Here is a 57,671-nt window from a genome sequence, read left to right on the forward strand (position 1 = left end):
GTTGTACTGGTAATCAGCTAAATCGAATTTTAATAACTCCTCTAAGCTTTCCACTTTATTTTTCACTAAATACTGCACCATTAAACCACGAGCCTTTTTAGCAAAAAAACTAATGATCTTATATTGACCATTTTTCCAATCTTTAAATACAGGCGTTATCAGCTGAGCATTAATTTGATTTTTCTTCACAGACTTAAAATACTCAGTAGAGGCTAAGTTAATGAGCATTTCAGATTTAGTCGCAGCAATTTGCTCGTTAAGTTTGTTGGTAATAATATCGCCCCAAAACTCATACAAGTTTTTACCACGAGAATTTTCTAACTTAGTGCCCATTTCCAAACGATAAGGTTGCATTAAATCCAGTGGTTTTAATAAACCATATAAACCAGATAAGATACGCAAGTGAGTTTGGCAATAATCAAAATCTTGTTGTGAAAAACTCTCGGCATCAATTCCGCTATACACATCGCCATTAAAAGCAAGTACCGCTTGTTTGGCGTTATCTGGTGTGAAGTTAGGCTGCCACTGGGTAAAACGCGCTGCATTTAACCCTGCTAACTTATCACTAATGTGCATCAAGTTAGATAAGTCCAATGGCGTTAATGTAACGCAGGTTTTCATTAACTCTTGTGCGTCATCCAATAACTCAGGCTGAGTGTAAGTTTCAATAACCGGAGGGGTTTCATAATCTAAATTTTTAGCAGGAGATATAACGTACAACATAATTAGTTTCTTAACTGAGTTAAAATAGTAGAGCCAGTTTAACAAAAACAATTAATTATGTTTACTCATTAAATAGATGTTCACAATCGATTTTATAAACTAACGACTAAATAAAAAAGGGCGACAGAGTACTTAACCGCTGCTTTACCCTAAGGTCATCCACACGCCCATTAAACAAAGGGCAATCACCATGGTTTGTTTGGTTCTTAACGTCCAAAACCATTCTGGATAAATACGAGCTAAATTAGTTTTTAATTCTATTTGCCATAAAACCAGAAACAATAGCGCGGAGATAAACACGCCCGCTTTAGCGTCAATAAATAGGACTAACCAAGATAGAACAGCGACGAAGCCAGCGCCTAACATTAAGTTTTTACGGTTGAACACTAACGTCTCTTTTCCTAGCTGGATCAACAAAGCGGCTGACCAAACACTACCAGCGACAAAACTGACAATCACCACACTGTATAATCTAAGTATATTTAATACATCAAGTTCAAGGCTAGTAACCGGGAACCAAATTAACAACGTACAGGCGATAAAAGGTAAAATGGCACACCAACTCATAAAATTAATAGTTGGTTTTAGCGATGCTGAGAAGTATTGGTTATTAGTCATAGATAAATCATCACCTAAATTCACAAAATAAAAGCTGTTTTTTGATATTGCCCAACACAATAAAGAGTTAAGATTGGATAGCAATAAAAATCGTAAATACAAAATAAATCATCGGAATTGAACTCATTCGAAATCATTTGTAACTTAGCTACAAATTACTGTTATTTATTCAGTATTTTCATCTGGATCACTTCCAAGATGCACGCTATTGTAATAAAGTTACAGTATCTGGAGTGTAGGCTCTAAATCAACAGAATTATTATCGGAACTTATAAAATGACAAGCATATTAAAACAATTAAGAGAGCTGACAACAGTTGTTGCCGACACGGGCGAAATTGAAGCAATTAAGAAGTTTCAACCTGTTGACGCCACTACTAATCCATCTTTGCTATTAAAAGCAGCACAGCTACCTGAATATCAATCACTAATTGATGACTCTATTGCTTGGGCCAAAACACAATCTTCTGACCAAGCACAGCAAATTGAAGATGCTGGCGATAAATTATCAGTGCTTATTGGTAAAGAGATCAGCGCAGTTATCCCAGGTCGTATCTCAACTGAAGTTGATGCTCGTTTATCATTTAATACTGAAGCGACCATCAAAAAAGCGAAAAAGCTAATTGCCTTATATGAAGAAGCTGGCGTTTCTAAAGACCGCGTTTTAATTAAAGCTGCGTCTACTTGGGAAGGTATTAAAGCAGCTGAACAATTAGAAAAAGAAGGCATTCAGTGTAACTTAACTCTATTGTTTAGTTTTGCTCAAGCAAGAGCGTGTGCTGAAGCCGGCGTATTTTTAATCTCACCATTTGTTGGCCGTATTTTAGATTGGTATAAAGCCAATACTGATCAACAAGATTACACAGGCGAAACTGACCCAGGCGTTATTTCAGTTCGAAGTATTTACCAATATTACAAAGAGCATGGTTATAACACAGTTGTGATGGGCGCAAGTTTCCGTAATACAGACGAAATTATCGCGTTAGCTGGTTGTGACCGTTTAACGATTGCACCAGCATTACTAGACACATTAGATAATATGGAAGGCAAGTTAGACGCTAAATTAACTTTCTCTGGTGACGTTAAAGCCAAACCTGAATTAATGACTGAAGCTCAGTTCCGCTGGGAACATAACGAAGATCCAATGGCGACATTAAAATTAGCCGAAGGTATTAAAAACTTTGCTATAGACCAAGTAAAACTTGAAACCTTGCTAGTTAAAAAACTATAAATTGTTCTATAACTTAATATTAAGTGGCACTGTTTATTTAGATTATGTATTTAAATTTTTTAACGGTGCCACTTTTTGTTTCTGCAGTACCTGTACGACAATATCACTATTAACATCTGATTTATTTTGAGGAAATCAATAATGACCGTTCAATCTTGGCAGTCTGTACAACAAGAATTTAACCGTTTAAAAGATGTACACATGCGAGACATGTTTGCACAAGATCCACAACGAGCTAGCAAATTCACCAAAAAAGCATGTGACTTCACATTAGATTACTCAAAAAACAGAATTGATGAACAAGCATTATCCGCATTATTTCAGTTAGCCAAAGATCACAAATTAACTGAAAAACGTGATGCTATGTTTGCTGGTGAAATCATCAACAAAACTGAGCACCGCGCCGTATTACATACCGCATTAAGACGTGACTCAAAAGACAGCATTTTAGTTGATAACAAAAATGTGGTTAATGAAGTCTATACAACATTAAACAAGATGAAGCAGTTTGTTGCTGAAATTCATAATGGCACACGCACAGGTCGCACTGGCAAGAAATTTACTGACGTAGTTGCAATTGGTATTGGCGGTTCATTTTTAGGCCCTAAAATTGTCACTGAGGCGTTAAAGCCGTATCAAAATCCAGAATTAAAAGTGCATTTTGTTGCTAATGTAGATGCTCATCATATTGTTGATGTTTTAGCTAAATTGAATGCAGATACAACGCTGGTAGTGATGAGTTCAAAATCATTTACCACACAAGAAACCCTTAAAAATACAGAAACAACACGTGAATGGTTTTTAGCATCAGGTGCTAAATTTGAAGATATCGCTAAACACTTTATGTGCGTTTCAAGTAACACAGCCAAAGCAACTGAATTTGGTATTGACCCTGATAACATTTTTCCAATGTGGGATTGGGTTGGCGGCCGTTATTCTTTATGGTCAGCGATTGGTTTGCCAATTGCACTTTCTATTGGCTTTGATAACTTTGAACAAATATTATTAGGTGCTAGAGAAGTGGATGCCCATTTCTTATCGACTCCGCTGGAAGATAACTTGCCAGTAATTATGGGCGTACTAGGTGTTTGGTACAGCAACTTTTTTGACTGCCAAAGCCATATTTTATTACCTTATTCTCATTACTTACGAGGTTTCCCTGCGTATGTTCAGCAGTTAGATATGGAATCCAATGGTAAGTCAGTTAACCAGCTAGATCAAAATATTGAATATAAAACCGGTCCAATTATTTGGGGCGGTGAAGGCACAAACGGTCAACATGCGTTTCATCAATTAATGCATCAAGGCAATACTATTATTCCTGCTGATTTCATTATGCCAATTAATCCAAACCATGATGAAGTTGAACATCACCAAATGTTAGCGTCTAACTGTTTTGCCCAAACCCAAGCATTAATGCAAGGGCAAACTACAGCAGAAATTGAACAAGAGTTATTAGCAAAAGGCGTTGATAAACAAGAAGCGGTTCGTTTAGCCAAACATAAACGTATGCCGGGCAATCGTCCTTCCAATACCTTATTAATGGAAAAACTAACCCCTATTCAATTGGGTAGATTAATCGCCTTATACGAACATAAAGTGTTTGTTCAAGGGGTTATTTGGGACATAAACAGCTTTGATCAATGGGGTGTTGAATTGGGTAAAGTATTAGGTACTCAAGTATTGTCTGCTTTGCAAGAGACCGCACAGCCTGAATTAGATTCATCAACACAACAATTAGTAGACTTGTTTAAGCAACAGATCTCCTAGCGCTTGGGTGAATGAATTAGTGACACTAAAAGCGCTCAAATTTGAGCGCTTTTTGGTTTTATCTACTCTTAAACTTTTACTGTTAGCGTATGATTTTGAAATAAATTAAAACCTAATACCAATTGAATTAATCTGAAATAAGGACGCTTGTGAAACTACGCCATTTTATTGAGTTGTTAATTTTAGCGGCTATTTGGGGCGCTTCTTTTATGTTTATGCGAGTAGCTGCACCTGAGTTTGGTGCAACCGCACTCGCCAGTTACCGTATGGTATTTGCCGCCCTCACCTTATCTCCTATTTTATTTTATTACGTTTATAACAAGAACTGGCTGAGTCCACGCACAGCTCAAGCAGAAAATTTAAGTCTCACTGTTCCCCCTAGAAGTACAAAAGTAATATTTGCTCATATCTTTATTATTGGCATTATCAGCGCGGCTATTCCCATGTACTTTTTTGCTTATGCCGCTACCAATTTAGATGCTGGGTTTTCTTCAATAATGAATGCAACTACGCCTTTGTGGGGCGCAGTTATTGGTGTGTTATTTTTTAATAACAGACTTTCTAAATTGGCTATTGTAGGTTTATTTTTAGGCTTCTTAGGTGTGTTTGTATTATCCATGGATAAACTGAGTTGGGACTTTACTGATCAAATTAAGGGAATACTCGCCATTATTTGCGCCACCAGCTTTTATGGACTTTCTGCCAATTACTCCAAACAGATGTTAACCGGCATTAAACCTTTGTTTATTGCCTCTGGTAGTTTATTTGGTAGCGCCTTGTTAATGTTACCTATTTTAATTTACACCACGCCAAATGTAATGACTATCAGTCCACTTGCATGGTTAATGTTGATTGGCCTTAGTGTGGTAAGTACTGGTGTTGCTTATGTTTTATATTACCGGATCATAGAACATTCAGGGCCAACCAACGCCATGATGGTCACGTTTTTAATCCCTATTTTTGGAGTTTTGTTTGGTCATCTATTTTTGGATGAACAATTAAGTATAAATATTTTTTGGGGTGTTCTTTTAATATTAATCGGCGTGTCACTCACCACCGGAATTATAAACAGAAATCGAATCATGCGTGCTTCTAATACTCGCAGCATCGATATTGCTGATTGAAACTCGACCCAAAATCCGTTTTAAAAAAGAATAGGGCTTAATTAAAAGACTGTTTGCTCAATTAAGTTTCAGTTTTTGTTCAATATTTTTACAAAAAAGTCATAAATAAATTTCACATTTAGGATAAATGTGATAAACAGTAGTTCGAGCAGAGAAAAAACTCTGCTGTAAAGGGTCTGTTATTCATTAGTGCTTAATTAACGGTAACATTCTTTAACAACAACATAATTATAAAAGTAAAAGGAGACCATGATGGAAGGTCTAGCTGAAATACTTGAAACTACGCTTGAAACTAAAACTACCTCTAAAAAACGCCCTTCAAAAAGTAAGTGGCGCGAAATTGAATCGATTAAGGACAAATATCGACTAAGAGACGAATTAAATGGCATAGATCCCATGTCGGAATATGACTTTGAATCGTTAGAGTACTAAAAGTGATAAAGTAAAAAAAAAGCCTAATATTCGTATTAGGCTTTTTTGTATCTGCAGTTCTAAGAACTAATTAATGCGAATTGGCATAATCGTTAATTTACTTCGTAGTCAGCTATATCTATTGGTGTATGCGCTTCAATGTATTGTTTTAATACTTCCGAGTCTGTTTTACTGCTAGGAGCATAATTTGGGTTATTAGTCAGTTGTGGGTAACCGTCACCACCTGAGGCATTGTAACTATTAACACTCATACGGTAGGTTTTATCTAACTTGATGGCTTCGCCATTAATTTTTACATTACTAATTTGACCATCTTTCTTGGCAAAACTAATATTTTTATATTGTAAATATGCGCCTGAGTCCGGTGGAAATAATGCAACAACTGCAAAGTAATCCAGTACTTGCTGTCCACTTAAGTCGACATAAGCTATACGGTTTTTAAATGGGTGTACTTTTAAAATGTCTTTATAACTAATATCACCAGCTTGGATACTGTCACGAATTCCGCCACCACTAATAATGCCAAAATCCGCATTTACAGCTTCCATTTGAGCGCTAATAATTAAGCGTGCAATGTTAACTTGCTGAAAACGAGCTTTGCTACGATCCCCCTCAAGCTTTCCATTAACATAACCTAGCTTACCTAAAATCTTCTTTTCACCGCGGCTTTGGTAAGGCTGTAAAATGCTCTTTAAGGTTTGGTCAGCTTCAATATATTCATTCGCTAACTCAGTTAAGCGTTTACCATTGCTATCTTGTTTATATAAGTTAACTGGCAATAATTCATAACTAAGTAACGTTAGTTGGCCGTTTTCTAATTTAAATTCAGCTTTACCTACATACTTTCCCCACTCATGCGCTTGCATGATCCAAGTACCATTTTGTTGATCTGGGCGACACTTTTTACCAGGAGAAAATGCTTCATCTGCTTTGTTTTCACCAGCCATACAAACTGGCTCTTGGCTGTGCCCTCCCACAACAATATCTAGCATACCTTTTGGAAGTGAACGTGCAAGCGTGACATCACCAGGAGCATTTACCCCAAAATTAGAATCCACATAATGGCCCATGTGCGTAACCGCAATAGTGATATCTGGGTTATGTTGTTGCTGAATTTCAGGTAATAAAGACGCAGCAACGGTTGTCGGCTTTTTAAACTCTAAACCACCAACATATTGAGGATTAGCTATTTTAGCTGTGTCAGTGGTAGTGAAACCTATAACAGCGATAGTTAAACCGTCTTTTTCAAAGATTTTATATTGTTGATAGCTAGGCTTGTTTGTTGTTTTATCGAAAATATTAGCGGATAAAAAAGGGAAGTTTGCCCATTCTTGCTGGGTATCAAGCACCTTAAGTGGATTATCAAATTCATGATTACCAATAGCCATAGCATCATAACCAATCTCCGACATACCTTTAAAATCTGGCTCAGCTAATTGTAAGTCTGACTCAGGAATTCCAGTATTAATATCTCCACCAGACAGTAACAACACAGAATGTCCTTGTGCTTTAGCTTCATCACGTAATTGGTCAATCAAGGTCTTACGCGCGGCCATACCATATTCACCATGCTCATTATGCCAAAAACGGCCATGATTATCGTTGGTGTGAAGCACCGTTAAATAACGTACCTCAGAGTCAGTTTTAGAAGTAACTTGGCTACATGCGGTAATAAAGGTCAGTAGCAATAACAAAAAGGAAGTGCGCATAATTCAACTTATTTTATGGGTAGGATTTAACAGAAGTACCTACTTTAAATCAAAGCAATAATCTTTGTAAATTAAATGGTTAATTTTATTAGTTAATGAGGTAGGTGAGCATGTTATTTAGCAAATAATAGGTAATAAAAAGCCCAGTGGTCAACTGAGCTAATTATCAATTTAGGTGGCTGTCCTTGTTATTTCGTCCTGAAATGTATTTCCAATTACCATCTGTGTGAAAAGCGCTAATATTAAGGTAAACAGCAAACTCAATTCGTTATTTAATAAATATAAACGGCACCAGAGTTGGCTGCAGTCCCTACGTCTCCAGTTCCGGTAGTCGCACTTTCTGAGCCGTTAGTAATTATACCCGTTGCAGAATTAGCCTCACCATAAGCCCCTATCGCCAATATCTCGACATCATTGCTTAGTGCTAGGCTGGCACCAAAATGATCCCCAGCTTCTGTATTTGAAGCTTTAACGTAAGAGGTTTGCGCCCAACTAACGCCATCGTTAGTAAATAAATACACCGCGCCGGATTCAGCTTCTGTGGTAGCTGCCGAGGTTTCAGAGCCATCTGTAGTAATACCTGTCAGACTAGAGTCCTCACTAAATGCTCCAACAGCTAAAGTATTACCATCGGAACTTAATACAACATCATAACCAAATCCGTCACCAGCATTTGTGTTTGATGCTTTTATATACGCAGTTTGCGTCCAATTAACACCATCATTATCAAATAAATACACAGCACCGGAGTCAGCCTCAGTTCCAATATCTCCTAGCCCCTCAGAGTCATCAGTAATAACACCAGTTGCACTATTATCTTCTAAGTAAGCGCCAACCGCTAGTGTGGAGCCATCAGCATCAATAGAAACACTATGACCAAATCTATCACTAGTACCTGTATTGGATGCTTTAATATAAGCTGTTTGGATCCAATTACCACTGCTATCACTAAATACATAAACAGCGCCTGAATCAACGACCTTTCCCGACTCTGTATTGGTACTACCATTAGTGATCCCTACAGCACCATTCTCTTCTTCTTGAGCTCCTACGGCTAAAGTATGTCCATCGCTACTTAAGTCAAGACTACGTCCAAAATTATCACGAGCTTCAGTATTAGACGCTTTTACATAAGCTATTTGAGACCACGTTCCGCCACTTTTATTAAATAAATACACTGCACCTGAAGATGTAGCTCCAGAAATATTAGGGGTTTCAGATCCATTAGTCCCATCTGTTGTAACCCCCGTAGCAGGATTACTTTCTTGATATGCCCCAATAGCTAAGACTGTTGCGTCACCGCTTAATGCAAGGCTATAACCAAATTCATCACTAGCCCCTGTATTAGAAGCTTTTATATAAGCAGACTCTGCCCATACATCACTAGTATCGTTATAACTAAATAAATAAACAGCACCTGAGTTATTCGCTGTTCCTGAGTCTGTAAGCGGAGCTGAAGATGCGACACCAACGTCGCTATTATCTTCTATGTAAGCACCTACAGCTAATTCTGTTCCATCGTCATTTAATGCCACACTTATACCAAAGCGATCTGACAGACCTCTGTTTGATGCTTTCACATAAGCAGTTTGCACCCATTTACCAGTATCATTGTTGTTAAATAAATATACAGCTCCTGAGTCATTTTCAGTGCCGCTTTCTGTAGTTTCTGAACCATCTGTTATAATACCAACAGCTTCATTATCTTCAGCGTAAGCACCTACAGCTAATGTGTGACCATCACCACTTAACGCTATACTGGTACCAGGTATATCGCTACTGCCAAAATAATCACTATCACCTGTATTTGATGCTTTAACATAACCAATCATTTTTGTAATATCTGCAGCGGTTAAATTATTCTCTGTTGACGTTTCAAATTCGCCATCTGATGAGGCTAGAATAAAATAATCTGCCGATAAAGCGCTAACCAAGCTACTTACAGTGGCAGTAGTAGTTAATAAATCGGTAACAGATGTTAATATATTGCAGTTATTTGTTTGAGATGTGTCTTTTTCACATACTGTGTACAGCACAGATTGGCCGCTACTTATCGCAGCAGAGTCCCACGCTAGTTCCATTTCTTTAATGTCACCGTCTGACGCTTCAATCGTATTTAAAGAAAATGCCGCTAAACTAATATCATTTATGTCAAGGGTGACTGTTACAGATGAACTATTACCAGAAGTATCTGTTGCCACAACGGTAAAGGTATAGCTACTTTGATTTTCAAAGTCCGGATTTACGGCTAATGTCACTTCACCTGTTTCGGCATCTATCGTAAACAAGGCACTGTCACTGCCTGATAAAGTATACGTTGCACTACTATCATCTGAAGTGGCTTTATACACCAACTGTCCTGCTCCGCTATTTTCATTTATAGCGACGGCGCTTGTGTTAGACGTAATAGTTGGTGGGGCTGTATCCGTATCATCCGTGGTATCCGTATCATCCGTATCATCCGTATCATCCGTATCATCCGTATCATCCGTGGCATCCGTGGTATCCGTGGTATCCGTGGTATCCGTGGTATCCGTGGTATCTGTGGTATCCGTAGTATCTGTGGTATCACCACAAGATGACAAAGTGAGTACGGCAGTCATAACAACTGCCCATATACCATTAAGGAATGCTTCAAATACATCGGTAGACGCAAGGTTACCGACCTTTGAATAAAATGAAAACATACTGATTATTGCCTTCTACTGTTCTAATCCTAAAAATTCTAGCACAACTTTAGTCATAGTCTAGTTAACGTAACTAACTAGCCTAGCTTTCACAACAAGGTCTGCTGCCCTAGCTTCTGACTTTTGTTTTCCTCTTTAGCTTCATCTAATATCAATTTAGGTTGCCAATCTATTTGCGCTTGTCCCTGCTTTTTTAATATTTCATTTGTTTTTGAAAAATGTTTACAACCGAAAAAGCCGCGATGGGCAGATAGTGGTGATGGGTGTGGTGCATTTAAAATATGGTGTTTATTGCTGTCGATTGCCGCGGCTTTTTTTTGTGCGTGACTGCCCCACAATAAAAACACTAAGTCGCTTCTTTGCTCATTTAACGTGCTTATAATTTTGTCAGTAAATTGCTCCCAGCCTAAACTTTTGTGCGAGTGCGCTTGCCCTGAGCGTACGGTTAAAACTGTATTTAATAGCAAAACGCCCTGCTTTGCCCAATCTATCAAATAGCCATGTTTTGGTATTTCAAACCCATTAATATCGGAGGCGAGTTCTTTGTACATATTACGCAGCGACGGTGGAATTTTAATACCTGGCTTTACTGAGAATGCCAAACCGTGAGCTTGGTTAATACCGTGATAAGGGTCTTGACCAAGGATCACTACTTTTACGTCTTTTAAGGCGGTTAAATCAAACGCAGAGAATACGTCTTCATCGGTCGGGAAAATATCAATCCCTTGCGCTCTTTCTTCAGCAACAGTGGTTAAAGTATCTTTAAGGTAAGTTTGTTGCTGCTCTTGAGCTATTACTGATGACCAGGTTAATGACATGACACTTTCCGCCTTAGCTGTTTAAGATACGTGGCGTTTTATTTGCATTCTAAAAACAAAAAAACGCTGTAGATGCATATTATTAATAAACACCTACAAGCGTCAGAGATTCGAGTTACGAGTTACGAGCTAAAGAATGTTCATTAACTTATGCAGTTAAATACGCGCGTAGTTTATCAAAGTCGGCGTCCATTGTTTCGGATAATATTGGTAATCCGGCAACAGCTGCTAATTCTGGTGGTAATGGAATTAACTCACCTAGAATATTCTCAACACTTTCTTTAAATTTAGCAGGATGCGCTGTGCCTAAGAACACACCAACTTCATCTTCAGCCAAACCATGTCTTAATGCTTTATAGGCAATAGCGCCGTGCGGCTCTGATACGTAATCGTTTTTATAAAGTTGTTTAACGCCTACTTGGCTTGAGTCTTCGTCAATCATAATTGAAGACAGCAAGTTTTTATCAAACCAACCTAAGTCCATCATGTGTTGAATACGAGGCCAGTTATTTGGTTCGCTCACATCCATTGCATTGGAAATCGTTGCAACAGTTGTTTTTGGATCCCACTCGCCCGTTGTTAAAAAGCGAGGAACGGTATCGTTTTCATTAGTCGCTGCAATAAAGCGTTTAATTGGCAAACCTAATACTTTGGCAATAATGCCAGCAGTTAAGTTACCAAAGTTACCACTTGGAATTGAGAATACTGACTTATCACGTTGTTCAACAGGAAGCTGAGCAACCGCTTCAAAGTAATAACAAACCTGAGCAAATAAACGACTGATGTTGATAGAGTTGGCTGAGTTCAGACCAATCTCTTTGCGTAACTCAGCGTCTTCAAACGACGCTTTAACTAGCGACTGGCAATCATCAAACGTGCCTTTTACAGCGATAGTTTCAATGTTGTCGCCTAAGGTACAAAACATCTTTTCTTGTAAGCGGCTGATTTTATTTTCTGGATATAAAATAACAACACGAATATCTTTTATGCCATGAAACGCATGAGCAACGGCTGCACCAGTATCACCAGATGTCGCTGTTAAAATAGTAAGCTCACCTTGTTGATTAAACTGATTTAAACACTGAGCCATAAAACGTGCGCCAAAGTCTTTAAACGCTAACGTTGGGCCATGAAACAACTCTAAGCTGTAGATATTGTCATTAACGTGTTTAAGCGGTGCTGGAAACTCAAACGCTTTGGTTAGCATCACTTCTAGGTCGGCTTGGCTAATTTCATTATCCATTAAATGTGACAGTATTATGCTGCTACGTTTAACAAATGGTAATGCCAATAATTCGTCGACATTAGATAATGGTTTTATCTGTTTTGGAAAAAACAAACCTCTGTCGCGGCCTAAACCTTGTTTTACGGCTTGCTCAAAACTTACCTGCTGATCATTATGTTTTATATTCTCTAACAGCATGGTTACCTCTTATGACTTTCTTTAATTAATTTAATAGGTGTTTGCATTTCAAGTTTTAGATTTTTAACTAACTTGAATATCTTTTGCACCCAATGTTGCACATTGGCAAATATGAACAAAACCTTTATCTGCAAGGATATAGTTTTGCTCAAGGTATTCTTTATATTGCTGAGCTTTGGTCAAATCTGTGGTTAACGCAAACAGCGTAGGTCCGGCTCCGGATATGCCAACCGCTAATGCATCCTGTGCTAATAAGTATTGCTTTGATGTTTTAAATCCAGCAATTAAGTCGGCTCTGTACGGTTCTGCAATTACATCTTTTATAGTCTGTGCCGCCAAGGTTTGCTCGCCTTGATACAGATACGCAACAAACGCGGCTAAGTATTGTGCGTTGTCGATGGCAACCGACTTATCAACTTGTTTTGGTAATACTTCTCTAGCTTCTTTAGTTGGTAATGAAAAGCCAGGAAATGCCACAACCCAATACCAAGAATCTGGATTTGGTAAACTGATCACAGGTGCCTGTTCATGAGGACTCATTAACTGCAAACCACCAAAATAACTTGGCGCTACATTGTCATAATGTAAGTCACCGCTAGCACCCGCTTCTACTTCCCCCATCAATACCAATAATTCTTGATCAGAGTATGGGAAATCAAACAAACGATTTAACGCAGTTAAACTTGCCACTACAGAACAAGCGCTTGAACCTAAGCCACTACCAACAGGCAAAGACTTCACTAACTCCATCTTTACAGCAGGAAATTGCTCAGGGTTGGTTAACTTATTTTTAAATAGCGAATAGGCTATCCACGCCAAGTTTTGGTTTTTATCATCAGGACATACGTGAGCAAATTCACCTGAGTTAATTAACTGGTCTTGCTCTGCAAATTCAACATGAACCGTATCCCCCAAAGGTTTTTGGTCTACACGAATTAATGCTGCCCCCAATAGATCAAAACCAACACTCACGTTGCCTGTACTGGCTGGCGCATAAGCCGATGCTTTGCGCCCAATAAGATCTGTTTTTATATTCGCAGTAGACATAGTTAAAGCATAACCTCTTGTTGCCAGCTTAATGTTCTCATTACATCGCCAAATACACCTGCTGCGGTAACGGCTGCGCCTGCGCCATATCCACGTAATACAATTGGAATTGGCTGATAATATGCACTGTGAATTGCCAATGCATTTTCACCGTTTTTAACGGCATATAGAGCGTTATCTGGCCCAACTGAGGCAACTTTAACTTTACACTTACCGTCTTTGATTTCGCCAACATAACGTAATACTTCACCATTTGATTTCGCATTTTGGTTAAGCGCTTCAAATGTTGGGTCTAGCTCAGGTAAACGTGCTAAAAATTCATCCACAGTACCTGAGGAATCAAAATCATCTCCAAGTACAGATTCGATTTCTATGTCTGATAATTCAAGTTCCATTCCTGATTCTCGCGCCATGATCAATAACTTACGCGCTACGTCCATCCCGCTTAAATCATCACGTGGGTCAGGTTCTGTGTAACCTAATTCTTTCGCGCCTATTGTGGCTTCTGACAACGTATTGCCTTCATCTATTTTACCAAATATGTACGACAGTGAACCTGACAATATACCTTCAAATGCTAATAATTCGTCACCTGCATTAAACAAACCTTGTAGTGTGTCTATTACTGGCAAACCTGCGCCAACCGTCGTTTCATATAAAAATCGACGCATAGTTAATTGCGCAGTTTCTCTCAATTCTGAGTAGTAAGCCATGCTGCCAGTGTTGGCTTTTTTGTTTGGTGTTACTATATGGAAACCTGCAGCTAAAAACTCAACGTATTGACTTGCAACACTTTCTGACGACGTACAATCCACTAACACAGGGTTAACCAAATGATTGTCTTGCACAAAACGCTTAATGTTTAACAAGCTAAACGTAGGCTCAGCTTGTTGTAATTGCTCGCTGTAATTTTCTAGGTTTATGCCTTCAGCATTTAACAATAGCTTTCTGCTATTAGCGATACCGTAAACGTTTAAGCGGATATTACGATTTTTCAACCATTGTTGTTGGCGTTTTATTTGCTTAATTAATTCATCACCAACCACACCACAACCTAATATAAATAAGTCGATTGATGGGATTTTAGTAAAGAAGTTTTCATGGCAAACTTTTATCGCATCTTCACACTTACGGCGTTCTACCACCGAAGATATTGAGCTTTCAGTACTGTCTTGAGCTATTGCTAAAATGTTTACTCGCGCTTGCGCTAACGAAGTGAAGAATTTTGCGGCTATACCTTTATGCTGACGCATACCTTCACCAATAAGCGAAACAATAGCTACTTCATCATTTACTTTTGGTTGGTCTAATAAGCCATTTTTAATTTCTAATTCAAATTCATTATGTAATGCATCTAACGCTTTTTTACGATGTTCTGAGAAGATACAAAAGCTGATGCTGAATTCCGATGAAGATTGTGTAATTAACACAACAGAAATATCTTCATCAGCCATGGCTTTAAACGTTCTGCTGGCTATACCAACTACGCCTTTCATGCCCGGACCTATTACCGTCAACATGCAAACGTCATTTAAGCTAGATATTGCTTTAATTGGTGTTGTCTTGTTTGCTTCAGTCCCTATTAAAGTACCTTTTACACTTGGGTTTAATGTATTTTTAATTACACATGGAATTTTGTAGTGCGCTAGTGGCCCAATTGTTTTTGGATGTAAAACACTGGCACCAAAGTAAGATAATTCCATGGCTTCTGAATAAGATAATTTGTCGATTAAGGTTGCGTCTTTTACTTGTCTTGGGTCGGCGCTATATACACCGTCAACGTCAGTCCATATTTCACAAGTATCGGCATGTAAACATGCAGCAACAATAGCAGCTGAATAATCACTACCGTTACGACCTAAAGTAGTTAATTGACCATTTTCATTAGCAGCTGTAAAGCCCGGTAATAAATACACTTCTTTACCGCTTTGCATTTCATCCATGATGGCCGCACGACTTAGTTCTATATTGGCTACACCATTTAAAAAGTCTGGGCTGCTGATAATTGATTGTGTTGGCTCTAACACTTGAGATTTTAAGCCCATAGCATTAAACACTTGCTGCATAAGCAAAACACTAAATACTTCACCACGACTTATTACAAACGCTTTTATGTGATCTGGACAATACTTTAATAACTGCACACCGGTTAGTTTGTTATCTAGCTCGGTGACTATTTTTTCAATTTGGAAAAGTAATTCTTGTTCAGATTCACACTTAGATGTTTTAGTGATTTGTTCAAAGTGCGATTTTAACGCCGCTAAACTCTTTTTAAATTCAGCACCAGACTCTGCAATATCACATAGTTCAACAAGTTGATTGGTCACGCCTTTAGGAGCAGAAAGCACAGCCGTCGTAATAGAGGTTTGAGCTTGTTCCGCAATAATGTTTGCAACAATGGCAAAACGTTCATGACAGGCTAACGAGCTACCACCAAATTTAACAACTTTCATAACTACTTTCCTTTTATTAAACAAAAGCCCGTGATATTCATCACGGGCTTAGCAAGTATTGTGCGCACCAGTGAATACACTACCCCGTTAGGGTGGTGTTATTAATAATAATGGTGTTGAACATATTCTTTTTCATGTGTGTAAAATCTGATTATTGGAGTAAAAAGTCAAGTGCTTTTTACGACACTTATAATTGCATTGAGTGCAATTTGCTAATTAATAGTCAATTAAAGCCATAATGCTTTTGTCATCAGCACTGTATATTGGTATAACTAAGAAGTTAAATATTATTATTTGTGTAATATGTTTTATTAACTACGCTCAAAAGCATGTGAGTGTATGTAAGTAATTTGACTAATCAATTGTAAATAATGGACGAGCATTAGCTTCTACTGATTGTAGAAACTAAAATGCCATATAACTTAAGTTAATCTAGGGAACTTAGCCCGATGCAGCCAAGTAAAAGTATATCCAGACGTCTTTTAGTAAGCGTACTATCAGTCTATTTTATATTAACCTTTGTTGTTACCTGCGCGCAGATTTATGCCGACTACTCCAATACCAAAAATTCCATAAGTCACGAATTGCGCAACTTAGAAAAAACCTTTAGCGCCAGTTTAACTCGAGCTATCTGGGAGTTAAATACGCCACAGGTAGTGTCTATTTCTGAGGGATTGTTAGAAATACCTATGGTTGAAGGGGTATTAATTCGTGACGACAATCGTGAATTGCTGACTCAAATGGGTGGCATTGCCAATATTGCCGACTTCCAAGCAACTGAGCTTAGTGAAGTTGGTGCAGTCATTTCTAGTCAAGATGGTTTATTTGGTTACACCTTTCCACTGATCTTTGAATTTTCAGGCCGAACCACTCAAGTTGGTGATGTAACTCTGTTCTCTAGTAGAGAAATTGTTTTTAGCCGCATCATGCTCAGCATTTTATTTTTAATCGCCAGTGCCATTATCAAAACTATTTGTTTAGTCGTTTTATTTTCTCTAGCCTTTAAAAAATATCTAACTACACCTTTAAGCGAACTAACTGAAGAAATTGAAAAAATCGATATGGAAAATATTGATGATGCACAAATACAAATTGATCAAGAAGAAGAAAACGAACTTACCGTTATAAAACATTCGTTCAACGACTTAATGTCAAAAGTATCTAGTTCACAAACTGAACTCAAACATGCACAAAAACAGCTGGTAAAAACAAACGACAGACTTGATCAACAAAACCTAATGTTAGAGCAAGAAGTGGCGAAGAAAACCGCTAATTTAAGTCAAGCCATGATGGACTTGCAGAAACAAAAATATCAATTAGAAACACAACAGAAAACCTTGCGAGAAGAAATTGAAACTCGCCGAGGTACAGAATCCGAATTAGTACACAAAACTACTGAACTGGAGCATACCATTGATACTTTAGGCATGGCCCACGGCAAATTGGTTGAGTCGGAAAAACTAGCCGCCCTTGGTGGCTTAGTTGCGGGTATTACACACGACGTTAATACACCAATAGGTGTGGGCGTTACGGCAACTAGCTACCTTTCAGATCGCTTTAAAGAGCTAGGTAAAAAGTTTGATGCCAAATCACTTAGCGCCAGCGATATGAAAAACTTTATTAATGAAGGTAATCAAAGTATTGAATTGCTAAACAATAACTTAATCCGAGCTAGCGAGCTCATTGCTAGTTTCAAACAAATTGCAGTTGACCAAGCAAGTGAAGCAATTAGAACCATTAATTTAAAAGACTACTTAAACGAAATAATTCTGTCTTTAAAACCTAAATTAAAAAATTCAGCTTATAAAATCAATATTGACTGTCCTGACGATATTGAAATGAAAGTACCTGCCGGAGCAATTTCACAGATATTTACTAACTTCCTGTTAAATAGTGTTATTCATGGCTTTGATGGTAAAGAAAAAGGTCAAATTGATATTATCATTACCGACTCTGGCGACTCGGTAAAAATAGAATACACAGATGATGGCCACGGCATTAGTAAAGAGCAGCTAAGCCATTTGTTTGACCCTTTTTATACCACTAAACGCGAACAAGGTGGCTCAGGTTTAGGCACTAACATTGCTTACAACTTAGTGAAACAAACTTTAGATGGTGAAATAGAAGCACAAAGTGAATTAGAAAAAGGACTCACTTATCACTTAGAAATACCTAAGATAAAAAAAGAGCTTTCTTCAACTGACTGGATCAACTAAGAAGTCGCATTAATACCAATTACATTAAAATAGGCTGCAAATGATGCAGCCTTTTTTGATTTTGTTTGTTACTATCTTGTCCCTCGCAAATATGGAATAAGAAACAATTATGTGGTTTAACAACGCCTTTATTTATCAATTTACTAAGCCCTTTGAAACATCAAATGAAGTGTTAGAGTCATCACTTAATGAGCATCCGTTTCGTCCTTGTGGTAGCCAAGATCAATCAAAACAAGGTTGGGTTTCTGCCATTCCTGGTACAGAAAATATGGTTCATATTGCTGGCCACAACGCTCTTGTTTGTTTAAAAACCGAAGAAAAAGTATTACCTACTTCAGTAGTAAAAGATGCCTTGGAAGAAAAGGTTCAATTGCTACAGAATGAACGCGGTCAGAAAGTCGGTAAAAAAGAAAAACAAACCTTAAAAGAAGAGATCATTCAGCAATTATTGCCGAAAGCATTTACTAAAAGCAGTCGTTTGTACGCTTATATCAACCCTGAAAAGAAAATTCTTGTGGTTAATACCAGCAGCGCAAACCGAGCTGAAAACCTATTAGCCTTTTTACGTCAATCTATTGGTTCATTACCAGTTCTTCCACATAAGCCTGATGGCGACTTAATTGTGACTATGACACATTGGGTGAAGAACAACGATTTACCAGCGCCATTCGAATTTGCTAACGACATAGAACTCAAAGCATTAGATGAAGAAGCAGCAGCGGCTAAGTTAAAAAATCATGATGTGACCGAAGAAGAAGTTCAGTTACATATTAGCAACGGCAAATATGTGCACAAACTAGCGTTAGTATGGGCAGAAAAGATCAAGTTTAACCTAAACGAAGATGCCGCATTAAAACAAATTAAGTTCTTGGATATTGTAAAAGAACAAAATGACGATGTTGCCAGCGACGATCATTTAGCTAAGTTTGATGCTGACTTTGCATTAATGACAGGCGAATTAAATGAATTAATTGCCGAATTAGAAAGAACTTGGGTTAGCCCTGAAACGTTTTAATTCTGCTTATTTAAAGCCTGTAACGGTTGTTAATTAAACGTCAACACCAGACTTTAAAACTATAAAAAAACCAGTTCAGTTGAACTGGTTTTTTATTATCTACACCTTACAAATGATTTTCTAATTAAAGCCTTTTAAATATTTTCACTTTATCTTTATCAAAAATCCTCCGCGTCAAATTTTATTGGCATTGATCCTGCTAAGTTCAAACATCAGTTATTCAGTAACAAATTTTTGGAGATTTATATGGAATGGGCGTTAATTTTATTAATGTTGTTAATTGTTACCGTTGCACTTGTCGCAACCCACTTTATGGACAGCAGCAATCCGTATCCATTTAAGAAGAAAACTCAACTTTTAACGAGTATTGAACGAGGTTTCTTAGCTTTATTAGAAAAGGCTGTTGGTGATGACTTTAAGATCATTAACCGGGTAAAACTTAATGATATTATCGATATTAAAGATTCAGTTTCTGCCAAAGCAAAACGTGCTGCGTTATTAAAAGCATCGTCAAAATATATAGATTATGTATTGTGCGATCCAAATACATTCAGAATTATTGCTGCCGTTGACTTAGTTAACCATAATAAAGGTGGTCATAAAGCCAAACAAGATTGGTTTATAAATGGCGCACTTGAAGCTGCTGGCATTCCACATATTAGAATTAAAGTAAAAGCGGGTTACCAAGTAGAAGAAATTAGAAGCGGAATTATGTACAAAATTGGTAAAAAAGAACGTTCTAATCCGCCTGAGCCGATTATTAAAGGTAATATCCCTAGACGTCCGGTAGCTGCATTATCTTCATCGCAAATTAAAGCACAATTATCTGCACCTAGATTTTCTAGAGCATCATAGTTTCGGGTGAGAATTAACGCTTTTAATTCATAGTTATACAAAAAGGAGGTGTTCCCTCCTTTTTTTGATCCTACATTTTAGATAAATCAGTTAGCTTTCAAAGCAGTTTATTTTATACTGTGACAAATTTTATAATGAAGGGTCAAATATGACTATCGCTATCATAGGTGCAATGGAACAAGAAGTTGCCATTTTAAAAGAAAAAATCAACAACCGTATTGAAACAAAAATTGCTGACTTCACTTTTTACTCTGGTGAGTTAAATAACCAAGACGTCGTTTTAGTGCAGTCAGGTATTGGTAAAGTTGCATCAACCATAGCTACTACTTTAGTCATCGAAAGATTCTCTCCAAAATACGTTATCAATACAGGCTCAGCGGGCGGTTTCGATCCTGCGTTAAAAGTGGGTGATATTGCTGTGGGTAATGAACTTGTTCACCACGATGTTGACGTAACTGCATTTAATTATGAGTTTGGCCAAGTTCCAGGAATGCCTGCGACTTTCAGTGCCGATGAAAAACTAATTAGCGTTGCACAAAAGTGCATAGCTAACTTAGATGGTATTACCAGCAAGGTTGGTCTGATAGCCACGGGCGATAGCTTTATGTGCGACCCTGGGCGTATTAATCAGACTCGTGAACGTTTCCCTACAATGTTAGCTGTTGAAATGGAAGGTGCTGCTATTGCACAAACTTGCCATCAATTAAAAACGCCATTTTTAGTTATTCGTTCTTTATCTGACATCGCCGGACAAGAATCACCAATGAGTTTTGATGCTTATTTAGAAGTCGCCTCTAAAAACTCTTCTGCCCTTATGCTGGATATTTTAAGTCAGCTTTAATATGGAATTAATCACTTCAATCATTGAGATTTACCCAGAGTTAATTGCTTTAACTCTGGTTTTACTTTTGGAGTGGATATTTCCACTTGCCAGTAAATACACGCCGGCATTTATGTTTAGCGTACTTGCCAGTTCTATCTCAAATAAAGTTGGCCAATCTGGTTCTCAAAATCAACAAGTATTAGCGGGTTGGCTAGCACTTGGTACGTATTTATTTTTGATTGGCGTGATTATTGGTTCTATTTTATTTGCAGTTACCAATGATATTTGGACCCAAGCAATACTGTTATATTTTGCTTTGGGTTATCAACATGTGGCTAACCAAGCCAGTGCAGTGCAAGCCTGTATTACCAAAAGTCAAAAATCGGCAGCCAGAACTATATTAGCGAATATTAGTGAATTTGATGTAAACCGTTTAAGTGAATTGGGTATAAATAAACTTACCTTAGAAAGCCTAATAAAACGCTTTGTTTCTTTTTGGCTAACCCCTGTTATTTTATTTTTGGTATTTGATGGATTTACCGCATTAATGTATCGCGCGTTAGTAGAAGCTTATATTGTATGGCAACCAAAAAACGTGACATTGCAGTACTTTGGTCAAGCTGTTTTTAAAGTGAAAAATACCATTGAGTTTATACCGACTATTGTTGTTGCCCCTATTTACTCAGTATTTACCTCAAGTCCTTACTGGACAAAATATATTAAAGCTACAAAAAGTCAGTGGCAACACGCTAAAGCATCGTCATTCAATCAACTAATTTGGTTAAGCATAGTTTCCGCAGGTTGTAAGTCTGAGCTTGCTGGACCTTTAATGTTACAACAACAAAAAATAGTGCGTCCGCGAATTAATCAAGGTGCGCCACTTTTTCCTTCGGCTATCGGTGTGTTACTAGGTTGGAATAACCGATTTAGAGCCACTTTTATCTTGTTTAATATTATTACCTTAACTACATTATACTTCACTAATAACTTCCATTAGAGCTAGTTCAATAAGGCGTTTAAAATGAAAAAATTACTATTATTCATCACTATGTTATTTAGCACTTCAGCGTTTGCAGGTTACAGCGGCACCAACAAGTTGATCACGTCGGCTGAATTACTTAAAAATAAAAAAGATTATGTCGTATTAGATGTTCGCTCCGCTGATGAATTTGCTGAAGGTCATATTGAAGGTGCTATCAATATTCCTCATTATGCTGTGTTAGATGAAGTCGATATGTTAAAAGCGTTAGACAAACCTATTGTTGTTCATTGCAGAAGTGGCGTTCGCGCAACAAAAGCAGAGAATATGCTGATGAAAAACGGCGTAACTAACATGCTACATTTACAAGGTGATATGTTGGGTTGGGTAGATAAAGATTTGCCATTAATAATCACTAAATAATATAACTTTATCGACTTTTAATAGCGTAAACTTAAGAAAACTAGATTTAAAAGTCCTTAATTTAAGAGTTAAATAAAGTCTTTCATAAATAACTTCCACACTAAAAAAATTAACCTCATACTTATTGAGGTTTTCAATACAGTATTTCAGATTAAAGAGCATTAAATGACAGCATTATATATTGCAGGTATCGGCTTATGTGCCCTATTAGCACAATGGTTAGCTTGGGTAGCAAGAATACCAGCAATCTTATTTCTTTTAGTTACCGGCTTATTATTAGGACCAGTATTTTCAGTTGTTGACCCGGATGCTATTTTTGGTGATTTGTTATTCCCAATAATATCTTTATCCGTTGCGGTTATTTTATTTGAAGGCTCACTCACCTTACATTTTAAAGAGCTTAAAGGCATAGGTAATGTAGTACGAAACCTCTGTTCAATCGGCATGATAACCACAGCCATTATAATCGGCTACAGCTGTTATTTTTTACTTGCAGTAGACTGGCGCATTGCTGCAGTCGTTGGTGCCGTGTTGGTGGTTACAGGGCCAACAGTGACCGCTCCGCTATTGAATGCCATGCGACCAACTGAAGAAATAGACCGTATTTTACGTTGGGAAGGCATTGTCATTGACCCAATTGGCGCATTGTTTGCAGTATTGGTGTTTGAAGCGGTTATGTTGTCTGGTAGCTCTGGTGTATTAAGTCATACCTTAATTGCCTTAGTTACTACTGTAGGACTTGGTCTTAGTATAGGTATAGTTGCTGGTTATATAACAAATTTGGTTATTCAAAAAGAATGGCTGCCGTACAATTTACAAAAATTTGGCGTGTTATCTTTTGTACTAATAAGTTTTACTATTTCTAATGCCATTAGCCATGAATCTGGTTTATTAGCGGTAACTGTATTTGGTATTTATTTAGCCAACCAAGACGACTTAGAGCTCGACTCAATTCTTGAATTTAAAGAAGATCTTTCGCAAATTTTAATCTCAGTATTATTTATATTGCTAGCTGCAAGACTAGAGCTCGCTGAATTACTCTTGTTAGGTCCTAACGTTGTATTTTTCATGTTAATTGTTTTGTTTGTTGCTCGCCCTATTTGTATTGCCCTTTCTACTTATAAATCAAACCTAAACTGGCGCGCCAAAACAATACTTTCTTGGATTGCTCCACGAGGCATAGTTGCTGCCGCGGTTGGTTCGGTGTTTGCCTTAAGTATGAGTAAAGCGGGAATACAAGGTGCTGATAAAATAGTACCAATTATCTTCCTAGTGATCATTGTCACGGTTGTACTGCAAAGCTTAACGGCTATTCCTTTAGCTAAGCTGTTAAAAATACGTCAAAAAAGACCATCTTCCGTTATTATTATTGGTGCAAACCATGTTGCCCGCGCCATTGCAAAAGTACTGCAAGAGCAAAAAGTAGATGTTTATCTTTCAGACCCAGCTTGGGAAAACTGTCGTTTAGCACGTATGGTTGGATTAAAAAGTTATTTTGGTAATCCGCAAGCGGCCCAAGCAGAACGTTTTTTACCTATGTCTAATTTAAAAACCTTAATTGGCTTATCTCCAAATAGACATAACAATGCATTAGGTGTGCAATACTTTTCGCATATTCTGGGTGAGAAAAATGTTTACTCGTTAAAATCTTCAAGTGGACATTCTAGAGCCAATAATGACAGTCTAACTTTTTTATCTCGTCAAAATTTATTTGGCGAAAATGTATCCTTTTCAATGTTAAGTAACTTAATATCCAAAGGTGGAAAAGTGAGTGCGACCAAGCTAGCTGAAGCATTTACTTGGGAGAACTATTTAGACGTGAATAAAGAGGCAATTCCTTTATTTGTGTTACAACACCTTGAAGATGAAGATTACGTTCGTGTTATTCCATTTACAGTTGGTGGAGAATATGTACCAGAGGTTGGTGATATGGTACTTGCAATACAACCACCTAAAGTAACTATAATGAAGTAGGTTAAGCTTAACCTTCGGACTAATACAGGGTTAAGTTAGCACAGCTTCGCTCTAACGAACATTGAATGCTTTAAACATGAGCTTTAACGCATTCAGTTTAAAAGAGCAGAGCATAAAAAAACCAGTCATTAGACTGGTTTTTTTTATGGACAACTTAGCCAATTAGCATTGGCTTATATCACTAACTATTTCTTACTAACTAATTTAGGCACAACAACTATCAAGGCACCAATTACTAAAATAGCAATGATAGTACTTATCATCCCAACCGTTGTAGTGATCCAATCCCAAAAGTTAAAAGGTTTTGCAACTACTTTAAGCTCTTCAACAATTGTTTTCTTCTTGCCGTCACTCGTAACTAAGCTACCATCACGATTTTCTAAATTAATAAAAGGCGTTATTTTTAAAAATAATGTATGTACACCTTCTTTATTAGCCAAAATAGACCAACGCCATTTAGGTGTGAAAGAACTTGAGATAACCTGCTCAGGATTTGAAACAGCAACAATAGTAAGTACATCCGGTTCTGAGGCCATTAATTCAATTTTAACCATCTCATCAACTTTCATTTGTCCAACTAAAGACTCAACGTCTGGAAGTAAACCTGAATCTTGATTAATTAAACTAGATAACTGCATCACAGCTTCAACTTCAAATGCATCACCTACAACCACTTCTTTTTTAGGATTAAATGTATAAGTTGCGTCAGCTAATCGAGCGAGAGCTCTTTCAATTCGAGCTGCTAAAGCATCAGCTTTCTCGGCATCAGTCATCTCAACAGGTTCTTCAATTAACGGAGCACTTGTATCGCTCAGTTCACTATCATCTTCTCCATTTAGCACTAGTCCATCATCAGAGGTTGTATCAAACTCAGCAATTTGTTCTTGTACTTCTTCTCGATATTCTAACCCTAGATCTTTTGGCTCAGGTGAATCTAATCTAATATCCTGTAATTCATCTTCCATCTCACTTTCAACTTCAGAAGGTTTTTCAACCGTCTTAAGTTTTTCTGCAGTTGGTGCGGCAACTTCTTGCTTAACAACAATTGGAGTTGGCTTTGGTTCAGGAGCTGGTTTTGGCTCTGGTTTAGGCTCAGGAATTGGTTCTGGTGCTTCAATAGGAGCCGCTTCTGGCTCAGCAAGAGGCTCAACAACAACTTCTGGTGTTGTTGCTACCGTTTCTTCAGCTGACTCATCAGAATTACTGGTACAACCGAGCAATATCGAAAATAATATTGCGGTTACTGTGGATTTAAATAAAAAAGACTCTTTAAAATTTGTTTTAACTATCTTCATGGCACTTCCCTACACAAAAATTTGTCTAAATATCACTCAAAAAACAATTGGATACAAGAAAATTATATTAATCTACTTATTTAATATGTACTAATTTTTCATTGCTCTTAATTATTATACTAATTTGTATGAGCGGATCATTCACTTTATCAATCTGTGTTACCTGTTTGATTTACAATAGATTCAGGTAACCAACGTTTTAATGCTTCTTGTAACTTACTTGGGTTGACTGGTTTAGAGATAAAGTCATCCATACCTGCAGCCAAACATTTTTCCCTATCTCCCTGCATTGAATTTGCTGTCATAGCTATAATTGGTATTTCTCGGTTAAGCACTTTAGAGTCTTCAAGTCGAATTTTTTTACTCGCTTCATAACCGTCCATAACTGGCATTTGGCAATCCATTAAGACTAAATCAAAAGGTAAATGATCTAATGAATGCAAAGCTTCTTGCCCATTTGCGGCTAAGTCGACTTGAACACCAAACTTTTTCAATAAACCTTGAGCAACTTTCTGGTTAACCGGGTTATCTTCAACGACCAATATCCTAGCTTTAAATTGAGGATATTCACGGGCGCTATATGCTGTCACCAATGACGGTTCAGGGGAGTTAATGTCTGCAATTGTCATTAAACTATTATAAAGAATAGACTGATCTATTGGCTTATTAAGATATCCATTAAAGCCTGCTGCTTTTAACTTTTCAGTATCTCCACGCTTACCTTGTGAGGTGAGCATCAATAAACGAAGATCCGACAGAGCCGGTTCAGCTTTAATTTTCGCTGCCAATTCAAAAGCATCAATTCCAGACATTTGCATATCAAGTATAACGATATGATAAGGAGTCCCTGCTTTAGCGGCACTATTTAATTCGGCTAACGCCAACTGAGCACTGTCGAGCAGTGTATGTTCAACTTGCCAATTAGTGAGTAATTGGCCTAACAAAGTTCGGTTGGTTAAATTAGTATCAACCACAAGTATTTTTTGTTTTTGTAAACATTCATAAGTCACCTCAGGTAACTTTTTACTAGAGTTAGCTACGTTTACCGTAAACCAAAATTTTGAACCTTCTCCTTTAACACTCTTTATACCAATCTCACCACCCATCAGCTCAACTAATTGCTTACTGATTGATAACCCCAATCCAGTACCGCCATATTTACGAGTTGTTGAGCCATCAGCCTGACTAAAACGTTCAAAAAGTGTTTCTTGCTCTTCTTTTGTAAGGCCAATGCCGGTATCAGTAACTTCAAATAAAAGAGTAGAAGTCTGCAAAGTACATTTCTCCACTTTACAATGTACTGACACTTCGCCTTGCTCGGTAAATTTAATCGCATTACCAACCAAGTTATTGAGTATTTGTCTTATGCGTCCAGAGTCGCCAACAAATGATTGGGCTGGTATTAAATTAGCAGGACAAATAAGCTCTAGTCCCTTGTTATGGGCTTGAAAAGCAAGACTACTACCAAGTTGATGTAATAATACGACTAAATCAAACTCTAGCGGTTCAAGCTCTAACATACCCGCTTCAACTTTAGAGTAATCTAAAATATCATTAATAACATTTAACAAAGACTCAGCACTGTTTTTAACCGTTTTTGCATAATCTCTCTGCTGTGCATTTAACGGAGTATCCAGTAACAGGTTAGTCATACCAATTACACCATTCATTGGCGTACGAATTTCATGACTCATATTAGCTAGAAAATTAGTCTTTGACTCATTAGCAACATCGGCTTGTTTTTTTGCTTCCGCTAATCTAATGATGGTTTCTTTTTGGTGAGTAATATCGGTACGGATAGATATGTAGCCATCCAAGTTATTATCATTATCGTACAGCGGCACTATGGTCGTATCTACCCAGTAGAGATGACCGTCTTTAGCTTGGTTGCATACTTCATCATGCCAAAAACCACCTTTAGAAATAGACTGGAACATATCTCGCCAATAATTTTTTGGCTGGCTCTTTGAGTTAAGAAGTGAATGATTTTGCCCAATCAGTTCTTCACGACTATAACCACTAACCGCACAAAACTTATCATTAGCGTAAGTAATACAACCTTTTACATCCGTTATTGATACAAGTGAATGCTGATCCATTGCCGTTTTTTGTTCAGCTAAATCTTGTTGAGCGGCAATGCGCTTTTCTTCGTTAACTACTCTTGCTTCAATTTCTAGTTTGAGTCTTGTATTCATACGGAAAAAGACCAAGATAATAAAAATCAAAAAAGTAGCTATGGGTAATCCCCATGCAATAATTGTTGATAAACGGGTACCTGACTGTACATGCACTGACAACCAATTATTGGCAATTGCCGATTTTTGTTTTTCAGTCATAGTTGCAAAGGTTTTATTTAAAATAGGGACTAGTGGCTCAAGTCCCTTTCTAACGGCCATTGATAATTTTAATTTGTAAGGAGTAAATGAAGTGATAATGAGATCATTGATTTCATTTTTGTTAATTTCATAATTGATCACACCAATGGTATCGATAAAAGCATCAATCTCCCCAGACTGTAACCTCTTAAGTCCATCGTAAACCGAATCAACTTTTACTAAATTGATATTCGGGTGCTCTTTATGGATCAAGTCGTAGTATACATAACCATTAATCAACCCTAATTTCTTGCCGTTTAATGATAATAAATTATCCGCATAATACGCATCTTTCTTACCGACCAAGACTAATGGGATATCAAAGTACGCGTTAGTAAAGTTAATTGATTTAGCTCTTTCTTCGGTATAAAAAATACCTGACAGTATATCGACTTTGCCAAGCTTAAATTCCTCGAACGCCTCACCCCAGCTACTCTCTAAAACGGGAGTTACATTAACTTGTAATTGTTCTGCCGCATATTTTATATAATCAGCTGATATGCCACTGTGTTCACCTTGTTCATCAATATATTCAAACGGCGCCCATTTACTATCGATACCTAAACTAAATGACGCATGTTGCGACAACCACTTACGCTCAGCCCTAGTTAAAGTAGCAACAGTAGACTCTATTTCGAAAAAAGGTTTTAACCTAGGTTGCCACTTTTTCTCTAAATCTATGATTTTATTAATAGGGATATTTTCTATACCCGCATTAACTTTAGCTAATAGCTCAGGTTGCCCTTTAGCCATTAAAGCAAAAACATTATTGGAAACAACAATTTCATCAGAAATTGTAAATACACCACTTAAGCCCTTTCTAGCGATATGGGCAAAAGCACTAGGTAATTCAGCAACCACAGCCTGAATTTTATTATCCACTAACTGCTCAATCCCCTCATCAAGGTTGCTAAACGTAGATAAGTCAATTTCAGGATACTTTTCCCTTACATAGAATTCTTGGTAACTATTTTTTTGAGCCGAGATAACTAAATATTTTAAGTCTCTGAGTTTAGATTTTGAGCTAATTGAACGATTATAAATAATACCGGTTTCCACATTATGGATAGGTACTGAGAAATCAGCCCACTCTGCACGATCGTCGGTACGGAAGAGTCCAGTGTGGATAGTATTCTTTTGCTTTACGAGCTCTAAACTATCTTGTAAAGGCGCCATAACAAAACGGATAGGCACATCATTTGTTTTAGACCAAAGCTTCCAGAACTCGATATACAGCCCACTAAAAGTGCCATCAGGTAAGATAAAACTAAAAGGCAGATTCTCCCTCAGCCCAACTATGGTAAGCACCTCTGACGGATCTTGCCCTTGACTGGCAAACAACTCCTGCTTGTATTTTTCAGGTATTTTTGGCCGCAACTCAGCTGAAGGCTCTTGGCTCTGCTGTGCTAACCGTTCCGTTAAAACATCTTGGCTCTGTTCTAATAAAAGCTCTTGGCTAGGCTCAAATAACGGATCTGCAGAGTGCACTGAACCACTGTAAAAAAAGACAACAGTTAATAATAGATAAAAGGCAATTGTTAAATTTTTAATTTGAAACTCTCCGTTTTCATACTTTCCGCAGTATTCAATTACAGTATAAGTTAAATAATTTGTTTTTGGTTCAATAAATTAACGCAAAACCAACATCAAGTATTAATCATATTAACACCCCTGCTTTTTTAGTAAAAAACAACATGAATATAATAAATGAGGCTTAGTTAAAACAGTTTACCTGAACGGTTAAGAAAATGAGCTGATAACATACAAGATAATAATTAAGCTAGCCGAAGCGCTAGATTTGGGGGAATGTTAGTTACATCTAAATAATCAAAGTGAGCTAACCTCATTGGTTGGAAAGTACGAACTTTAACTTTGAGGCGTGGTTAGTTTAATAAATTGTTTTTTAAACATCATATTGACGTTAGTCAGGCATTGAACCATAATACTGGCAAGTGGATTGAGCATTCTCGGTCGGCGTCCAAACCTCGATGGTATCATCGGGGTTTTTCGCTTTTTGGTGTAGGGTAAATCCTCATACCAATCCCTTTAAATCCTTCACCTAACTTTTCACGTCCTCCTTCACAAAAAAACTTCTCTTTTAAAATATCAAACGCCCTATTAGGTTGTTCAGGCTTTAATGTATGTAAACCGATTGGTCTTGCTACTAAATCAGCAAGTTGCAAACCTGAAGACATAACTTTTTTATCTGAAAAGATAATTTCAAAAGGAAGTGGAACATTTAAATAGTTTTTCCCATCACAAATCCGTCTAAACTCAAGTTCTAACTCGTTATCTTCTTTATTGCCACGACACTCAACGACAATATGTGTTTTCTTTTCTCGCTGACCTTTCTCCGCTAAAAATTCATTTAGTGACTCCATGCACATACCTAAAGCAATATGATAAGCATTGTCTTCTGGGTTTAAATGTTTAATTTCACGCTTATCAATAGTCGCGCTAATAAGGATGAAATTACTAAACTCAATAATCTCCGTTAATTGATTTATAAACTCTGCTTGCAGCTCACGATTGTTCAATATTTTAAAAGCATTCTTACGTCGGCGAATTTCATTTTCATGTAAAACAACTTGATCATGACCAAAATGATTAAACTTGAATTTCTCCAGTGCAGTTACTACTACTTCGCTGTAATGGCGTTTATGAAAGACACAAAATGCCAGAACAAAAATAGGATAATTTTCATCAATGCTTTGTAAGCTGTGATCTCCAGACTCATCAACGTACACTATATATTTTGAGAATTCAGATTCAATTAATACGTCAGCTTGCTCTTCACCCACTTTTCTTACATTTGATTCATCGAATTCAAATAATGGTAACTCTTGTTGTACTCCTGATAAATTTTTAGTCATTCCGTTCATCCCTATTCGGCTAAAACAACCATATATACTTTAGTCAAAATATCGGAACATCACAGAAAAGAGACAGTATTAATACCCCGTAGAAGTCTATTACAATAGTAAATGTGGGAGATCTTTTAGCGAAGTCCATGCTTTAAATCTTTTTTGAAGGTCTAGAAAAAATCAACCCCTCGCAGGGCGCTGTTCTTAAGGGTAGCGGGAGGGGTGTTGTTACGATAAATTATAGTGAACAAATGATTTTGTGCAAGTGTTAAATGACAATCAAAGTGATCTGCCCCCATTGGTTTAGGCAGTTTTTACGGTAGTAAAGCAACTCTACTTAACAAGCGGATCGTACTTATTTGAGACACTTAAATTTGTGGGGTCCGTACAGTCTCTTACCCCATTGATTTACAAATGAGTCACTCGCTTTAAATACTAGTTAATTCGATTTGAAAAACATAATTATATTTTTTTCTTGAGATCCTCGAAAAGGTCCAAATATCTAATTTCAAGATAGTCTAGACTTACCAAATTAAAATTAATATATTTTTCGCCCGATAAATATGGCTTCGAATACAAAAAAACAAATGCTCTTTTATCTTTCTCTTTAGAAATTTTTTCTAATCTTTTTACAACTAAATTTCTTACAGGATAATCCTCTATCATACTTTCAGAGATAAAAAATGAAGGTCTTATCCCCTTACCATTATCTTTTAAGACATCTCCAAAAGTAATTTTATAGCGTTTATCTTTTTCAGAGTAATCAATAAATGAAACCCCCCAATAAACTAGATTACTATTAGGAAGAGTTGAAAGTTCTTGCTTAAAAACACCTTTAAACTGAGATTTATAGCTTAGGTCTTTTCCATTGATGTTAATCTTGTGTTCGGATAACGTGTCTTGCTTTTTGTACCTTATAAATTTAGATACTAAAGAACGTACAGAATAATATTCAGAGCCACCATCAAACTCATCACCTGTTGTATTTCTGCCTCTTCTCGTTTGCTTTTTCTTCTTTTTATTAGGATCTATCTTCTTAGGCTCTTTTTTAGCAAATTGCCCTTTAGGTCGTTTCACATGAAAAATGTCGGCAACGGAATCATTTTTAACAAACTTAGATTGGGCTGATTTAGAAGCTGCTTGAATCCCTGCGTCCGTATCTTGTCCAAAAGTCGCATCGCAATCATCAGTATGATTATAGCCTCTGAAGTGAGGCGACTGATGCATATCTTGCTTATCTTGGTCAATATTAATGCATGTTACCTTTGCATTGCATTTGTCACTAGGACACTCAAAATCTGATTTGTCGGTTATTGTACCAGCCCAATAGAGATCATATGCTAACTCGGGATCGATAACTTCTTCATATTCATTACTATATGCTTCTTCTAATGATGCCATGCGAACTCCTTACATATAACAGTTTCTTAACGCGAATTATTGTTTAAGCCAGTTATCCACTGAGACATTTATTACGCTAATAGTTTTTAATAATAACAATAACTTACCAACTGGTTTAAGTGTAAACAATCATTTATTTTCGTTGTGGAATCAATTGTATTACGCTTACGTTAATTTTTGGTCACATTCATTCTGACCTCTAGTTGTTGAAGTAAACCTTCTCCTTGAATCTTCATTTCATCAACAATTAAATGACTAATTCTCTTAGATTGAGAGTGAGGTATATCAATTAGAAAATTGGGGTACTTTTCGATTATTAATTCAGCTACACCTCTCGACAAGCCTATTTTTATTAACTTAATAGTTTCCTCATCAATTGTTCCGTACTTGATTTTTTTATAGAAGTTGAAATTTAACTTATTTAGTTCATTTAGCACTTCTATGAATTTTAAAAGCTCATGTTCTAGAAAGTCTTCTTCTTCTTTAATCCTTACTATGGCAAGATTAATTTTTTCAGCCCTAGTTTTATTACCAATCCTAGTATAATGTTCTCTGTGTCCACCGGATTGCTTAACTTCATCTCCCCATTTACCTACATAAACTTGAAAATTTGGTTTAAAATGGACTAACTTATCCCAGTAATTCATAAAAAGCCGAATCATTAGCTTGAATGGTTTTTTGTCAATTTTCCAATCCATTAACATTGCATAAAATGTTTTTGCTTGTTGATTTTCTAGCCTAAGTAATGGCGAACGAACTTTTGAGCTATCGATGAAAGAGACAAAACAATCGTATATTACTTCCATCAAGTGATTTGTATTTGATATCGTATTTTCTTCAATATTTTCTAATAATTGAGATATTTTCATTTCATGTTCAAAAATTGAAATTTCATTTACGCTATTAGCAATCAACAATTTACCAACATTGGTTTTAGTATATTGTTCTTGGTAGTCATTAATAATACCTTTTTCTAAATTTTCTAAACGAGTAATAGCTTCTTTATAATCTTTTTGATTTTCTACATCAATTTCTACTACTTTTAATAAAACATTTTCAGGCTTGTCTTTTAATTCTTTTCTTACATTTACCCTATTTTTCAAAAATGTATGAAAATTTGCGTTGGTTGGTGAATATTGATCACATCCTATAATATGAATTTCTGGTTTTAACTTTTGGGTATTATTTATATCGCACTTACCAAATATATCCGAAAAACGATTTACTCTGCCCACCAAGTTTTTAAAATGTGAAGCGGTTAAATTCCCTTTACCTTTTTTCGTGCACATTAAAAATAAACGTTCAATTGGCATATTTATACCTTCTAGCAATGTCGAACTTGAAACCAAATACTTTAGAGCTTTACATTCTCTAAACAAATACTCTACATAGTTCCTTACGGGTTCTGTCATAGAGCCATGATGATAAACTATTCCTCTTTTAAGCCCCTCTACTAATAAATACTCAGGAGCAAAACTATCTGACAATTCAAAAAGAGCCGTGTTTAACTGTTCATCCGGAAGTAGAGGAAGGTAATCGATTAGCTCTTTTACAAAGAGCTCAATATCTTTGGGTTTATTAAAATAAACAATATTTTTATTAACAGAAAACATTAATAAATAATTAATATAATCGTTCGCTTTGATGTTTGTATCAACAAAGCTATTAGTAAATTGATCATAAAGATAAAACTCTTTTTTATCCTCCCTAAAGTCAGCTAAATAATAAAACTCAGATTTAACATATTCATCAATCGTAAACACTAGTTCTGATAATGGTGTAAATTTTAGTTTTATGTTCTCTACTTGAGTTATAAAGGGTGTTAAATACTTTACTGCTGTATTTGCATTTCTATACTGTAAAATAGTAATCACAGATGCCAACAATTGACTTCTATGATCTTTACCCAATAAATTGTGAGCTTCATCTACAAAAACAGTATCAAATGATAAATCGCTATTTTGAGCCATTAACCTTGCTAATCTTTCTTGTGTTAATAAAAATACTTGAGCGTTAGGGTTTTCTTCATACATCTCTGGGTGAGTGACAATAAAATCAACACCTTGAATTCCAGCATCAAAAATTCTTTTCTTCGTTTGAGCCAATAAAGATTTAGAAGGTACAAGAATACAAACCTTTGATGTTCTTCTACTAACTTCATCGATAATTAAATCCGATTTACCGTAAGATGTTGGAGCAACTACATATAAAGATTCATTCTGATATACGTTTATAAAATCACTTAAAGCAAGTTGTTGTTCCGTTCTATATAAGCCATTAAATTCGAAAGACTCGATAAAGCTTGAGCTAATTTCAGAAATAAATGTAGATTGAGCTGTTAAAGTTGATTTATCGAATACTTGCTCGATAAGCCTAGCTACAGGGATAATTCCGTTATTCAATGAAAAGTCATAAAGTGGTAGATAATCACAAGTGTCTAATGAATACTTTAATATTATTCTATAAGCTAACTGTTTAAGTAATGAATCACTTTGGTTTACTAGTACAATGGCAATAGAAAGTAACTTTGCATAATCATTTTTGTCTAGCTCCTCTCCCGACAAGAGTTGATGATATAGCTCACTAAATGACGTCTTCAATAACCGAATCAAAGTTAATTGTTTTGTTTTTTTTAATTTAGTCATTAAGTTCTTCTTCAAATAAAAATGTAGCAACATTTTCGTACGTACTTTTTTGTATAGAAAGAGTAAAAACTTGATTGAAAATTGCTTCTTCGTTTATTGCCGCACAAACCTTTTCAACAGTTTTATAGTCAAATGATTTATTAATATCTGAGTATAAAACCGAAACCAAAATTACATTATTATCATCTGAACGCGCCTTACCATCAGAAGATGCAACTAGTTCATCATCTAATATTTTAATTATTACGTCTTTATAATCTTTACAGTCTAGGATAGAGTTATTTGTAGAATTTATTGCATTTTGCCAAAAAGTCATTTCACTTTCATTTAATCTGCGATTTAAATCACTTTTAGCTGTTTTCAAAAAATTAGAAGTTGATTTGTCTGGACAACCTGTTTTATTCAAAGCCCCTGATTTCACTTCAGTTATCCAAACATTTTGTCCACTTGTTTCTGCAAGTAAAAGATCAAACCCTTTCCTTTGGCTCTTTTCTTCCATGTTAAAGTATGGAGATACAACATCAAAATGATCAAATAATTCAAAGATAATGACATGAGCTAGTAGCTCTCCTATCATTCCTTTTTTTATATTACCTGTTTTTGGGGTATATCTACTTTTAAATGCTTTTAAAGTTCTTTGATAAGTTTGTCCGCTAAGGCCTTTTTCAGCTAATGCTACTCCATGACAGATACTTTGTAAGTGTTTTTTTATGCAACTTTTAAACTCATCCGTTAGAGATTCAAGATGGCAAGTGAAATAACTAGGTCCTTGGTTAATGATTAATCCATTTATTTGTTTCAAGCTAGATACTCCAATCCTTAAGCTGTTTTATGAATAAAATTCTCATAACAATGTAAATACCTACTCTAATTTGCAAAAACATTTAAGTCAATTTGTTACTGGCGAACCGCAAGATTCGCCCTGCTTTTTTTCTTTTGCTTCTGCTTTTGCTCTTTCTCTCCATCGCAATATTCCTGAAATAAAATAAGTTTTCAAAAATATGAGACATTAATCCATGGATGGATGTAATTAGAACAACGCAGGACGCAGTTGTCGAGGACGTCGAATAAGGGATGGTTTTTCACATCAAGGATGATGTGATGTCATCAAAACATGGATGTTTTATTAGATGACCAAAGGACGAATGTACATCCCGTTTTTGAAGATAAAACTTAGGTTTATTAAGGATTAGAATATTGGTAGGAAGCGGCGCTCTGTTTTATTATAAATAGTCGGTTACATTTTTGAGCTGTTGAAAAAAGGTAACTTGCCGAGGGGCGAAACCTTAGAGTTCATATAAATACGATTTAACAGTAACTTAACTAAATAAAAAACATAAAAAAAACCGAAAGTCCTATTTCTAGGCACTTTCGGCTTTTGTGGCTCTTCAATGTTATAACAACAATATCAAAGAACTTAATGTTGGTGCGATGGAGAGACTTGAACCTCCACGTTGGCTAAATTAAACTGTTTTCAAACAAGAAAACATCATCTTTGAAGTTAGTATCTAGTTATATTTTCCTTGTTTGAGTCGATATCTGATCAGTATCTGAAACCTATATTGTTAACTCATGTCAAAAGGATTATTACCTTTGTTTTCTTTTTCCATTATCTGCTTGGCAAGTGTTGATACTTCACTTTGTAAATAAGGCCAGTAGTCTGGATTGTCTAACGTTCTTTGTTTTATTTTAAGAGGTACAAAACGAGACATCTCGCTAATAAAATCAGCTTTAACTTCATTATCTGAGTTTAACTTTAAAACCTGTTCTTGAAGATGAGCTTCAAATTCATTCTTTGATTTTGATCGCGCACCTAACTTTTTATTCAAAAGCTCAAAATTCATCGTCGCACTTTGTTGTTTGAGCCAAACAATGTCCCACAAGTCTCTAGGCTTTATTCTCCGAGAGCGATATGCCAGCGCGATAAATTTATCAACCATAATTTCATCCAGAGTTTGAACTGGAATTAAATAACCTTGTGTCGCTACATCAATCCCGTAGTGGTTAACTAATGGTTTTTTCACTATATCAAATGAAGGTATTGCGCATACATCTATGTGCATTTTCTGTCGTGGTATATCAGGTCTCCCCGATTCTCTTTCAATACTTATATTCCACGAAGCAGTATTCCCTTGGCGAAGTCCGCTAGGCTTATTGACAAAAACATCGACTTCATACTTTTTACTTAAGTATTTTTTGATCTCTTCTTCAAGGCCATCTAATTGTTCGTGTTTAAAGTCATGCCCTGCATTAAAATCCAAATCTTCTGATAGCCGAGAACTGTTGTAACAAAGCCTCAGTGCAGTACCGCCAATAAATGTAAGTTTTTGTAATACGCCCTGTTCTACCAGTATATGCATTATGTCGTGATGCAATATTTCTTTTTCAATCACTGACGTGATACCCGCATAGTCTGGGTTTTCGGCAACGATTTGGCTTATATAGTGTTTTAACATTAAGCGTACTCCAACATGTGAGTATTACGGCGGCAAGCTTTTAAATCTGTGATAGCTAACTCTGTTGTAGCTCTAAACATTTTAATCTCTGGATCAAAATACACTAAAGCTTCTAACTTACTTAATGGCTTTTTGGTGTGAACAAACTCAATGACTCCAAAAGCAGTTTCTATATTGGCTTTTCGTCCTTTTGTCATTATTGTTAGTCGGTCCATAATAATTTGAGATATGTCACCAGTATGACTTAATTGGCTTTCCAAGCTTATGTAACTAAAAACATTTGCTCTGAGCTTTTTGGCGGTTTCCAATAAAATATTTGATAAATCAGGAGGCGTTAAAGCTGAGTAGTAAATACCTTTACATACTCGAACCAATGAACCTTTTTTAACGGCATCTGATAAAAACTTAGTGAATGTGGGATCTACTGTTTTTCCTAACATGTACGCAAGCTCAGCGGTGTCGTAAACAGACCCGCCAGCTTTGTTTGATTTTGATATTTCAGTTAGCAGTAGATTTAAACTCATTTGGTATACACTTCATTACTATTTTGGTAATAAAGTGTACACCAATACATTGAAAATGTGAAACTCAGTGCAAGAAAATAGATTAAAGAAGCTTCCAACCTAAAAGTAAAAAAAATAACGGAGGCATCTACCTAAGTAGTGAATATTTCATTTTACAGCGAACCGAAGGTTCGCCCTGCTTTTGCTTTTGATCTTTCTCTCCATCACAAAATCACTTCGTTAAATATTATTTTTTATAAAATTCGAAGCATGGATGCTGAGAAAGGACTGTTTGTTCACATCAAGGATGATGGGATGCCCTGAATACAGGGATGTAATATTTAGGGCGCACATCAAGGATGATGGGATGTCATCAAAACATGGATGTTTTATTAGATGACCAAAGGACGACTTTTCAATCCGTTTTTTAGCTACATGGATTTAGTAACTTAAGCTTTGTCTGGAACAAAAAGCTTGGTAAACAAAAATAACTATTTAATGAAGTATTAGATTTTGCTGGAAGCGGCGCTCTGTTTTATTATAAATAGTCGGTTACATTTTTGAGCTGTTGAAAAAAGGTATTGTTCACATCATGGATGATGGGATGCCATCAATACAGGGATGTATTATTGATGGCCGTCATGGATGTACTCGCTTAGGTTGTGTCGGGAACAAACAACCTGCCACATCATGGATGATGGGATGCCATCAATACAGGGATGTTTATTTGATGACCGCCGAGGGGCGAATCCTTAGAGTTCAACTAAATGCAATGTAACGATTATACCACTAAAGAACCAACTACCTTTGGTAACATCAAATTTGTTAGCTTTGTTCCGTGTTACTTCCCATGTTACTAAACACAAAAGTCACCACTCAAAAATCCCAATGACTCCAGACATAAAAAAACCGAAAGTCCTATTTCTAGGCACTTTCGGCTTTTGTGGTTCTTCAATGTTATAACAACAATATCAAAGAACCTTGTATTGGTGCGGATGGAGAGACTTGAACTCTCACGCCTTGCGGCACAGGCACCTCATGCCTGCGTGTCTACCAATTCCACCACATCCGCGTAGTTTTTATAATCAACTAGTTAGATGTTTTGTCTTCAGTTGCTGGTACGTCTGTTGATGTTTTATCTTCAGTCGTTGTTGCAGCTGGAATATCTGAATCAGTGTTGTCCATTGCAGGCATATCTGTTGATGGCATGTCTGTCTCAGGTAAAGTATCTTCAGCTCTTGTTGCCATTTCAGTAGAACCGTCGTCTACTTTAGTAGAGTTGGCAGTTAGACTTCCTAGAAAGATACTGATCACAAAGAACAACGTCGCTAGAATAGCTGTGGTCTTAGTTAAAAAGTTACCTGAACCGTTAGAACCAAATAAAGTTGCTGATGCACCAGCGCCAAATGAAGCGCCCATATCAGAGCCTTTACCTTGTTGGATTAATACCAAACCAATTAAGGCTAAAGCGATTACTAAATAAACTGCAATTAAAATCTCGTACATGCTTGTTTCCTAAGCTACTGCGTTTTCACAAATTGTCATAAAAGAGTCAACATCTAAACTAGCTCCGCCAATAAGGCCGCCGTCGATATTGTCACTACCAAATAATTCTTTACTGTTTCCAGGGTTAACACTACCGCCATATAAAATACGGGTTGTATTGGCTAGTTCACGATTGTAACCAGCTAATATTTGACGTATCTCGTTATGAACGTCTTCTGCTTGTTCACAACTGGCTGTTTTACCTGTGCCTATCGCCCAAACTGGCTCATAAGCAAATACTATACTATCTGAAAAAGAAGGAAGTACATCTAATACCGCTTTAACTTGGCGAGTGATCACCGTTAAAGTTTCGCCATTTTCTCTTTCTTCATCTGTTTCACCAACACAAATGATAGGTATTAGCCCAGCACTTAGTGTTGCTTTAACTTTTTCTGCAACTATGTCGTCTGTTTCACCAAACAAAGCTCTACGCTCTGAATGGCCAACTATTACATAAGAACAACCAACATCACGTAACATTCTGCCAGATATTTCACCGGTAAATGCACCTGACTCTTGGCTTGCAATATTTTGAGCGCCTTTTTGGATGCTCGCTGTATCTTCACTTAGATACACAAATGGAGGGCAAATCACTGCTTCTACTTGTTCTGCGTTTAATGTATCTAAACGTTCAACCATATTGATTAGTAGTTCGCGGTCGCCATTTAATTTCCAATTTGCAACAACTAGAGGTAATCGAGTGGACATTAAATTTCTCCTAGTTTTTAGGGGCGAGATAGTATCTAACCTCGCCAAAAGTTACAAGAGATGCTTACTTTTATTATTAGAAAATTATGAGAATTCTCTAACTTTTTCTGCAACTTTTTCTGCAATACTGATAATCAACTCAGAATCTTTACCTTCAGTCATTACTCTGATCAAAGGTTCAGTACCCGATTTGCGAATTAAAATACGCCCTTCTTCGCCTAACTCTTGCTCTGCATCTGCAATTGCTTGTTTAACTTCTGCAACTTCTAATGGTGCTTTATCATCAGCGTAACGAACGTTAATTAGCTTTTGTGGATATTTTTCCATGCCAGATTTCAACTCTGACAAACTCATTCCCGTTTCAACCATAGCGGCCAATACTTGAATACCAGAGACAACTCCATCCCCTGTTGGTATGTGCTCAAGGTTAATAACATGACCAGAACCTTCACCACCAATTGACCAATTATTTTCTTTTAATAACTGCATTACATAACGGTCACCAACGTTTGCACGTTTAAATGGAATACTTAATTTTTTAAAGGCAACTTCAAGACCTAGGTTAGACATTAATGTACCAACCACACCACCTTCTAATTGACCTTGTTTTAATGCGTGTCTAGCAATAATGTAAACCAGTTCATCGCCGTCTACTTCAACGCCTTTATCGTCAACCATGATAATGCGATCGCCATCACCGTCTAGCGCTATACCAACGTCGGCTTTATGCTCTATAACTTGTTTACGAAGCTCTTTTGTGTGAGTAGCCCCGCATTTTTCATTTATGTTTATGCCGTTTGGTTTATTAAAGATTGGAATAACGTTAGCGCCAAGCTCTGAAAATACTTCTGGTGCTATATGATACGTTGCGCCATTAGCCGCATCGACTACTATTTTCATGCCGTTTAATGAGTCAGGTGCAAATCGGCTTTTGCAAAATTCGATATATCGCCCTGCTGCATCATTTATTCTAAATGCTTTACCAAGCTGATCAGAACTAACACAAGTGATCTCTTGTTCTAGTAAGGCTTCAATTTGAAACTCAATTTCATCTGGTAACTTAGTACCATCTTTTGAGAAAAATTTAATACCGTTGTCATAATATGGATTATGCGATGCGCTAATAACTATGCCAGCGTCTGCTCGGAAGGTTTTGGTTAAATATGAAATTGCAGGGGTTGGCATTGGGCCTAACAAACCAGCATCTACACCAGAGGCGATTAAGCCAGCTTCAAGTGCTGTTTCTAACATGTAACCTGAGATACGTGTGTCTTTACCAATTAACACTTTCCCTTTGCCGTTAGCGCCGAAAACTTTACCTGCTGCCCAGCCTAATTTAAGGGCAAACTCAGGTGTGATTGGTGCTTTACCTACTAAACCACGGATACCGTCTGTACCAAAATACTTTTTAGTCATTTTCTACTCCATATTTCATCGCATTAAAAATGCGCACTGCTTGTTTGGTTTCTTCTACATCATGTACTCGAACAATATTAGCACCGTTATTAAGTGCTAATGTAACCGCGGCAATACTAGCGGCTAGTCTTTTGTCGACGGGTATATCGAGTAAATTGCCTATCATCGACTTCCGCGATAGGCCAATTAATATAGAACAGTCTAATTGTTTAAATTTTTCTAGTTCAGCTAATAGCTGATAATTATGCGCCAAGGTTTTTCCAAAGCCAAAACCTGGGTCGATAATTATTCGTTTTTTATCTATTCCTAACGCTTCACACTCAGCAATTCTGTTTGCAAAATACTGAGTGATATCAAGCATTAGGTCATTATAAATTGGGTTGCTTTGCATGGTTCTTGGTGAACCTTGCATATGCATAATACACACTGGCACATTACTATTAGCAATGACCTTTAACACGCCCTCGCCTTCAAGGCCGCACACATCATTAATTAAATCGACACCAACATCTATCCCAGCCTGCATGACTTGTGCCTTGTTTGTGTCTAACGAGACAGCACAATCAAAACGAGACTTTATAGCTTCTATCACTGGAATAACACGCTGCAACTCTTCCTCAGCACTGACAGCTTGAGCGCCTGGGCGAGTAGACTCACCACCAATATCTATAATATCGGCACCTTGTTGTAGCATAAGTTCAATTTGTTTTAATGCGTGATCAAAATTAGTAAAGTGACCACCGTCGGAAAAAGAGTCTGGGGTGACATTTAATATGCCCATCACTTGAGGACGTGCTGATGTTCGCAAATCTATTTTATTTTTCATTTGGTGCTGTTTTTTAGTGCTAGTTTAATGTTTGGTGTTTTGTATAAAAAAGGCTCCTTACGGAGCCTTAACTAGGGGCTGTTTATCTTTCATTTTACGCAACGTTCAGTGGAAAAGTTGGGGTGACAAATAGCCGCCAGCGTTGCGAAAAATGAAAGGTAAACAGCCCCTCTCATGTATACAGTTTACTCTGATTTATCGTCAGGAGTGTCTTCTGACTTAGCTTCTGATTTAGTATCGTCAGCCTTGTCTTCCGATTTAGCTTCTGATTTCGCTTTAGCTTCTTTATCTTTAGTCCAAGATGCAGGTTCACGAACTTCAACTCGAGCCATTAAATCATCAACTTGTTTCGCATCAATGGTTTCATATTTCATTAACGCATCTTTCATTGACTCTAAAATGTCGCGATTTTCAGTTAAGATTTTTTCAGCAAGCTTGTAATTAGTATCAATTAACAATCTTACTTCAGCATCAATATCTCTAGATGTTTCTGCAGACATTGAAGACGGGCCACTCATATACATTTCATTGCTGTCTTCTTTGTATTTAATTGGCCCCATTTTTTCTGAAAGGCCCCACTCTGTTACCATTTTACGAGCAATATCAGTAGCACGTTCAATGTCATTTGATGCACCAGTCGTTACACCGGCTAAGCCTAACGTCATTTCTTCAGCTATACGTCCACCAAATAAACTTGCAATTCTAGACTCTAACTCTTGCTTTGAAGAGCTGTATTTATCTTCTTCCGGCAAGTACATAGTGACACCAAGTGCTCTGCCGCGAGGGATAATACTTACTTTATAAACTGGGTCATGTTTTGGAACTAAACGCCCAACAATCGCGTGACCTGCTTCATGGTAAGCGGTATTAATTTTTTCTTCTTCAGACATAACCATGGTTTTACGCTCTGCGCCCATCATGATCTTGTCTTTGGCTTTTTCAAAGTCATCCATGTCAACTAAACGTTTATTACCACGAGCAGCAAACAAGGCAGCTTCATTAACTAAGTTAGCTAAATCGGCACCAGAGAAACCAGGAGTACCACGAGCAATAAAACTTGGCTCTACATCGTCACCAATTGGAACTTTACGCATGTGTACTTTAAGAATTTGTTCGCGACCACGAATATCTGGTAAACCTACCGTTACTTGACGGTCAAAACGGCCCGGTCTTAATAACGCAGGGTCTAATACGTCAGGTCTGTTAGTAGCAGCAATAACGATAATACCTTCATTACCTTCAAAACCGTCCATTTCAACTAACATTTGATTTAGTGTTTGTTCACGTTCGTCGTTACCACCGCCATGGCCTGAACCACGTTTACGGCCAACTGCGTCGATTTCGTCGATGAATATAATACAAGGCGCTGCTTTTTTAGCTTGTTCAAACATGTCACGTACACGTGATGCACCAACACCAACAAACATTTCAACAAAGTCAGAACCTGAGATAGCAAAGAAAGGTACTTTAGCTTCACCGGCAACGGCTTTAGCTAATAAGGTTTTACCTGTACCAGGTTGACCTACCATTAATACGCCTTTAGGAATTTTACCGCCTAATTTTTGGAATTTTGCAGGTTCTTTCAAGTAATCAACTAGCTCTTGAACTTCTTCTTTCGCTTCATCACAACCGGCTACATCTTTAAAGGTTGTTTTAATTTGGTCTTCACCCATTAAGCGCGCTTTTGATTTACCAAACGACATAGCACCTTTGCCACCGCCGCCTTGCATTTGGCGCATGAAGAATATCCAAACACCTATCAATAACAACATTGGGAACCAAGAGATTAAGATTTGACCTAAAATAGAACGTTCTTCTGGTGGAACACCAACAACTCGAACATTCTGTGTAATTAAGTCATTCAATAAGTCTTTATCGTATGCTGTAGGAATATACGTTTCAAAACGTTCACCTGAACGTCTTAAACCAGTAATAGTGCGATCTTCAATTTTAACTTCTCTGATCAGCCCCTGCCGAACGTCCTGAATAAATTGGGTGTAGTTTGAGTTTTTGTCTTCAGTACTGTCGCCAGGCACTATATTTTGAAAAACCGACATCAAAACAACGGCCACGACCAGCCACAACAATAAATTTTTTACCATATCACTCAAAGGAAAAACCTCTAGTCAAATAAATTAAAAGAAGATTACTATAATTTGTAACCTGTCGCCACCAAATACACTTCCCTTGAACGAGCTCTTGAGGAATCTGGTTTACGAATTTTTACTACTTTAAATGCAGATTTTACATCTGCCATAAACTGTTCAAAACCTTCGCCTTGAAACACTTTTACTACAAACTTGCCATTTTGCTTTAAAACTTGATGACACATATCCAATGCTAGCTCAACTAAATACATAGAGGTTGCTTGGTCTACGGTATCATTACCACTTAGATTTGGCGACATATCAGACATCACTAAATCAACATTTTTACCGCCTATTCTTTCCAATAAAGCATTTAGCACGGATTCTTCACGAAAGTCACCTTGTAAAAAGTCGACACCCGCCATTGGATCCATTGGTAAAATATCACAAGCGATTACTGTTCCGTTGTCGCCTAATTCATTAACAACGTATTGACACCAACCGCCAGGAGCTGCACCTAAGTCTACCAGTGTATCACCAGATTTCATTAGTTTATCTTTCTTTTGCAACTCTTCTATTTTGAAATAAGCGCGAGAACGAAGTCCTCTTTTATTTGCTTCTTTTACATACTTGTCGTTTACATGTTCCTGTAGCCATTTCTTGCTACTGGCCGACTTACTATCTTTTGCCATACTGTTTACCTAATAAAAAAGCGCTTATAAATTGGTAATAACTTAAAGGTGGGGTAGAATAACGGTAATTCAAGTAATTATCATTGTTAAATTTGTGACAAAATGAATCTAAGTAAGAAACAAAGCCAATTTTTAAAGGGCGAAGCCCATTCTTTAAAGCCAGTTGTACAACTTGGCAATAACGGTTTCACGGAAGGTGTATTAGCTGAAATTGAAAATGCACTTGCTGTGCATGAATTAATTAAAGTTAAAATTCCTTGTGAAGACAGAGAAGAACTTAAGTTATACGTTGAAGCGATTGTGAGAGAAAGCAAAGCAGAAAAAATCCAATTAATTGGAAAGACGCTGGTTTTATTCAAACAAAGTGAAAACCCAAAAATTGAACTACCAAAGAAATAAACTTCTTTAATAGCTTCAATTTATAAAAAGCCTGCATTTGCAGGTTTTTTTGTGCCTGTTGTGTGATCTCAGTACAAACTCTGAAATAACACAGCAACAAAAATACGATCCTAAAAAAATCATTTATAGCGCCATATACCCGAACGCCCTAAAATGATAATTTTATAAAAATCACTTAGGATCCGTTCTTATTGTGATAGGTTATTGTCGTTAAACATGATTTTTAAGTTATTCTACCTTGTTGGGCTATCTTTTTTAATTAGGTCTTTCAGAATAACAATCAATTCATCGGCGTAGTTTTGCTCCGTCAGCGTTTACTTTAATGAAACTCAAATAATAAAAACTCGTTAAAACGAAGTTAGGAGACATAATGTCTGATTGGTTCACCGTAATACCTCCCCTTCTGGCTGTTATTGTCGTACTGTGGAAAAAAGAAGTAATACTTGCATTATTAACCGCTATTTTTAGTTCAGAATTATTAATATTACTAAACCAGAATGATGATTCAACAAGCCTAGCAAATTTTGCTATTTCTGGTATTGAACGTGTTATTGGCGTGTTTTCTGACGGTGGCAACACTCGGATTTTAATATTTTCACTATTGGTAGGTGCGTTACTCGCATTTATGCGTTACTCAGGTGGTGTCTCTGCTACGGTTAATTATTTAGTTGAAAAAGGCTTAAGTGGCAATCCTCGCCGTGCTCGCCTATTAGCATTTTTTACCGGCACTTTCATTTTTATTGAATCAAACTTAAGTATGCTAACCGCTGGCATTTTATCGAGAGGCTTGTTTGATAAATTTAATATGAGCCGCGCAAGACTGGCTTATATAATTGATAGCACGAGTGCGCCAATATGTATTTTAATTTTACTTAATGGTTGGGGCGCTTATGTATTAGCGTTAATTAGTGATTATGATCTGCAACAATCTACGGTTTCTACGTTAGTACAAACTATTCCTCTTAATTTTTATGCTCTGCTTACTTTAGGTATTGTTCTTTACACTATCATCACCGATAAAACTCATGGCCCATTAAAACAGGCTGAGTTAAATCAAACCAAAACAGCGGAACATCTTGATATCGATATTGAACCATCAAAACCAAGGTACATGTTGGTGCCTTTATTGGTTATGTCATTTTCTATGATTGGCTTTATGTTTTTAACGGGCAATGGAGATTTTGTTCAAGGCTCAGGCTCTAAATCTGTTTTATATGCAACCGTTCTTGCTTGTATTGTTTCTTATGCGATGATGGTTGGCGGTAAAAAAATCACTCATAAAAAAATGACTGAAATCGGTTTTTCTGGCATGGCTGAATTATTGCCACTAGTTATGATAGTTCTGTTTTCTTTAGCTTTAGGTGCAAGTTTAAAAGTATTAGGAACCGGTATATTTATTTCTAGTCTAGTTGCTGAATCTTTACCGTATTTTTTAATACCTGCGGTATTATTTATTGCTGGCGGTTTGATTTCATTTTCAACAGGAACAAGTTGGGGCACATTCGCTATTTTGATTCCAATAGGAATGCCTCTGGTGGTTAATTTAGATTTACCAGCGCCACTTATCTTAGCAGCTATATTAGGCGGCGGTGTATTTGGCGATCATTGCTCACCAATATCAGACAGCACAGCAGTGAGCTCGGTAGCGTCAGGTTGTGACTTGTTAGAACATGTACAAACCCAATTACCTTATGCTTTATTTGCGGGTGCATTAACTATTGTTGCTTATATAGCGGCCGGGTTAATAATGATTTAGTTCTTGAATTCAGGAAGTAATAAATCATTATTAAAGACATAAAAAAACGTTTCCTTGGAAACGTTTTTTTATGTTTACAACTCAGGCTTTAATCTAGAACTATAAAAGCCATCAGACTTTAAAGAAGAGTTTACGCTGATATAACAGATACATAACAAGGTAACACAGCAATAAGAAGCTAACCGCGTAAGCTAACGACCCATTAAAACTGCCGAATAACGGTTGGTACACGTTTATATATAACCAGCCTTGTAGATTGATTTTTCCAACGGGGATCATTAATAAAACACGAGAAACTACGCCTGAGAACATAAAAAATAAAATAGCATTAGCCCCAAACACCACAAATGGTGCACTCCAGTTTTTCCAACCTTTAATGTCTATTAACCAAGTTAATATTGCTAAAGTTAATAACGCCCAACCTGTTGTCATTACAACAAAACTTGAACTCCATAAGGTTTTATTAATGGGAAAAACTAAACCGAATAACTCGCCAACAATAATTAAGCATAATCCCCACGCCAACATGATTTTGGTTTTGTTGGTTAAATGTCTAGCCTGTTCTTTCAATGAAGCTCCGTTTACGGAAGACTCTGTTACTGAAGCTTGAGATCCTGCTTTATTATTTATTAACAACTCACCAGTAAATACCCCAGCTAACGCTCCAGCGATTGCAGGTAGCGTACTTAAAATACCCTCAGGATCGAAGGCAAAAGGCACAGCTTTGGCGTAATACACATGGTTGGCACCTAGCAGATAATTATCCAGCCAAGCGGTTAAGCTATTACCTTGTTGTAGTAAACCTTGATACACGTTTCCATAATCGTCTGTATAAGGAACAAGCATCATTAATACCCAATAACCTAACAATAAACAGACAATACAAACTGCTCGTCCCACTCGTCCAAAATACAACACGATTAATACGGTAAAAAAGAACACTATACCAAGGCGTTGTAATACCCCCATTACCCTTATCGATTGCAACTTAGACTCAAGCCAGCTGTAATTAGCATCTGTAAAATTAAAATAAAACAGAGCTAAAAATAAACCTAAGGCAAATAGCTTTAAGGCTCTTATTAACGCATTTTTCATTAAGTAAGTTTTGCGGGTTCCATTGGCTATTTCTCTATTCATCACAATAGCGATGGAAATACCCATAATGAAAATAAAAAATGGAAAGATAAGATCCGTTGGTGTCCAGCCATTCCAAGTGGCATGTAACATTGGCGGATAAACATAAGCCCAGCTGCCAGGATTATTGACTAGCACCATAGCGGTTATGGTTAGGCCACGAAAAACATCTAAAGCTAAAAGTCTGTTTTTTGGTAATGCCGATATTATTTTTTTACAATGAGCTATGCCAAACATCTTGAGCTTACCCTTTAGCTATTCCTCTAACTTCTCCTCTTATTAAAGAGGCGTTAGCTTTTAGATTGATAAATAACTTCAAATATTTTAGTTAATACATCTTGCTGCTGTTGAGACAATCCACATTGATTAACATTGTGTTTCTCGGCATGAGGAAAATAAACCACCAGCGATATATCTAATTTATCATCCACCAGCACTAAGCCTTTTTCAGTAATTGCTACATGACTATTTTGCGTTAAATAAGGGTGGCATTCCTGTATTCCAACCAATCTATTTAGTTGATTGTGCTCAGAAGCGATTAACCAAAAAGAGTTATGCTGAAACCAATGGGTAAAAGAACTAGGTTTAAAAATGTGTTGTTTATCGTAACTGCCGCCATTTTTAAAAATTTGAGTCAATACGATAATATCTTTCATTTTGCTGGTTAACAGACTAACAGGATATAAATTATCGTTGGGAACTTGCCGGAATATACTACTGTCCAAATCCAGTGGTGACAAAATTTTGTTTTCAACAAACTGCTCAAATGTCATATTGGTAACTTGCTCAACAACCAATCTTAATACTAAATCATTAAATTCACTGTAATTTAGCTTTTGATTCACTCCATAATAAAACGGTACGTTATATATCGCCTTATTCCATTCTATCGGTAAGCTTTTTCTAGCCCCTGTATTATTGATATCAATACCGAGGCCATCATCTGGCATCAAAGCATTAAGATAGTTTTCAACACTTGGGTAACCTGAGTAATGAGTTAATAGGTGTTCAATTGTTCGGTTGCCACGCCCATCACCTTTATATTCAGGTAAATAATATGAAACTGGTCTATCTAATCTTAAACGCTCCTCACCTACCAGTTTTAACACAACGAGTTGAGTGGTAAAAAAAGTGGTCAGTTGCTTTAAGTACAGAGTATTGTTGAGGTAACTATCGCCAAAAGCTTTATGGGCGATTAGTTTGTCATTTTTAACTAAACTAAATTCAAAATCTTGTTCTAGAGTACTTAAGCCGTTTACTAAGTCGTTTTTGAGTTTTCGGTCAACCCAACGGGTCGCTGGTATTAACTTTGGCGAGTCCATTTGGATAGTAAGTAGAGACAAATCACTTTTTGAGGTAACTTTTAATACGTTAGTCCCATTTGTAACGTTTTTGGAAATATCTAACTGAATGCCGGTTCTATTTGTCGATGTACTAACTAAACGTGCTTTTTTAAGATCTAAACTCTTACCATTAATTAATACTTTTAACTTATTGAGTGAGGCGAAATCATAGTGTAATAATACTAAGGAGCCTTGGCCTTTCGCACCATAAAATATCTGATTAATTCTGTGTTTATTTGTGTTGGCAGCGTTAGAGCGCGGTGAAATACGGCCTGACAATAATGAGCTTTGATCTATTTCTTTAGAATAACGCTTAAGTAAGAACTCTAATCTTGGCTGTTTGTACTTATCCAATAAAGCAAACACAGTCGCAGTCGTTACCGGATTTAATTCGCCAGTGACTTGTGTTGGTAAAAAGTGAGTTTGAAACGCAGAAAGTACATTCTGTGTTTGACTGTCTAGTACTCCAGTCTCTTTAATATTGTAGCCATATAAAGACAGTGCTTTTTGTACCAGGTTTATTGAAGGAGCGACTAGATGAAAGTCTTGTAGGTATTTATCAACCGTTTCTTGTTCGTACCAAGCGCCTACTCCATTTTGATAAAGCTGATACCAAGGAAAGCGAGGACCGGGATCGTTTTTCCGATTAGGAGATATATCTGAATGACCAACTACTTTGGTCGGTTCAATATCAGGGTGACGTTGCAAAATACCCTGCGCTAACTCTATTAACAATTCAATTTGTTCAGCGTCAAAATTTGGGAATTGGCAATTTTTATGCGCGGCGTATTCACCACCATGAGTGCCAGTTACAACTGGCTTGTGTAAGCAGTTTGGAACGTTAACAATTTCAATACCGATTGATGTGTCATTTAAATTTCTTCTGCCATCCCAGTAACTCATACCAGCATGCCAAGCTCGTTGATTTTCATCAACCAGTTGAATAACTTCTAAATTAGAATTTGGATAACTTGAGTCTTGTAGTTCAGGAATTAAATAATGTGCGCTAACGCCACCACCATCCTTTAGTGCATACATAGAGCGTTCGTAATTTAACGCGGTAAAATGTAATACCAGAGATTGAATTCTTGCGTTTTGGCCAACCGATATTTGCTTGTTAATTGGCAATGAATTACACGCGTTTAATAAAACTGCGGAAAATAAAATAACAAAAATACGTTTGATAAATTTACTCACTATTTAATTAAAAATTGAACAAACTATGTTGATAATGATTGTGCCATGACTACAACGAATAAAGCTAGCCCCTCTGACAATCAATATTTGTTTTATAAAAATGATAATTGAGCATTACAGTTATTCAATTTAAACTGTAAAATAGATGGATTAACGTTAGATAAGGCGATATCAGCATGAATAGAAAAAAGAAAATAAACGATGCTTTTCAAAGTAAATTGAAAAAGGCCAAGCAAAAGTTACACAAAAGTAACAAACCTAAATATGTTTCTAAAGCAGACCGAGCTTTATTAGAGCAACAAGAACAAGCAGCATCTGTAGAAAACGCCGAAGGTTAAAGGCCACCAGTAACTTCCAGTTGCCATACAGGACTCATGTTAGTTGAATTGAGGATGTGCTCTGTAGCTGTTCTGGAATAATATGTGACGCAACCATTACGCCTTTTGATTGCGCTAACGTATTAATAATGTTCACCACGTTAGTAATATTATCTTGGTCTAACCCTTCAAATGGCTCATCCAATAAAATAAATGATGCATTTGTTAACATAGCTCTAGCAAGACCAATACGTTTTAATTCTCCACCAGAGAGCTTACGGCCTTTTTCACCTATCCATTGATCTAACTTATTTGCCTTACCATGAGCTGAGTCTTTAAGCTCTAGCTGAAACAAGTTTAATTGATTAAGAACCTGAGTTATTTTTTCATCGGTTGCATCACTATTCGCTAATTTAAGATTGTCTCTTAACGTAGCAGATAAACAATAAGGGCTTTGCTCTATATAAATACAATCGTCCAGCACGCCCTCTAGAACAGCTCCGTCAAGAGCAGTTCCATCGAGTCCGACGCCGTTAATTTCACGTTTCCCTGCATAAGGAATTAAACCACTAAGTGCTTGTAACAATCTTGATTTACCAATACCTGAGCCGCCTTGTAGTAAGAACAAAGAACGAGGTTCCAGCAAGAATGAAACTGGCTGATGCTGCGCATCTTGTGCTGTAAAATCACTAACTTGGATTGTTGAAATTTTGCAACTCTGTCGCTTTAACGGCTTAGCGTCACTAATATGCTTAACATTTTTAACGCTAGTTATGTAATCCATTAGGCGAGTTTGCGTCGCAAATATTCGACCAAACCAATCTGGCGCTGCCATTATTGCCATAGGTAAAACTAATATGATTGGTGAAAATACTTTTGACTCTTGTATCACTGAAAATAAATAAATCACAGATACAAAGCATAAAATCAACAACCATAAACTGGCTTTTTCTTGGTTGTCTTGATGTTGATGATTCATTTTAAAATATTCAGTGGCTTTTGGATGTTCGATATTTTGATACATGTGCCAAATAGGCGCAGCATTTACATAATGTTCAATGTCACATTCCAATTCTTGTCTAACCGCTAAACTTTGTTTGGCTGCTTTTAAACCTAAAACAACTAGATAAAAATAAATAACAGCACAAACTAAAACAAAGCTTATCCAAGCAAAACTAAATACCGGTAATTGTAAAACGGTGAATATGGTTAAGGCTGCCATTGCTAACCAAGCGCTGGCGTTTTGCGATACCCAACCAACCCAAATAGAGGCCATTGCTTCTGTTTGAAACGTTAACTTGTCAGACTCTATTCCTGTGGTGAACGTCAGCTGATTTTTCAATTTGGAAAATAGGTTAAGTCGTAACTTAGCCAACAACCACAATAAGTGTTTATGCCCTACCCACATTTCAGCGTAACCACTGGAAATACGTATTAATGCCAACGCTCTTATAAGAACAGCAGGGAGCATATAATTAAAACCAACGCCTGCTACGGCACAGGCTGCAATAAACCAAGATGAAAATAGTAAAATAGTTAAACCAGAAAAAGCATGAATAATAGCCAAAAGCAGCGCTAACCAAGGTGACTTTATTTGCATAATGCTTCCCCTTGCTCAATGTTTTTTTGATTACTAACTTCGCCTTCGTTTGATGCGATTTCAATCACGCCATTTTTAACAATCCAGCTTTGAGAAAACCAATCATCTGGTAAAGACTTATGTGATGCCCAAATAACCGTTCGAGTAAGACATAATCGGTTAATAAGTTCGGCCAATTGCGTATGCTGCTGTTTAGTTAAATGTGCGGTAGGTTCGTCTAACAAGACTATGTCGGCTTGTTGTAATAATATTCGAGCAAGGGCTAATCTTTGCGCTTCACCACCTGACAATGGCGGATGTTCTCCCATTAACGTATCAAGACCGTTAGGTAAATTATGTAACCAATGAGTAAGTTCCACTTGGTTTAAAATATCGAATAAATCTTTATCTGGTAAAAGTCGGTCTAACATCAAATTGCTTCTTACACTTGCTGGTGTGATAACGGCACTTTGACTGAGTAATACACATTTACCCTTAAGTTGATGGCTGGATTTTCTCACGCCCATTAATGCTTCTAAAAATACAGTTTTCCCAGCACCTGATGCACCTTTTAATAATATATGTTCACCTTGTTTTAAACTGAGACTTTCAGCTTTTAACGATGGCGTTTTAATATAAAAGTTGTGCCAACGAAAGCTGATGTTGTCGTTTTGAAGAATAGCGTTTCCAAAAGCAGTGCTTTCAATATCGGTTTTATCGCTATCAGCATCGCTGCTAGGATCAATGCCTGCACTAAAAACAACAGGGAAAATGGCTTCAGCGGCGGATTCTGCTAATGCTTTTTGATGATAAAAACGACCTAAGTTTTTTAACTCCGAAAACAACAAAGGAGCAACTAACAAAAGATATAAACCAAAAGTAAAAGGTAATTCTGGTCCAATACTAATTTCACCTAAAATAGAGAAACCAATAAACACCGCAATTAATGCCATGGCAACGGTGGAGAAAAAATCGAGTACCGAGGTTGATAAAAAGGCCACGCTAACCACGCGCATAGTTCTGTCATTTACCAGTTTGCTGGCTTTATCTAATCTGTCCGTTTCAGTGTCGTGTTGATTAAAACTGGTTAATAAGGTTAACGCTTTGAGTCTGTCTACAAACAAACCACCTAAGCGCTCTAACGCTACAAAATGTTGTTGATGTAATTTAGCCGCCCCTTTACCCACTAAGATCATAAAAACAGGAACAATAGGGAGTGTGATCAACATGATCAAAGCGACAAAATAATTAATGGGGATAATAGCAATAATGACAAATACAGGAATAAGACCTGATAGCATTTTTTGTAATTGATATTGAGTCAAAAACTGACTAATAGCTGGAATATGACTTACCCAAACATGCTGCCAAAAGTAACTCGAGTATTGGCGACAAAGAGCATTTTGTTCTGTGTTGAGCTTGTGCTCAAGCTGGTTTTGTAAATCTGTTTCTACTTGTTGCTGTAATTTAACTACGCGTACATTGAGCACATATTTAATAAGTACCCAAACTAACGAAGAAACAATAAACATGGGAATAAATTCATCCACCAAGGTAGAACCTTGAGTAATGAATATCCCCATAATTTTGGCAAAAAACCAAAAGCACAGCGCTTGGCTAACAAACATTATCGACCTAAGTGCTAATAACATACTTAACTGAATACGATATTGCTTAGTAACTTCTTTTAACCAGTGCTGTGCATTTGTTGTCATTGTTTATTTATCAGAGACATCCGTTTTATTAAACATTTCCATGTCTTCGATACGATCCATATCTTCAGTTGACTCTAACCATAAGGCATTAATTATGCCGAATGAACAGGCAAGTAAAACACCTAATATCCAAGTAAAATACCACATAATTAATTCCTTAATAAATTGTATGAGCTTTGTTTAAGTCAGCTTGTTTAATACGTCCACGCATAACGTAAAAGCTATATGCGGTGTAACACAAGATAATTGGCACAAATATACAAGCAACAATAAACATAGTTTCTAACGTTAATAAGCTAGAAGTTGCATCCCACACCGTCAAACTTGCTTCTGGCATAGTGCTACTTGGCATCAAGAATGGGAACATAGAGAACCCAGCCGTTAAGATAATACCAGTAATCGACAATGCACTAGATACAAATGCTAAGCCACCGCGATTTATTTTTGAAAAATATGAACAAGCAAGCGCAGCTAAAATACCTAAAGCTGGCGCAATTACCATCCAAGGATACTTACTGTAGTTTTGCAACCAAGCTCCCGCTTGAATAGACACTTCTTTATTCATTGGGTTACTTGTCGCTAATGCATTAACATCAGACGTGATCACGTAACCATCAACACCAAAGGCTAAGTACACACCAGCTAATGAGAATAAAACCGCAGTCACTATCGACAACACAACCGATACATTACGTGCACGAGTATGTAACTTACCGTCCGTTTTTAATTGTAACCAAGTTGAACCATGATTTAACAGCATAGCCACTGATACCAGACCTGTGATCAATGCAAACGGCGTAAGCAAACCAAAGAAAGTACCAGTGTAAGTTGGTCTTAATATATCATCGTATTGGAACGGAACACCCAATAACAAGTTACCAAATGCAACACCAAATATAAGCGCAGGAATTATACCACCAGCAAACAATGCCCAATCCCAGCTTTTACGCCATGTAGGATTAGATAACTTACTTCTATAGTCAAAACCAAGAGGTCTCATCCATAACGCCATTAAAGTAATTGCTAGTGCTACATAAAATCCTGAGAATGCCGCCGCATAAATTAATGGCCATGCGGCGAAGATAGCCCCACCAGCGGTGATAAACCAAACTTGGTTACCATCCCAGTGAGGACCAATTGTATTGATCATAATACGGCGGTCTTGGTCTGTTTTACCGACTAACGTCAGCAAAGCACCCACACCTAAATCAAAACCATCGGTAACTGCAAAGCCAATTAGTAAAACACCAATCAGTACCCACCAAATAACTCTCAATGCTTCATAATCAATCATTGTTGTGCTCCTTTGAATCTAGTTGAGCAAGTAATTCGTCTTGTCTTTTCATTTCGGCTTGCTCTTGAGCAACCAAGGTTGGTCCCTTTTTAGCAAATTTTTGCATTAAGTAAAACGCGACCACAAACATTACAGCGTAAAAAGTTGAGTAAGCAACAATAGTAGATAGAACTTGTGCTTCAGATAAATTAGACACTGACGTATGCACAGGTAATATTTCAGCTATCGACCAAGGCTGACGACCGTATTCGGCAACAAACCAACCAGCCTCAGAAGCTATCCAAGGTAAAGGTAATCCCCAGAATGCCATTTTAAGCAGCCATTTAGGCTTAGTAATTTGATGCTTAGTAGAGTAATAAAAAGCAGCTGCAAAAATAAATAACATCATAAAGCCTGCAGCAACCATAAGTCTAAAACTCCAGAATAATGGGGCGACTTTTGGGATAGAGTAATCTACTGCTTTTTCTATCGCTTCAGCTGATGGATTGGTTATATCGTCAGTAAATGGTTCTAACAATAATCCGTAACCCATATCTTTTTTATGTGCATCAAATTGGGCTAACTCTTGCTCTGTTGCCGTTCCATCACGAACAGTCCCTAATACTTTATGTGCTTCAATACCTGAAATAATACGAGCTCTATGAGCTATTTCATGATCTTTTAAACCTTTCACTTCTTCATCCAAAGAGCGGGTAGCAATAATCCCCATTAACCAAGGTAATTTTATTGCGTAATCCACTTCTTGGGTTTCATCGTTAGGAATACCAAATAAGGTAAAATCAGCTGGGGCTTCTTGAGTTTCGTACTCGGCTTCAACTGCTGCTAATTTCACTTGTTGTACATCACCTAATTCATAACCACTTTCGTCACCTAAAATGATAACTGAGATCACTGATGCCAAACCAAAGCTTGCTGCAATAGCAAATGAACGACGTGCAAATGCAATCTCTTTACCTTTTAATAAATAGTAACTAGAAATTGCTAAAATAAACATTGAGCCAGTTACGTAGCCTGCAGATACAGTATGAACAAATTTAACTTGAGCAACTGGATTAAACAGTAACTCAGCAAAACTCGTCATTTCCATACGCATAGATTCAATATTAAACTCTGCACCTACTGGATGTTGCATCCAACCATTAGCGATAAGTATCCATAAAGCTGATAAATTAGACGCAATTGCGACCAACCAAGTAGCAGCTAAATGCTTACCTTTGGACATTTTATCCCAACCAAAAAAGAACAAACCAACAAAGGTCGATTCTAAGAAGAATGCCATTAAAGCTTCAATAGCCAGGGGCGCACCAAAGATGTCACCAACGTAATGGGAATAATAAGACCAGTTCATGCCAAACTGGAATTCCATTGTAAGGCCGGTCGCTACACCAATAGCAAAGTTAATCCCGAATAACTTACCCCAAAATTTCGTCATTTCTTTATAAATTTCTTTGCCCGTCATTACATAAACAGATTCCATTATCGCTAATAGAAAACTTAGTCCAATTGTAAGAGGAACAAATATAAAGTGAAACATGGCGGTGAGGGCAAACTGTAGTCGTGATAGTTCAACTAAGGTTTCGCTCATTTTACTTATCCTTTTTTGTACGTTAAGTGATAACCCAATGACTGTTGTTTAATTTAAAACAAGAGTAAATCAATTAGGCTCTAAAAATTTTATGCTAGCTTGTTAAGACGCTTGATTAATAACAATGAACAATTACTAACAGTGCTGACATAGCTGTTACTATGCCAAGAAAACGGGTTTGTTTTTTTGATATAGATCAAGCTACTAGGGCGTTTAAGTA

44 protein-coding genes and 1 tRNA gene (1 of these 45 only partly in view) are annotated in these 57,671 nt (G+C 36.9%); 15 read left to right on the forward strand and 30 right to left on the reverse strand.

From position 1 onward, the window contains the following. Positions 1-723 carry the 5' portion of a peroxide stress protein YaaA gene (gene yaaA / locus Q0940_RS09415; RefSeq protein ID WP_299267488.1) on the reverse strand. 54 nt of this gene lie to the left of the window's left edge, so only the first 723 of its 777 coding nucleotides appear in the window; the start codon lies at positions 721-723; its stop codon lies beyond the left edge, outside the window. 144 nt (positions 724-867) lie between these two features. Continuing rightward, positions 868-1,341: a DUF3429 domain-containing protein gene (locus Q0940_RS09420; protein WP_299267490.1), complete on the reverse strand. Its 474-nt coding sequence runs from the start codon at positions 1,339-1,341 to the stop codon at positions 868-870. 276 nt (positions 1,342-1,617) lie between these two features. Here Q0940_RS09420 and tal point away from each other — a divergent pair, with 276 nt between their 5' ends. The 4 genes from tal (at position 1,618) to Q0940_RS09440 (ending at position 5,897) form a co-directional block, all read left to right on the forward strand. Further along, positions 1,618-2,571 carry a transaldolase gene (tal, locus tag Q0940_RS09425; protein WP_299267491.1) on the forward strand — a complete coding sequence of 318 codons (954 nt, stop codon included), beginning with the start codon at positions 1,618-1,620 and terminating at the stop codon, positions 2,569-2,571. Between the two features lie 141 nt (positions 2,572-2,712). Next, on the forward strand, positions 2,713-4,341 hold the full coding sequence (gene pgi, locus Q0940_RS09430; protein ID WP_299267492.1) for a glucose-6-phosphate isomerase: 1,629 nt from the start codon (positions 2,713-2,715) through the stop codon (positions 4,339-4,341). A 149-nt stretch (positions 4,342-4,490) separates the two neighbouring features. After that, complete coding sequence (locus Q0940_RS09435; RefSeq protein ID WP_299267493.1) at positions 4,491-5,465, forward strand: DMT family transporter; 975 nt, start codon at positions 4,491-4,493, stop codon at positions 5,463-5,465. Between the two features lie 252 nt (positions 5,466-5,717). Then, positions 5,718-5,897 (forward strand): DUF3545 family protein, encoded by a 180-nt coding sequence (locus Q0940_RS09440; RefSeq protein ID WP_105052032.1) that lies wholly within the window; start codon positions 5,718-5,720, stop codon positions 5,895-5,897. A 92-nt stretch (positions 5,898-5,989) separates the two neighbouring features. Here Q0940_RS09440 and ushA read toward each other — a convergent pair whose 3' ends face one another. From ushA to thrA, 6 genes are all read right to left on the reverse strand, one after another. Next, on the reverse strand, positions 5,990-7,606 hold the full coding sequence (ushA, locus tag Q0940_RS09445) for a bifunctional UDP-sugar hydrolase/5'-nucleotidase UshA (protein ID WP_299267494.1): 1,617 nt from the start codon (positions 7,604-7,606) through the stop codon (positions 5,990-5,992). 272 nt (positions 7,607-7,878) lie between these two features. Next, positions 7,879-10,293 (reverse strand): cadherin domain-containing protein, encoded by a 2,415-nt coding sequence (locus Q0940_RS09450; protein WP_299267495.1) that lies wholly within the window; start codon positions 10,291-10,293, stop codon positions 7,879-7,881. An 89-nt stretch (positions 10,294-10,382) separates the two neighbouring features. Continuing rightward, complete coding sequence (gene ung / locus Q0940_RS09455) at positions 10,383-11,111, reverse strand: uracil-DNA glycosylase (RefSeq protein WP_299267496.1); 729 nt, start codon at positions 11,109-11,111, stop codon at positions 10,383-10,385. A gap of 148 nt (positions 11,112-11,259) precedes the next feature. Then, on the reverse strand, positions 11,260-12,534 hold the full coding sequence (gene thrC / locus Q0940_RS09460) for a threonine synthase (protein WP_299267497.1): 1,275 nt from the start codon (positions 12,532-12,534) through the stop codon (positions 11,260-11,262). A 63-nt stretch (positions 12,535-12,597) separates the two neighbouring features. Then, on the reverse strand, positions 12,598-13,581 hold the full coding sequence (gene thrB, locus Q0940_RS09465) for a homoserine kinase (RefSeq protein ID WP_299267498.1): 984 nt from the start codon (positions 13,579-13,581) through the stop codon (positions 12,598-12,600). A 2-nt stretch (positions 13,582-13,583) separates the two neighbouring features. After that, positions 13,584-16,034, reverse strand: a complete 2,451-nt coding sequence (gene thrA / locus Q0940_RS09470; protein WP_299267500.1) for a bifunctional aspartate kinase/homoserine dehydrogenase I — start codon at positions 16,032-16,034, stop codon at positions 13,584-13,586. Positions 16,035-16,483: 449 nt separating this feature from the next. Here thrA and Q0940_RS09475 point away from each other — a divergent pair, with 449 nt between their 5' ends. The 7 genes from Q0940_RS09475 (at position 16,484) to Q0940_RS09505 (ending at position 24,319) form a co-directional block, all read left to right on the forward strand. Beyond that, entirely contained in the window at positions 16,484-18,250 is a 1,767-nt protein-coding gene (locus tag Q0940_RS09475) for an ATP-binding protein (protein ID WP_299267502.1), read from the forward strand. A 109-nt stretch (positions 18,251-18,359) separates the two neighbouring features. Continuing rightward, positions 18,360-19,265 carry a recombination-associated protein RdgC gene (gene rdgC, locus Q0940_RS09480; protein WP_299267504.1) on the forward strand — a complete coding sequence of 302 codons (906 nt, stop codon included), beginning with the start codon at positions 18,360-18,362 and terminating at the stop codon, positions 19,263-19,265. 246 nt (positions 19,266-19,511) lie between these two features. Further along, a complete protein-coding gene (locus tag Q0940_RS09485; protein ID WP_299267508.1) occupies positions 19,512-20,120 on the forward strand; it encodes a DUF2726 domain-containing protein in 609 nt (202 codons plus the stop codon). 148 nt (positions 20,121-20,268) lie between these two features. Beyond that, the gene (mtnN, locus tag Q0940_RS09490) at positions 20,269-20,961 is read left to right on the forward strand and encodes a 5'-methylthioadenosine/S-adenosylhomocysteine nucleosidase (RefSeq protein WP_299267510.1); all 693 of its coding nucleotides are present in this window, start codon (positions 20,269-20,271) and stop codon (positions 20,959-20,961) included. 1 nt (position 20,962) lies between these two features. Continuing rightward, the gene (locus Q0940_RS09495) at positions 20,963-21,940 is read left to right on the forward strand and encodes a cobalamin biosynthesis protein (protein WP_299267512.1); all 978 of its coding nucleotides are present in this window, start codon (positions 20,963-20,965) and stop codon (positions 21,938-21,940) included. Between the two features lie 24 nt (positions 21,941-21,964). Further along, the gene (locus Q0940_RS09500; RefSeq protein ID WP_299267514.1) at positions 21,965-22,345 is read left to right on the forward strand and encodes a rhodanese-like domain-containing protein; all 381 of its coding nucleotides are present in this window, start codon (positions 21,965-21,967) and stop codon (positions 22,343-22,345) included. Positions 22,346-22,510: 165 nt separating this feature from the next. Continuing rightward, positions 22,511-24,319 carry a sodium:proton antiporter gene (locus Q0940_RS09505; RefSeq protein ID WP_299267517.1) on the forward strand — a complete coding sequence of 603 codons (1,809 nt, stop codon included), beginning with the start codon at positions 22,511-22,513 and terminating at the stop codon, positions 24,317-24,319. 185 nt (positions 24,320-24,504) lie between these two features. Here the strand turns inward: Q0940_RS09505 and Q0940_RS09510 are convergent, their stop codons facing one another. The 8 genes from Q0940_RS09510 to Q0940_RS09545 all read right to left on the reverse strand — a co-directional run bounded on the left by Q0940_RS09510 (position 24,505) and on the right by Q0940_RS09545 (position 37,879). Then, positions 24,505-25,614 (reverse strand): hypothetical protein, encoded by a 1,110-nt coding sequence (locus Q0940_RS09510; RefSeq protein ID WP_299267521.1) that lies wholly within the window; start codon positions 25,612-25,614, stop codon positions 24,505-24,507. A gap of 149 nt (positions 25,615-25,763) precedes the next feature. Then, positions 25,764-29,477 carry a transporter substrate-binding domain-containing protein gene (locus Q0940_RS09515; RefSeq protein WP_299267523.1) on the reverse strand — a complete coding sequence of 1,238 codons (3,714 nt, stop codon included), beginning with the start codon at positions 29,475-29,477 and terminating at the stop codon, positions 25,764-25,766. Positions 29,478-29,983: 506 nt separating this feature from the next. Beyond that, a complete protein-coding gene (locus tag Q0940_RS09520; RefSeq protein WP_299267525.1) occupies positions 29,984-30,862 on the reverse strand; it encodes a DUF3800 domain-containing protein in 879 nt (292 codons plus the stop codon). A gap of 453 nt (positions 30,863-31,315) precedes the next feature. Next, on the reverse strand, positions 31,316-32,254 hold the full coding sequence (locus Q0940_RS09525; RefSeq protein WP_299267528.1) for a hypothetical protein: 939 nt from the start codon (positions 32,252-32,254) through the stop codon (positions 31,316-31,318). 170 nt (positions 32,255-32,424) lie between these two features. Continuing rightward, the gene (locus tag Q0940_RS09530) at positions 32,425-34,899 is read right to left on the reverse strand and encodes a DEAD/DEAH box helicase (protein WP_299267531.1); all 2,475 of its coding nucleotides are present in this window, start codon (positions 34,897-34,899) and stop codon (positions 32,425-32,427) included. After that, the gene (locus Q0940_RS09535) at positions 34,892-35,701 is read right to left on the reverse strand and encodes a Hachiman antiphage defense system protein HamA (protein WP_299267532.1); all 810 of its coding nucleotides are present in this window, start codon (positions 35,699-35,701) and stop codon (positions 34,892-34,894) included. Before Q0940_RS09535 ends, Q0940_RS09530 begins: the two co-directional genes overlap by 8 nt. Before the next feature lie 763 nt (positions 35,702-36,464). Next, positions 36,465-37,355, reverse strand: coding sequence for a nucleotidyl transferase AbiEii/AbiGii toxin family protein (locus Q0940_RS09540; protein WP_299267534.1), 891 nt, complete (start codon positions 37,353-37,355; stop codon positions 36,465-36,467). Beyond that, positions 37,355-37,879, reverse strand: coding sequence for a hypothetical protein (locus tag Q0940_RS09545; protein WP_299267537.1), 525 nt, complete (start codon positions 37,877-37,879; stop codon positions 37,355-37,357). Before Q0940_RS09545 ends, Q0940_RS09540 begins: the two co-directional genes overlap by 1 nt. Positions 37,880-38,462: 583 nt before the next feature. Between Q0940_RS09545 and Q0940_RS09550 the strand changes: the two genes are divergently transcribed. Continuing rightward, positions 38,463-38,636, forward strand: a complete 174-nt coding sequence (locus Q0940_RS09550; protein ID WP_299267539.1) for a hypothetical protein — start codon at positions 38,463-38,465, stop codon at positions 38,634-38,636. A gap of 209 nt (positions 38,637-38,845) precedes the next feature. Here the strand turns inward: Q0940_RS09550 and Q0940_RS09555 are convergent. From Q0940_RS09555 to rlmE, 7 genes are all read right to left on the reverse strand, one after another. Next, a tRNA-Leu gene (locus Q0940_RS09555) sits at positions 38,846-38,930 on the reverse strand. Between the two features lie 17 nt (positions 38,931-38,947). Continuing rightward, the gene (secG, locus tag Q0940_RS09560; RefSeq protein ID WP_299267542.1) at positions 38,948-39,364 is read right to left on the reverse strand and encodes a preprotein translocase subunit SecG; all 417 of its coding nucleotides are present in this window, start codon (positions 39,362-39,364) and stop codon (positions 38,948-38,950) included. Between the two features lie 9 nt (positions 39,365-39,373). Then, positions 39,374-40,111 (reverse strand): triose-phosphate isomerase, encoded by a 738-nt coding sequence (gene tpiA, locus Q0940_RS09565; RefSeq protein WP_299267543.1) that lies wholly within the window; start codon positions 40,109-40,111, stop codon positions 39,374-39,376. Between the two features lie 84 nt (positions 40,112-40,195). Then, positions 40,196-41,527: a phosphoglucosamine mutase gene (gene glmM, locus Q0940_RS09570; RefSeq protein ID WP_299267544.1), complete on the reverse strand. Its 1,332-nt coding sequence runs from the start codon at positions 41,525-41,527 to the stop codon at positions 40,196-40,198. Continuing rightward, positions 41,520-42,353 carry a dihydropteroate synthase gene (gene folP / locus Q0940_RS09575; RefSeq protein WP_299267546.1) on the reverse strand — a complete coding sequence of 278 codons (834 nt, stop codon included), beginning with the start codon at positions 42,351-42,353 and terminating at the stop codon, positions 41,520-41,522. The genes glmM and folP overlap by 8 nt, the downstream gene beginning before the upstream one ends. Positions 42,354-42,538: 185 nt before the next feature. Next, complete coding sequence (gene ftsH / locus Q0940_RS09580; RefSeq protein WP_299267548.1) at positions 42,539-44,464, reverse strand: ATP-dependent zinc metalloprotease FtsH; 1,926 nt, start codon at positions 44,462-44,464, stop codon at positions 42,539-42,541. 38 nt (positions 44,465-44,502) lie between these two features. Next, the gene (gene rlmE / locus Q0940_RS09585; RefSeq protein WP_105052008.1) at positions 44,503-45,132 is read right to left on the reverse strand and encodes a 23S rRNA (uridine(2552)-2'-O)-methyltransferase RlmE; all 630 of its coding nucleotides are present in this window, start codon (positions 45,130-45,132) and stop codon (positions 44,503-44,505) included. Between the two features lie 102 nt (positions 45,133-45,234). Here rlmE and yhbY point away from each other — a divergent pair, with 102 nt between their 5' ends. Further along, positions 45,235-45,531, forward strand: coding sequence for a ribosome assembly RNA-binding protein YhbY (gene yhbY, locus Q0940_RS09590; protein ID WP_299267556.1), 297 nt, complete (start codon positions 45,235-45,237; stop codon positions 45,529-45,531). Between the two features lie 370 nt (positions 45,532-45,901). Beyond that, positions 45,902-47,287, forward strand: coding sequence for a Na+/H+ antiporter NhaC family protein (locus Q0940_RS09595; RefSeq protein WP_299267559.1), 1,386 nt, complete (start codon positions 45,902-45,904; stop codon positions 47,285-47,287). Between the two features lie 111 nt (positions 47,288-47,398). On the opposite strand, the gene Q0940_RS09600 is transcribed toward Q0940_RS09595, so the two are convergent. Together Q0940_RS09600 and Q0940_RS09605 are read right to left on the reverse strand one after the other, a co-directional pair. Continuing rightward, complete coding sequence (locus Q0940_RS09600; RefSeq protein ID WP_299267562.1) at positions 47,399-48,658, reverse strand: DUF5009 domain-containing protein; 1,260 nt, start codon at positions 48,656-48,658, stop codon at positions 47,399-47,401. A 53-nt stretch (positions 48,659-48,711) separates the two neighbouring features. Continuing rightward, a complete protein-coding gene (locus tag Q0940_RS09605; RefSeq protein WP_299267565.1) occupies positions 48,712-50,961 on the reverse strand; it encodes an N-acetylmuramoyl-L-alanine amidase in 2,250 nt (749 codons plus the stop codon). A 176-nt stretch (positions 50,962-51,137) separates the two neighbouring features. On the opposite strand from Q0940_RS09605, the gene Q0940_RS09610 reads away from it, so the two are divergent. Further along, positions 51,138-51,299, forward strand: coding sequence for a DUF2986 domain-containing protein (locus Q0940_RS09610; RefSeq protein ID WP_299267568.1), 162 nt, complete (start codon positions 51,138-51,140; stop codon positions 51,297-51,299). A gap of 34 nt (positions 51,300-51,333) precedes the next feature. Here the strand turns inward: Q0940_RS09610 and Q0940_RS09615 are convergent, their stop codons facing one another. From Q0940_RS09615 to Q0940_RS09635, 5 genes are read right to left on the reverse strand one after another with little or no spacing between them, the layout of a single operon-like run. Continuing rightward, complete coding sequence (locus Q0940_RS09615; RefSeq protein ID WP_299267571.1) at positions 51,334-52,878, reverse strand: ATP-binding cassette domain-containing protein; 1,545 nt, start codon at positions 52,876-52,878, stop codon at positions 51,334-51,336. Beyond that, the gene (locus Q0940_RS09620; protein ID WP_299267574.1) at positions 52,869-54,572 is read right to left on the reverse strand and encodes an ABC transporter transmembrane domain-containing protein; all 1,704 of its coding nucleotides are present in this window, start codon (positions 54,570-54,572) and stop codon (positions 52,869-52,871) included. Before Q0940_RS09620 ends, Q0940_RS09615 begins: the two co-directional genes overlap by 10 nt. 3 nt (positions 54,573-54,575) lie before the next feature. Beyond that, complete coding sequence (gene cydX, locus Q0940_RS09625) at positions 54,576-54,719, reverse strand: cytochrome bd-I oxidase subunit CydX (RefSeq protein WP_299267577.1); 144 nt, start codon at positions 54,717-54,719, stop codon at positions 54,576-54,578. Positions 54,720-54,729: 10 nt separating this feature from the next. Continuing rightward, the gene (gene cydB, locus Q0940_RS09630) at positions 54,730-55,866 is read right to left on the reverse strand and encodes a cytochrome d ubiquinol oxidase subunit II (RefSeq protein ID WP_299267581.1); all 1,137 of its coding nucleotides are present in this window, start codon (positions 55,864-55,866) and stop codon (positions 54,730-54,732) included. Next, complete coding sequence (locus tag Q0940_RS09635; RefSeq protein ID WP_299267584.1) at positions 55,859-57,451, reverse strand: cytochrome ubiquinol oxidase subunit I; 1,593 nt, start codon at positions 57,449-57,451, stop codon at positions 55,859-55,861. The genes cydB and Q0940_RS09635 overlap by 8 nt, the downstream gene beginning before the upstream one ends. Positions 57,452-57,671: the final 220 nt, after the last annotated feature.

The organism is uncultured Psychrosphaera sp. (assembly GCF_947500655.1).
Lineage (GTDB): Bacteria > Pseudomonadota > Gammaproteobacteria > Enterobacterales > Alteromonadaceae > Psychrosphaera.

Bases quoted from the DNA above. Each gene is read 5' to 3' on its own strand.
- tal (WP_299267491.1), top strand. From the start codon at position 1,618: ATGACAAGCATATTAAAACAATTAAGAGAGCTGACAACAGTTGTTGCC.
- Q0940_RS09635 (WP_299267584.1), bottom strand. From the start codon at position 57,451: ATGAGCGAAACCTTAGTTGAACTATCACGACTACAGTTTGCCCTCACC.
- Q0940_RS09610 (WP_299267568.1), top strand. From the start codon at position 51,138: ATGAATAGAAAAAAGAAAATAAACGATGCTTTTCAAAGTAAATTGAAA.
- mtnN (WP_299267510.1), top strand. From the start codon at position 20,269: ATGACTATCGCTATCATAGGTGCAATGGAACAAGAAGTTGCCATTTTA.
- Q0940_RS09615 (WP_299267571.1), bottom strand. From the start codon at position 52,878: ATGCAAATAAAGTCACCTTGGTTAGCGCTGCTTTTGGCTATTATTCAT.
- Q0940_RS09620 (WP_299267574.1), bottom strand. From the start codon at position 54,572: ATGACAACAAATGCACAGCACTGGTTAAAAGAAGTTACTAAGCAATAT.
- thrC (WP_299267497.1), bottom strand. From the start codon at position 12,534: ATGCTGTTAGAGAATATAAAACATAATGATCAGCAGGTAAGTTTTGAG.
- tpiA (WP_299267543.1), bottom strand. From the start codon at position 40,111: ATGTCCACTCGATTACCTCTAGTTGTTGCAAATTGGAAATTAAATGGC.
- Q0940_RS09440 (WP_105052032.1), top strand. From the start codon at position 5,718: ATGGAAGGTCTAGCTGAAATACTTGAAACTACGCTTGAAACTAAAACT.
- rdgC (WP_299267504.1), top strand. From the start codon at position 18,360: ATGTGGTTTAACAACGCCTTTATTTATCAATTTACTAAGCCCTTTGAA.
- cydB (WP_299267581.1), bottom strand. From the start codon at position 55,866: ATGATTGATTATGAAGCATTGAGAGTTATTTGGTGGGTACTGATTGGT.
- Q0940_RS09600 (WP_299267562.1), bottom strand. From the start codon at position 48,658: ATGTTTGGCATAGCTCATTGTAAAAAAATAATATCGGCATTACCAAAA.
- thrA (WP_299267500.1), bottom strand. From the start codon at position 16,034: ATGAAAGTTGTTAAATTTGGTGGTAGCTCGTTAGCCTGTCATGAACGT.
- Q0940_RS09595 (WP_299267559.1), top strand. From the start codon at position 45,902: ATGTCTGATTGGTTCACCGTAATACCTCCCCTTCTGGCTGTTATTGTC.
- folP (WP_299267546.1), bottom strand. From the start codon at position 42,353: ATGAAAAATAAAATAGATTTGCGAACATCAGCACGTCCTCAAGTGATG.
- Q0940_RS09505 (WP_299267517.1), top strand. From the start codon at position 22,511: ATGACAGCATTATATATTGCAGGTATCGGCTTATGTGCCCTATTAGCA.
- Q0940_RS09475 (WP_299267502.1), top strand. From the start codon at position 16,484: ATGCAGCCAAGTAAAAGTATATCCAGACGTCTTTTAGTAAGCGTACTA.
- Q0940_RS09525 (WP_299267528.1), bottom strand. From the start codon at position 32,254: ATGGCATCATTAGAAGAAGCATATAGTAATGAATATGAAGAAGTTATC.
- secG (WP_299267542.1), bottom strand. From the start codon at position 39,364: ATGTACGAGATTTTAATTGCAGTTTATTTAGTAATCGCTTTAGCCTTA.
- Q0940_RS09500 (WP_299267514.1), top strand. From the start codon at position 21,965: ATGAAAAAATTACTATTATTCATCACTATGTTATTTAGCACTTCAGCG.
- yhbY (WP_299267556.1), top strand. From the start codon at position 45,235: ATGAATCTAAGTAAGAAACAAAGCCAATTTTTAAAGGGCGAAGCCCAT.
- cydX (WP_299267577.1), bottom strand. From the start codon at position 54,719: ATGTGGTATTTTACTTGGATATTAGGTGTTTTACTTGCCTGTTCATTC.
- pgi (WP_299267492.1), top strand. From the start codon at position 2,713: ATGACCGTTCAATCTTGGCAGTCTGTACAACAAGAATTTAACCGTTTA.
- ushA (WP_299267494.1), bottom strand. From the start codon at position 7,606: ATGCGCACTTCCTTTTTGTTATTGCTACTGACCTTTATTACCGCATGT.
- Q0940_RS09540 (WP_299267534.1), bottom strand. From the start codon at position 37,355: ATGTTAAAACACTATATAAGCCAAATCGTTGCCGAAAACCCAGACTAT.
- rlmE (WP_105052008.1), bottom strand. From the start codon at position 45,132: ATGGCAAAAGATAGTAAGTCGGCCAGTAGCAAGAAATGGCTACAGGAA.
- Q0940_RS09420 (WP_299267490.1), bottom strand. From the start codon at position 1,341: ATGACTAATAACCAATACTTCTCAGCATCGCTAAAACCAACTATTAAT.
- thrB (WP_299267498.1), bottom strand. From the start codon at position 13,581: ATGTCTACTGCGAATATAAAAACAGATCTTATTGGGCGCAAAGCATCG.
- ung (WP_299267496.1), bottom strand. From the start codon at position 11,111: ATGTCATTAACCTGGTCATCAGTAATAGCTCAAGAGCAGCAACAAACT.
- Q0940_RS09510 (WP_299267521.1), bottom strand. From the start codon at position 25,614: ATGAAGATAGTTAAAACAAATTTTAAAGAGTCTTTTTTATTTAAATCC.
- Q0940_RS09550 (WP_299267539.1), top strand. From the start codon at position 38,463: ATGCCATCAATACAGGGATGTATTATTGATGGCCGTCATGGATGTACT.
- Q0940_RS09495 (WP_299267512.1), top strand. From the start codon at position 20,963: ATGGAATTAATCACTTCAATCATTGAGATTTACCCAGAGTTAATTGCT.
- glmM (WP_299267544.1), bottom strand. From the start codon at position 41,527: ATGACTAAAAAGTATTTTGGTACAGACGGTATCCGTGGTTTAGTAGGT.
- Q0940_RS09485 (WP_299267508.1), top strand. From the start codon at position 19,512: ATGGAATGGGCGTTAATTTTATTAATGTTGTTAATTGTTACCGTTGCA.
- Q0940_RS09520 (WP_299267525.1), bottom strand. From the start codon at position 30,862: ATGACTAAAAATTTATCAGGAGTACAACAAGAGTTACCATTATTTGAA.
- Q0940_RS09450 (WP_299267495.1), bottom strand. From the start codon at position 10,293: ATGTTTTCATTTTATTCAAAGGTCGGTAACCTTGCGTCTACCGATGTA.
- Q0940_RS09530 (WP_299267531.1), bottom strand. From the start codon at position 34,899: ATGACTAAATTAAAAAAAACAAAACAATTAACTTTGATTCGGTTATTG.
- Q0940_RS09545 (WP_299267537.1), bottom strand. From the start codon at position 37,879: ATGAGTTTAAATCTACTGCTAACTGAAATATCAAAATCAAACAAAGCT.